The 55,477-nt window shown below is 71.6% G+C and carries 54 protein-coding genes, 1 tRNA gene and 1 pseudogene (1 of these 56 only partly in view); 34 read left to right on the top strand and 22 right to left on the bottom strand.

The features are described from left to right. Window positions 1-99: 99 nt before the first annotated feature. From WFK95_RS02015 to WFK95_RS02005, 3 genes are read right to left on the bottom strand one after another with little or no spacing between them, the layout of a single operon-like run. Complete coding sequence (locus WFK95_RS02015) at window positions 100-375, bottom strand: hypothetical protein (protein WP_336669727.1); 276 nt, start codon at window positions 373-375, stop codon at window positions 100-102. Beyond that, window positions 372-746 carry a hypothetical protein gene (locus WFK95_RS02010; RefSeq protein ID WP_224649820.1) on the bottom strand — a complete coding sequence of 125 codons (375 nt, stop codon included), beginning with the start codon at window positions 744-746 and terminating at the stop codon, window positions 372-374. Before WFK95_RS02010 ends, WFK95_RS02015 begins: the two co-directional genes overlap by 4 nt. A 38-nt stretch (window positions 747-784) precedes the next feature. Next, window positions 785-1,360: a SanA/YdcF family protein gene (locus tag WFK95_RS02005; RefSeq protein WP_336669726.1), complete on the bottom strand. Its 576-nt coding sequence runs from the start codon at window positions 1,358-1,360 to the stop codon at window positions 785-787. A 192-nt stretch (window positions 1,361-1,552) separates the two neighbouring features. Here WFK95_RS02005 and WFK95_RS02000 point away from each other — a divergent pair, with 192 nt between their 5' ends. Both WFK95_RS02000 and WFK95_RS01995 read left to right on the top strand, forming a co-directional pair. Beyond that, on the top strand, window positions 1,553-4,957 hold the full coding sequence (locus WFK95_RS02000; protein ID WP_443081520.1) for a (Fe-S)-binding protein: 3,405 nt from the start codon (window positions 1,553-1,555) through the stop codon (window positions 4,955-4,957). A gap of 45 nt (window positions 4,958-5,002) precedes the next feature. Then, window positions 5,003-5,557: pseudogene (locus WFK95_RS01995) on the top strand (hypothetical protein); the annotation flags it as partial. A 204-nt stretch (window positions 5,558-5,761) separates the two neighbouring features. Here the strand turns inward: WFK95_RS01995 and WFK95_RS01990 are convergent. Beyond that, the gene (locus tag WFK95_RS01990; protein WP_336669723.1) at window positions 5,762-6,343 is read right to left on the bottom strand and encodes a TetR/AcrR family transcriptional regulator; all 582 of its coding nucleotides are present in this window, start codon (window positions 6,341-6,343) and stop codon (window positions 5,762-5,764) included. Window positions 6,344-6,443: 100 nt separating this feature from the next. Between WFK95_RS01990 and WFK95_RS01985 the strand changes: the two genes are divergently transcribed. From WFK95_RS01985 to WFK95_RS01975, 3 genes are read left to right on the top strand one after another with little or no spacing between them, the layout of a single operon-like run. Next, window positions 6,444-7,475: an ABC transporter permease gene (locus WFK95_RS01985; RefSeq protein ID WP_336669722.1), complete on the top strand. Its 1,032-nt coding sequence runs from the start codon at window positions 6,444-6,446 to the stop codon at window positions 7,473-7,475. 3 nt (window positions 7,476-7,478) lie between these two features. Then, on the top strand, window positions 7,479-8,735 hold the full coding sequence (locus tag WFK95_RS01980) for a pyridoxal phosphate-dependent aminotransferase (protein ID WP_224649806.1): 1,257 nt from the start codon (window positions 7,479-7,481) through the stop codon (window positions 8,733-8,735). A 9-nt stretch (window positions 8,736-8,744) separates the two neighbouring features. After that, on the top strand, window positions 8,745-10,625 hold the full coding sequence (locus tag WFK95_RS01975; RefSeq protein WP_336669721.1) for a YibE/F family protein: 1,881 nt from the start codon (window positions 8,745-8,747) through the stop codon (window positions 10,623-10,625). Window positions 10,626-10,703: 78 nt separating this feature from the next. On the opposite strand, the gene dcd is transcribed toward WFK95_RS01975, so the two are convergent. Beyond that, window positions 10,704-11,270, bottom strand: a complete 567-nt coding sequence (gene dcd, locus WFK95_RS01970) for a dCTP deaminase (RefSeq protein ID WP_224647672.1) — start codon at window positions 11,268-11,270, stop codon at window positions 10,704-10,706. An 80-nt stretch (window positions 11,271-11,350) separates the two neighbouring features. On the opposite strand from dcd, the gene WFK95_RS01965 reads away from it, so the two are divergent. From WFK95_RS01965 to WFK95_RS01955, 3 genes are all read left to right on the top strand, one after another. After that, window positions 11,351-11,935 (top strand): hypothetical protein, encoded by a 585-nt coding sequence (locus WFK95_RS01965; protein ID WP_336669720.1) that lies wholly within the window; start codon window positions 11,351-11,353, stop codon window positions 11,933-11,935. 75 nt (window positions 11,936-12,010) lie between these two features. Next, window positions 12,011-12,084: transfer RNA gene (locus WFK95_RS01960), tRNA-Gly, on the top strand. 29 nt (window positions 12,085-12,113) lie between these two features. Continuing rightward, window positions 12,114-12,296, top strand: coding sequence for a hypothetical protein (locus tag WFK95_RS01955; RefSeq protein ID WP_224647674.1), 183 nt, complete (start codon window positions 12,114-12,116; stop codon window positions 12,294-12,296). 387 nt (window positions 12,297-12,683) lie between these two features. Here WFK95_RS01955 and WFK95_RS01950 read toward each other — a convergent pair whose 3' ends face one another. Both WFK95_RS01950 and WFK95_RS01945 read right to left on the bottom strand, forming a co-directional pair. After that, window positions 12,684-13,544: a hypothetical protein gene (locus tag WFK95_RS01950; protein WP_336669719.1), complete on the bottom strand. Its 861-nt coding sequence runs from the start codon at window positions 13,542-13,544 to the stop codon at window positions 12,684-12,686. Window positions 13,545-13,564: 20 nt separating this feature from the next. Further along, entirely contained in the window at window positions 13,565-13,936 is a 372-nt protein-coding gene (locus WFK95_RS01945) for a PLD nuclease N-terminal domain-containing protein (protein ID WP_224647676.1), read from the bottom strand. A gap of 78 nt (window positions 13,937-14,014) precedes the next feature. On the opposite strand from WFK95_RS01945, the gene WFK95_RS01940 reads away from it, so the two are divergent. Then, complete coding sequence (locus WFK95_RS01940; RefSeq protein WP_336669718.1) at window positions 14,015-14,338, top strand: hypothetical protein; 324 nt, start codon at window positions 14,015-14,017, stop codon at window positions 14,336-14,338. Beyond that, window positions 14,335-15,114: an S-methyl-5'-thioadenosine phosphorylase gene (locus WFK95_RS01935; protein ID WP_374201318.1), complete on the top strand. Its 780-nt coding sequence runs from the start codon at window positions 14,335-14,337 to the stop codon at window positions 15,112-15,114. The genes WFK95_RS01940 and WFK95_RS01935 overlap by 4 nt, the downstream gene beginning before the upstream one ends. A 3-nt stretch (window positions 15,115-15,117) precedes the next feature. Here WFK95_RS01935 and WFK95_RS01930 read toward each other — a convergent pair whose 3' ends face one another. The 4 genes from WFK95_RS01930 to WFK95_RS01915 all read right to left on the bottom strand — a co-directional run bounded on the left by WFK95_RS01930 (window position 15,118) and on the right by WFK95_RS01915 (window position 18,315). Then, window positions 15,118-15,456 carry a hypothetical protein gene (locus tag WFK95_RS01930; protein WP_224647678.1) on the bottom strand — a complete coding sequence of 113 codons (339 nt, stop codon included), beginning with the start codon at window positions 15,454-15,456 and terminating at the stop codon, window positions 15,118-15,120. A gap of 72 nt (window positions 15,457-15,528) precedes the next feature. Further along, window positions 15,529-16,020: an SRPBCC family protein gene (locus WFK95_RS01925; protein WP_224647679.1), complete on the bottom strand. Its 492-nt coding sequence runs from the start codon at window positions 16,018-16,020 to the stop codon at window positions 15,529-15,531. Window positions 16,021-16,045: 25 nt separating this feature from the next. Next, window positions 16,046-17,431 (bottom strand): aspartate aminotransferase family protein, encoded by a 1,386-nt coding sequence (locus WFK95_RS01920; RefSeq protein ID WP_224647680.1) that lies wholly within the window; start codon window positions 17,429-17,431, stop codon window positions 16,046-16,048. Window positions 17,432-17,580: 149 nt separating this feature from the next. After that, a complete protein-coding gene (locus tag WFK95_RS01915; protein WP_224647681.1) occupies window positions 17,581-18,315 on the bottom strand; it encodes an IclR family transcriptional regulator in 735 nt (244 codons plus the stop codon). Window positions 18,316-18,487: 172 nt separating this feature from the next. On the opposite strand from WFK95_RS01915, the gene WFK95_RS01910 reads away from it, so the two are divergent. Genes WFK95_RS01910 through WFK95_RS01865 form a run of 10 tightly spaced genes read left to right on the top strand, consistent with a single transcriptional unit; the run spans window position 18,488 to window position 27,690 of the window. After that, window positions 18,488-19,522 (top strand): NrtA/SsuA/CpmA family ABC transporter substrate-binding protein, encoded by a 1,035-nt coding sequence (locus tag WFK95_RS01910; RefSeq protein ID WP_224647682.1) that lies wholly within the window; start codon window positions 18,488-18,490, stop codon window positions 19,520-19,522. A gap of 1 nt (window position 19,523) precedes the next feature. Beyond that, window positions 19,524-20,372, top strand: a complete 849-nt coding sequence (locus tag WFK95_RS01905; RefSeq protein WP_224647683.1) for an ABC transporter permease — start codon at window positions 19,524-19,526, stop codon at window positions 20,370-20,372. Next, complete coding sequence (locus WFK95_RS01900) at window positions 20,369-21,190, top strand: ABC transporter ATP-binding protein (RefSeq protein ID WP_224647684.1); 822 nt, start codon at window positions 20,369-20,371, stop codon at window positions 21,188-21,190. Before WFK95_RS01905 ends, WFK95_RS01900 begins: the two co-directional genes overlap by 4 nt. Beyond that, entirely contained in the window at window positions 21,187-22,215 is a 1,029-nt protein-coding gene (locus tag WFK95_RS01895) for an ABC transporter substrate-binding protein (RefSeq protein ID WP_224647685.1), read from the top strand. Before WFK95_RS01900 ends, WFK95_RS01895 begins: the two co-directional genes overlap by 4 nt. Then, entirely contained in the window at window positions 22,212-23,255 is a 1,044-nt protein-coding gene (locus WFK95_RS01890; protein WP_336669717.1) for an LLM class flavin-dependent oxidoreductase, read from the top strand. The genes WFK95_RS01895 and WFK95_RS01890 overlap by 4 nt, the downstream gene beginning before the upstream one ends. Further along, window positions 23,252-24,415, top strand: coding sequence for an LLM class flavin-dependent oxidoreductase (locus WFK95_RS01885; RefSeq protein ID WP_224647687.1), 1,164 nt, complete (start codon window positions 23,252-23,254; stop codon window positions 24,413-24,415). The genes WFK95_RS01890 and WFK95_RS01885 overlap by 4 nt, the downstream gene beginning before the upstream one ends. A 20-nt stretch (window positions 24,416-24,435) precedes the next feature. Continuing rightward, window positions 24,436-25,140 carry a class II aldolase/adducin family protein gene (locus tag WFK95_RS01880; protein ID WP_443081513.1) on the top strand — a complete coding sequence of 235 codons (705 nt, stop codon included), beginning with the start codon at window positions 24,436-24,438 and terminating at the stop codon, window positions 25,138-25,140. A 25-nt stretch (window positions 25,141-25,165) separates the two neighbouring features. After that, window positions 25,166-26,104 carry an ABC transporter substrate-binding protein gene (locus WFK95_RS01875; protein WP_224647689.1) on the top strand — a complete coding sequence of 313 codons (939 nt, stop codon included), beginning with the start codon at window positions 25,166-25,168 and terminating at the stop codon, window positions 26,102-26,104. A 9-nt stretch (window positions 26,105-26,113) separates the two neighbouring features. After that, window positions 26,114-27,373 carry a glutaminase A gene (gene glsA / locus WFK95_RS01870; RefSeq protein WP_336669715.1) on the top strand — a complete coding sequence of 420 codons (1,260 nt, stop codon included), beginning with the start codon at window positions 26,114-26,116 and terminating at the stop codon, window positions 27,371-27,373. Window positions 27,374-27,375: 2 nt separating this feature from the next. Then, complete coding sequence (locus WFK95_RS01865; RefSeq protein WP_224647691.1) at window positions 27,376-27,690, top strand: cupin; 315 nt, start codon at window positions 27,376-27,378, stop codon at window positions 27,688-27,690. A 19-nt stretch (window positions 27,691-27,709) separates the two neighbouring features. Here WFK95_RS01865 and WFK95_RS01860 read toward each other — a convergent pair whose 3' ends face one another. The 3 genes from WFK95_RS01860 to WFK95_RS01850 form a co-directional block, all read right to left on the bottom strand. Then, entirely contained in the window at window positions 27,710-29,251 is a 1,542-nt protein-coding gene (locus tag WFK95_RS01860; RefSeq protein ID WP_336669714.1) for a molybdopterin-dependent oxidoreductase, read from the bottom strand. Between the two features lie 132 nt (window positions 29,252-29,383). Then, on the bottom strand, window positions 29,384-31,027 hold the full coding sequence (locus tag WFK95_RS01855) for a long-chain fatty acid--CoA ligase (RefSeq protein WP_336669713.1): 1,644 nt from the start codon (window positions 31,025-31,027) through the stop codon (window positions 29,384-29,386). 45 nt (window positions 31,028-31,072) lie between these two features. Further along, window positions 31,073-31,843, bottom strand: a complete 771-nt coding sequence (locus tag WFK95_RS01850) for an SDR family oxidoreductase (protein WP_224647694.1) — start codon at window positions 31,841-31,843, stop codon at window positions 31,073-31,075. A gap of 162 nt (window positions 31,844-32,005) precedes the next feature. On the opposite strand from WFK95_RS01850, the gene WFK95_RS01845 reads away from it, so the two are divergent. Continuing rightward, window positions 32,006-33,463, top strand: a complete 1,458-nt coding sequence (locus WFK95_RS01845; protein ID WP_224647695.1) for an alanine/glycine:cation symporter family protein — start codon at window positions 32,006-32,008, stop codon at window positions 33,461-33,463. Between the two features lie 25 nt (window positions 33,464-33,488). On the opposite strand, the gene WFK95_RS01840 is transcribed toward WFK95_RS01845, so the two are convergent. After that, window positions 33,489-34,040 (bottom strand): TetR/AcrR family transcriptional regulator, encoded by a 552-nt coding sequence (locus WFK95_RS01840; protein ID WP_374201320.1) that lies wholly within the window; start codon window positions 34,038-34,040, stop codon window positions 33,489-33,491. 93 nt (window positions 34,041-34,133) lie between these two features. On the opposite strand from WFK95_RS01840, the gene WFK95_RS01835 reads away from it, so the two are divergent. Further along, complete coding sequence (locus WFK95_RS01835; protein ID WP_224647697.1) at window positions 34,134-35,681, top strand: MFS transporter; 1,548 nt, start codon at window positions 34,134-34,136, stop codon at window positions 35,679-35,681. A 192-nt stretch (window positions 35,682-35,873) separates the two neighbouring features. Here WFK95_RS01835 and WFK95_RS01830 read toward each other — a convergent pair whose 3' ends face one another. Next, window positions 35,874-37,013: an alpha/beta hydrolase gene (locus WFK95_RS01830; protein ID WP_336669712.1), complete on the bottom strand. Its 1,140-nt coding sequence runs from the start codon at window positions 37,011-37,013 to the stop codon at window positions 35,874-35,876. 451 nt (window positions 37,014-37,464) lie between these two features. Between WFK95_RS01830 and WFK95_RS01825 the strand changes: the two genes are divergently transcribed. The 6 genes from WFK95_RS01825 (at window position 37,465) to WFK95_RS01800 (ending at window position 44,884) form a co-directional block, all read left to right on the top strand. Continuing rightward, window positions 37,465-38,235 carry a deoxyribonuclease IV gene (locus tag WFK95_RS01825; protein ID WP_224647699.1) on the top strand — a complete coding sequence of 257 codons (771 nt, stop codon included), beginning with the start codon at window positions 37,465-37,467 and terminating at the stop codon, window positions 38,233-38,235. Beyond that, the gene (locus WFK95_RS01820; protein WP_224647700.1) at window positions 38,232-38,945 is read left to right on the top strand and encodes a class I SAM-dependent methyltransferase; all 714 of its coding nucleotides are present in this window, start codon (window positions 38,232-38,234) and stop codon (window positions 38,943-38,945) included. The genes WFK95_RS01825 and WFK95_RS01820 overlap by 4 nt, the downstream gene beginning before the upstream one ends. A gap of 115 nt (window positions 38,946-39,060) precedes the next feature. Next, window positions 39,061-40,893 (top strand): acyl-CoA dehydrogenase, encoded by a 1,833-nt coding sequence (locus WFK95_RS01815; protein ID WP_336669711.1) that lies wholly within the window; start codon window positions 39,061-39,063, stop codon window positions 40,891-40,893. A 188-nt stretch (window positions 40,894-41,081) separates the two neighbouring features. Next, on the top strand, window positions 41,082-41,750 hold the full coding sequence (locus WFK95_RS01810; RefSeq protein WP_336669710.1) for a hypothetical protein: 669 nt from the start codon (window positions 41,082-41,084) through the stop codon (window positions 41,748-41,750). Between the two features lie 71 nt (window positions 41,751-41,821). Then, complete coding sequence (locus WFK95_RS01805) at window positions 41,822-43,780, top strand: YhgE/Pip domain-containing protein (protein ID WP_336670131.1); 1,959 nt, start codon at window positions 41,822-41,824, stop codon at window positions 43,778-43,780. Window positions 43,781-43,786: 6 nt separating this feature from the next. Further along, entirely contained in the window at window positions 43,787-44,884 is a 1,098-nt protein-coding gene (locus WFK95_RS01800; RefSeq protein WP_336670130.1) for an acyltransferase family protein, read from the top strand. Window positions 44,885-45,214: 330 nt separating this feature from the next. Here the strand turns inward: WFK95_RS01800 and WFK95_RS01795 are convergent, their stop codons facing one another. From WFK95_RS01795 to WFK95_RS01785, 3 genes are all read right to left on the bottom strand, one after another. Beyond that, on the bottom strand, window positions 45,215-45,715 hold the full coding sequence (locus tag WFK95_RS01795; RefSeq protein WP_336669709.1) for a hypothetical protein: 501 nt from the start codon (window positions 45,713-45,715) through the stop codon (window positions 45,215-45,217). Continuing rightward, entirely contained in the window at window positions 45,712-46,134 is a 423-nt protein-coding gene (locus tag WFK95_RS01790) for a CoA-binding protein (protein WP_336669708.1), read from the bottom strand. Before WFK95_RS01790 ends, WFK95_RS01795 begins: the two co-directional genes overlap by 4 nt. Window positions 46,135-46,210: 76 nt before the next feature. Further along, complete coding sequence (locus WFK95_RS01785) at window positions 46,211-47,494, bottom strand: acetyl-CoA C-acetyltransferase (protein WP_224647706.1); 1,284 nt, start codon at window positions 47,492-47,494, stop codon at window positions 46,211-46,213. A gap of 105 nt (window positions 47,495-47,599) precedes the next feature. On the opposite strand from WFK95_RS01785, the gene WFK95_RS01780 reads away from it, so the two are divergent. The 3 genes from WFK95_RS01780 (at window position 47,600) to WFK95_RS01770 (ending at window position 50,647) form a co-directional block, all read left to right on the top strand. Continuing rightward, window positions 47,600-48,958, top strand: coding sequence for a 3-oxoacyl-ACP reductase (locus tag WFK95_RS01780; protein WP_224647707.1), 1,359 nt, complete (start codon window positions 47,600-47,602; stop codon window positions 48,956-48,958). Window positions 48,959-48,960: 2 nt separating this feature from the next. Beyond that, entirely contained in the window at window positions 48,961-49,851 is an 891-nt protein-coding gene (locus WFK95_RS01775) for a MaoC/PaaZ C-terminal domain-containing protein (protein WP_224647708.1), read from the top strand. 229 nt (window positions 49,852-50,080) lie between these two features. Next, window positions 50,081-50,647 (top strand): hypothetical protein, encoded by a 567-nt coding sequence (locus tag WFK95_RS01770; protein ID WP_224647709.1) that lies wholly within the window; start codon window positions 50,081-50,083, stop codon window positions 50,645-50,647. Window positions 50,648-50,799: 152 nt separating this feature from the next. Here WFK95_RS01770 and WFK95_RS01765 read toward each other — a convergent pair whose 3' ends face one another. The 3 genes from WFK95_RS01765 to WFK95_RS01755 all read right to left on the bottom strand — a co-directional run bounded on the left by WFK95_RS01765 (window position 50,800) and on the right by WFK95_RS01755 (window position 53,590). Then, on the bottom strand, window positions 50,800-51,396 hold the full coding sequence (locus tag WFK95_RS01765) for a TetR/AcrR family transcriptional regulator (RefSeq protein ID WP_224647710.1): 597 nt from the start codon (window positions 51,394-51,396) through the stop codon (window positions 50,800-50,802). A 79-nt stretch (window positions 51,397-51,475) separates the two neighbouring features. Next, window positions 51,476-52,639 carry a glycoside hydrolase family 3 N-terminal domain-containing protein gene (locus WFK95_RS01760; RefSeq protein WP_224647711.1) on the bottom strand — a complete coding sequence of 388 codons (1,164 nt, stop codon included), beginning with the start codon at window positions 52,637-52,639 and terminating at the stop codon, window positions 51,476-51,478. 27 nt (window positions 52,640-52,666) lie between these two features. Further along, window positions 52,667-53,590 (bottom strand): SMP-30/gluconolactonase/LRE family protein, encoded by a 924-nt coding sequence (locus WFK95_RS01755; RefSeq protein WP_224647712.1) that lies wholly within the window; start codon window positions 53,588-53,590, stop codon window positions 52,667-52,669. A 143-nt stretch (window positions 53,591-53,733) separates the two neighbouring features. Between WFK95_RS01755 and WFK95_RS01750 the strand changes: the two genes are divergently transcribed. The 3 genes in view from WFK95_RS01750 to WFK95_RS01740 are tightly spaced (at most 10 nt apart) and all read left to right on the top strand, a layout consistent with a single transcriptional unit that may run on beyond the window. Next, the gene (locus WFK95_RS01750; protein ID WP_068524678.1) at window positions 53,734-54,234 is read left to right on the top strand and encodes a universal stress protein; all 501 of its coding nucleotides are present in this window, start codon (window positions 53,734-53,736) and stop codon (window positions 54,232-54,234) included. A 10-nt stretch (window positions 54,235-54,244) separates the two neighbouring features. Continuing rightward, window positions 54,245-54,445, top strand: coding sequence for a DUF2613 family protein (locus WFK95_RS01745; RefSeq protein ID WP_068740648.1), 201 nt, complete (start codon window positions 54,245-54,247; stop codon window positions 54,443-54,445). Next, window positions 54,432-55,477, top strand: partial view of an alpha-(1->3)-arabinofuranosyltransferase gene (locus tag WFK95_RS01740; protein WP_336669707.1) — the beginning only. Its footprint extends 3,235 nt past the window's final position; 1,046 of the gene's 4,281 nt are visible here — the first part of the coding sequence; it begins with the start codon at window positions 54,432-54,434; its stop codon lies beyond the right edge, outside the window. The genes WFK95_RS01745 and WFK95_RS01740 overlap by 14 nt, the downstream gene beginning before the upstream one ends.

Below are 55,477 nucleotides of genomic sequence, written 5' to 3'. Positions count from 1 at the left end.
CCTCTTCCCCGGAGGGCATGCGTGACACGCATCGCCTCGGCGTTCGTCGAGCGGCCTGGGAGCGACCCGCGGGCGGAATCGACCGCGCGCCACTTCCGCTCACACCGCGAGACTACGACTGCGAGCGTGGCCCTCACCGCCGCAGGAGGCGTCGAACGAGGACGCGCTCCACCACTGCATCAACCCGAGGATCACGAGGAGAAGGACGATCAGGGCGAGTCCGAGCAGGCGTGCGCGACGGGACTCCCCGTAGACGAGGGCGCCGCCCGCTGCCCCACCGAGGACCACCGCTACGCCCATGCCGATCTGTACGGCGTTCCGCAGGATCGTGCGACCGCTCGTGTAGCCGTCGCCGCCGCTATCCGGCGCGGTCACGCCGGACACCAGCCGAGGAAGGCGTCCCGATACGTGGAGACGAAGAATTCGGAGCCGACGAAGATCGCGACGACGAGACCTACGGCAGCACCGCACGCCAGGAACGCGAGACGGTACCTGCGAGCGCGCCGCGCGAAGTCCGCCCAGAACAGCGCGGCCCACGCCCCGAGCGCAAGGAGGACGCACCCCATCAACCAGGCCACGTCGGTCACGAAGATCGAGAAGTAGTTGCCTCCGTCGAGGTACGTGCCGCAGATCTCGGTCGACAGGCGCCCCACCTCGACCCGGTCGTCGTTGGCGATGAGGACCGCGATGACGAGGAGCAGGACCAGCGCGCCTCCCAGCGCTACCCGCTGCAGGACTCGATACACGCCCTTGAATGTACCCAAACAAACTTAATGTTCAGTAATCAGCGCCCGCGGGCGATGTCCAACGCCGCCTTGGGGCGCGACAGGACGTACTCGCGGGCGAGGTTGCGGACCCACGCGCGACGCGTGCACCCGCAGGAAGCGCGGACGGCGTCGGCGTCGAGGCCGAGATGGCGGGCGAGGGCGGCGGCCCGTCGGGCATGGAAGAACTGGGAGACGAGCAGGACCCGTTCGACCCCGAACTCGTCGCGCGCGCGACGGCACGCGAGATAGGTATCGAGCCCGGCACCGTCGGTGAGCAGGGCCGACTCCGGCACGCCCCGGTCGCGGAGCCACCCCGTCATGACGGCGATCTCGTCGCCGGAGGTGCCGCCGGCGTTGCCCGAGACCAGGATCTTCTCGACCTTCCCCAGCCGCAGGAGCTGCAGTGACGCCTCCAACCGGCCCTCGACGAAGGAGCCCGGACGGCCGCCCCGCACCGACGCCCCGAAGGCGATCGCGACGGGCGCGGGCGGCGCCGATTCCGGCGCGTACAACGGCCCCGTACCTGTGAGGCCGGTCACCACCGAACGTGCACGTGCGACGGGATTTCGGCGCACGCGGACGGCTGAACTCATGAGCACACCTTACCGAGCAGCGAGTTAGGTGAACCTTCGCGCAGGACCACATATATCCGCGTTCTACCGTTAAGCCAGACGCAGTGGTTTCACACCTATGTTACTGACGAGTAATATCGGTGGTTACCCAGCCCGCGAGGCAGAAAGGTGCACGACGTGGACCAGACATATGTGGCCGCCGCCGAGTCCGACATCACCCCGCTGAACATCACCCTCGGCACGATCGGCGCAGTCGCGTTCGTCGTCGCCTGGGCGATCTTCTTCCGCGGCGCGTTCCGCATGGTGCGGATCATCGCCCAGGGACAGTCCGCCAAGGACCGCTGGCTCCCCTTCATCCCTCGCGCCGCCGAGGTCGTGGTCGAGTTCCTCGCCCACACCAAGATGATCAAGAACCGCACGGTGGGCATCGCCCACTGGTTCGTCATGGTCGGCTTCCTCGCCGGCATGGTGTTCTGGTTCGAGGCCCTGCCGCAGACCTTCGACCCGGCCTTCCACTGGCCCGTCGTCGGCTCGTGGCCGGTTTACCACCTCCTCGACGAGGTACTGGGTATCGCGACGTTCCTCGGCATCCTCGTGCTCATCGTGGTGCGCCAGGTCAAGCACCCGCGCAACCCCGCGCTGTTCTCGCGCTTCTCCGGCAGCAAGTTCCTGCCCGCGTACACGATCGAGGCCATCGTCCTGTCCGAGGGCGTCGGAATGATCCTGGTGAAGGCGAGCAAGATCGCCACGTACGGCGAGTCGGATCCCGTGACCGACTTCTTCACCCGCCACGTCGCCGAGTTGCTCCCCGCGAGCCCGACGCTGATCACCGTCTTCGCCTTCGTCAAGCTGATGTCGGGCGTCATGTTCCTCGTCCTGGTGGGCAGCAACCTCACCTGGGGCGTCGCGTGGCACCGCTTCTCGGCCTTCTTCAACATCTACTTCAAGCGCGAGCTGGGAAGCCGCCGCGCGCTGGGCGCCGCCAAGCCGATGGTCTCCAACGGCAAGGTCCTGACCATGGAGAACACCGACCCCGACGTCGACAACCTGGGCGCCGGCAAGATCGAGGACTTCTCCTGGAAGGGCTGGCTGGACTTCACGACCTGCACCGAGTGCGGTCGCTGCCAGAGCCAGTGCCCCGCCTGGAACACCGGTAAGCCGCTGAGCCCGAAGCTGCTGATCATGGGCCTGCGCGACCACGGCTACGCCAAGGCGCCGTACCTGCTGGCCGGCGGCCGCACGGACCCGTCGGGCGAGCAGACCGGCCTGGTCGACGCCGAGGGCAACCCGGACGAGGCCAAGCTGGAGAAGATCCCCGCCGACGCCCGCGCCGAGGCCGAGCGCGCCCTGGTCGGGCCCGCGGGCGAAGACGGCGCCCTGGGCGGCGTCATCGACCCCGAGGTCCTCTGGTCCTGCACCACCTGTGGTGCGTGCGTCGAGCAGTGCCCCGTCGACATCGAGCACGTCGACCACATCGTCGACATGCGCCGCTACCAGGTGCTCATCGAGTCCGAGTTCCCGCACGAGCTGGCCGGCCTGTTCAAGAACCTCGAGAACAAGGGCAACCCCTGGGGCCAGAACGTCAGCCAGCGCACCGCCTGGATCGACGAAATGGACATCGACATCCCGGTCTACGGCCAGGACGTCGAGTCCTTCGACGGCTTCGAGTACCTCTTCTGGGTCGGCTGCGCCGGCGCCTTCGAGGATCGCGCCAAGAAGACCACCAAGGCCGTCGCCGAGCTCCTCGACGTGGCCGCCGTGAACTTCCTGGTCCTGGGCCAGGGCGAGACCTGTACCGGCGACTCCGCCCGCCGCGCGGGCAACGAGTTCCTGTTCCAGATGCTCGCCCAGCAGAACATCGAGCAGCTCGACGAGGTCTTCGACGGCCTGCCCGCCAAGCAGCGCAAGATCGTCGTGACCTGCGCCCACTGCTTCAACGCGCTCGGCAACGAGTACCCGCAGGTCGGCGGCGACTACGAGGTCGTCCACCACACGCAGCTGCTCAACAAGCTGGTCCGCGAGAAGCGGCTCGTGCCCGTCGCGCCCCCGTCGGAGGACGTGACCTACCACGACCCCTGCTACCTCGGCCGCCACAACCAGGTCTACGAGGCCCCCCGCGAGCTGATCGGCGCATCGGGCGCCACGCTCAAGGAGATGCCGCGGCACCTCGAGCGGTCCATGTGCTGCGGCGCCGGCGGCGCGCGCATGTGGATGGAGGAGCAGCTCGGCAAGCGCATCAACATCGACCGCGTCGACGAGGCCCTGAACACCCTGTCGTCGTCGCCCGAGGCCACCCCGAAGAAGATCGCCACCGGCTGCCCGTTCTGCCGCGTGATGCTCTCCGACGGCGTGACCGCGCAGACCGCCGACAACGAGGCCGCCGCGCCCGAGGTCGTCGACGTCGCGCAGATGCTCCTCGAGTCCGTCCGACGGGGCCTGCCCGAGGGCATCGTCGTCGGCAACCCGAACCGCAAGGTGTCCGACGGTGCCACCGCCCTCGCCGAGGCGCCTGCCGCGGCACCGGCCGCAGCTCCGGCGGCTGCCGCGACCGCAGCCGCTCCGGCCGCGCCCACGGAGAAGAAGGACGCGAAGCCGACGGTGGGCCTCGGCCTCGCCGGCGGCGGCAAGCGCCCCGGTGGACCGAAGAAGCCGGGCGCTCCGAAGCCCGCAGCGGCTCCCGCCGCCGACGCCGCTCCCGCGGCCGAGGCTCCGGCGGCACCCGCCGCACCGGCGAAGCCCGCGGTGGGTCTGGGCCTGGCCGGTGGCGCCAAGCGCCCGGGCGCCAAGAAGCCCGGCGGCGCGGCTCCGGCCGCTCCCGCAGCGCCCGCCGCTGAGGCCGCTCCGGCGGCCGAGGCTCCGGCGGCCCCCTCGGCGCCCGCTAAGCCCGCGGTCGGCCTGGGTATCGCCGGCGGCGCCAAGCGTCCGGGTGCGAAGAAGCCCGGTGCGCCCAAGCCCGCGGCCACCGCACCGACGGCTCCTGCAGCCGAGGCGCCCGCCGCACCGGCCGAGGCTCCGGCCGCCGACACCGCTCCCGCCGAGGACCGCACGCTGACCGCAGCGGGCGAGTCCAAGTCGGCCGGCTTCGGCATCGCCGCGGGCGCCCGCCGCCCCGGCGCCAAGAAGCCCGGTGCGCCCAAGCCCGCAGCGACCGCCGCTCCTGCTGCCGAGGCCCCTGCCGCCCCCGCGGCCGAGGCACCCGCGACCGAGGCTGCCGCGGCTCCGGCCGCACCGGCTGCCGCGGCTCCGGCTGCACCGTCGGCCCCGGCCGAGGACCGCACGCTGACCACGGCGGGCGAGTCCAAGTCGGCCGGCTTCGGCATCGCGGCGGGCGCCAAGCGCCCCGGCGCGAAGAAGCCGGGCGCGCCGAAACCAGCGCCTGTGACGGATTCGGCACCGGCGGCCGCTGAGACGCCGGTCACACCCGCACCCGCGGCCGACGCCCCGGCAGAGGCCCCCGCGGCCGCTCCGGAGGCGGCACCGTCGGCCCCGGAAACCGACGCTGACCAGCCGAAGGCACCGTCGGGCGCGAGCGACCGCACGGTGACCACGGAGGGTGAGTCGAAGGCCAAGGGCTTCGGGATCGCGGCGGGCGCGAAGCGCCCCGGTGGACGGAAGTGATCGAAGCTCCCCGACTGGCTATCGCTTCTGCGGCAGGATGTACGCGTGCCTGAGTACGTGACTTACGAGGAGTTCGGGCGGCGGTTCTTCGAGATCGCCGTGAACGAGGAGCGCGTGGGCTCCGCGTTCGCCGACATCGCCGGCGGCGATTTCACCGTGGGCCCGATCCCGTCGGGCCCCGGTGGGATGGCCAAGGTGTGGGCGCAGGTGGAGATCGACGAGCCGCAGCTCACGCGCCAGGTGGGCGAGCTCATCACCTTCACGGTGAAGATCCCGCTGCGCATCGGCCTGCTGATCGACCTCAAGGTCGACCGGATCCGCTACGACGTGGCCGGCCTCATCACGCTCCCGCTCACGGTGCGCGCCGCGGCGCCGCTGGAGCTGCGCATCGAGGTCGACCCGCCGAAGCCCAAGGACGTGTGGGTCGACGTCGAGTCGCGCACCATCCGCGGTTCCATCGTGCGCGTCGTCGCCAGCGTCGACTCGGAGATCCGGCGGTTCATCGCGCAGTACGTCGCCGAGGAGATCGACAAGCCGGAGATCAAGAAGGCGCGGATCATCAACGTCTCCGAGGAGCTGGGCCGCGCCTTCCACAACCTCGGCGACGACGAGGACCCGCAGACTCCGCCCGCAGCTCCCGCCCCGGCATCCGCTGCCCCGGGACCGACAGCGGCGGCACCCGAGGTCATCGAGCCGACCGAGATCCTGCCCGCGCCGGGCGACCGGCTCTAGGAACCGGCCGATTCCCGGCTCGGGGCGACGTATTTCGATCGTCGGCCCGAATTCTGCGGGTTTCGGGACGCGTCAGCCCGCGTCTCCGTCGACGATGCGCTGGATCGCGGCGCCGTAGGTCGCCACCAGTTCATCGGCCGAGGGCTCGACGAACAGCGGCGCGGCGATCAGGTACCGCATGAAGGCCAGCCCGAACATCGTGCTGGCAACCACGCGCGCCGTCTCGATCGAGATCCCCGAGTGCCTGGTCAGCGTCGGGATCATCACCGACGACAGGAACTCGCCGAAGGTGTTGGACGCGCCCTCGTCGGCGTTCACCGCGGCGCGCAGCAGCGCCCGGAAGGCGTCGGAGGTCTCCTGCCCCTCCCAGACCGTGAGCGCGGCCCGCACGAGCCGCTCCCCCACGCCCTCGCGCGGGCCGTCGAGCGCGGCGGTGAAGATCTCCTCCGGGTCGACGGGCATGCTCATCACGCCCCGGAACAGGCCCTTCTTGTTGCCGTAGTAGTACGAGACCAGCGCCACGTCGACGCCCGCGCGCGCGGCGATGGCGCGGATCGTGGCGCGGTCGTAGCCCACCTCGGCGAAGAGCTCACGCGCCGCCTCGAGGATGTCCGCCTTCGCGGTGCTGACGCCCGCCCGTCTCCCTGTGGCCATGCGCCGATCCTAGCAGGATTTCAACGCCTGTTGACTTCCGTGTCGCCGCAGTCGTACTCTCGGATTCATCACACGTTGAATTACTTGGAGGTGCTCCACCATGAGCAAGTCCCACGCTCAGCTCGCGGCGGTCTTCGCCGGGCTGGCGATCGCCATCCCGCTGATCGTCCTGCTCTTCACCGGCCCCGCCTCGCACGGCAAGCCGCACGACCTGCCGATCGGCGTCGTCGGCCCGGCGAGCGCGGCGCAGCAGGTCGAGCAGCGGCTCGACGCGCAGCAGCCCGGCGGTTTCGCCGTCCACGCCTACGAATCCGAGGCCGCGCTGATGCAGGCCGCGAAGGACCGCGAGGTCTACGGCGGCATCGTGCCCGCGAGCCCTGCCGCCCCGGGGTCGCAGACCAAGGCCGTCGTCGCGAGCGGCGCCTCGCCCGCCGTCGCGCCGATGATCACCCAGATGGCCACGGCCCTGGCCCAGGGCCAGAAGGTGCAGACCGTCGAGGTGGCTCCGCTCTCCGCCGACGATCCGCGCGGCGCCGGCTTCGGTTCGATCGTGATGCCGGTCTTCCTCTCGGGGATGGTGCTGGCGCTGGCCACGGTGATGATCGGCGGCCATCCGAAGATCGTCGCCGCGGCCCTGCCCGTGGGCGCGGCGGTCATCGGCGCCGCCGCCGTGGGCGCGGCCATGTGGATCGGCGTGCTGCCCGGCGGCTTCTGGGGCCAGTGGCTCGCGATGAGCGCGGGCATGCTCGCCATCGGCGCGACGGTGGCAGGGCTGGTCTCCCTGCTCGGCACGAAGGGCATCGGCCCCGCCGCACTGCTGTTCATGCTGGTCGGGATGCCGCTGGCCGGCATCGCCATGCCGCCGGAGTTCCTGCCGCACGTCTGGGCGGTCCTCGGCCAGAGCCTGCCGATCGGCGCGACGGGCACCGCGCTGCGCAGCGCGGCCTTCTTCGCCGACGGTTCCCTCGTCGGCGCCGGGGCCGGCGCGGCCTTCGCGGTGCTGGGCGCCTGGATCGTCGTGGGCTACGCCCTGCTCGTGATCGGCGCCGCGAAGCACCGGGCGCAAGGCGGCGCACCGTCGGACAAGGGCGAGGTGAGCGAAAAGGATTTGCTGCAGCCTGCGACGATATAGCCCATGAGCCGACCGCATGTGCCCCACATCCGCACCGAACTCAAGCCGCTCGAGCAGTCCGCCAAGCTGCAGAACGTGCTGTACGAGATCCGTGGACCCGTGGTGGCACAGGCGGCTCGGCTCGAGGCGCAGGGGCACCGCATCCTCAAGCTGAACATCGGCAACCCGGCGACGTTCGGCTTCGAGGCGCCGGACTCCATCGTCCGCGACATGATCCACGCGCTGCCCACCTCGCAGGGCTACAGCGAGTCCCAGGGCATCGCCTCCGCGCGACGGGCCGTGGTGACCCGCTACGAGGAGGTCCAGGACTTCCCGTACTTCGACATCGGCGACGTCTACCTCGGCAACGGGGTCTCCGAGCTGATCACGATGACGCTGCAGGCGCTGCTGAACAACGGCGACGAGGTGCTCATCCCCGCGCCCGACTACCCCCTGTGGACCGCCATGACGTCGCTCTCCGGCGGAACCCCGGTGCACTACCTGTGCGACGAGGACAACGGCTGGAACCCGTCCGTCGAGGACATCGAGGCGAAGATCACACCGCGCACCAAGGCGATCGTCGTGATCAACCCGAACAACCCGACGGGCGCCGTCTACTCGCGCGAGACGCTGCAGCAGATCGTCGAGGTGGCGCGCAAGCACTCGCTCCTCGTGCTGGCCGACGAGATCTACGACCGCATCCTCTACGACGACGCGAAGCACATCTCCATCGCCGAGCTCGCGCCGGATCTGCTCGTCTGCACGTTCAACGGCCTGTCCAAGGCGTACCGCGTGTGCGGCTACCGCGCGGGCTGGATGGTGCTCACCGGGCCGAAGGACCACGCCTCCGGCTTCATCGAGGGCCTGACGCTGCTGGCGTCGACGCGCCTGTGCCCCAACGTCCCCGCGCAGCACGCGATCCAGGTGGCGCTCGGCGGCTACCAGTCGATCAACGACCTGATCCTGCCCGGCGGGCGGCTGCTGGAGCAGCGCGACGTGGCCTACGAGAAGCTCAACGCCATCGACGGGGTGAGCTGCGTCAAGCCCCAGGGCGCGCTGTACGCCTTCCCCAAGCTGGACCCGAACGTGCACGAGATCCGCGACGACGAGCAGATGGTGCTCGACCTGCTCAACCAGGAGAAGATCCTCCTGGTGCAGGGCACCGGCTTCAACTGGGCCACGCCCGACCACCTCCGCGTCGTCACCCTGCCCTGGGCGCGCGACCTCGCCGAGGCCCTCGATCGTTTCGGCAACTTCCTGAGTTCCTACAAGCAGAAGTAGGGTGTCGGCGTGACAGCCGACCACGACCACGACCTGCACGACGACCCCGCAGCGCACGTGCACAGCCACTCGCTGACCAACATCTCCCTCGGGAGATGGGCGTCCCGGGTCGTGGTCGGCCTCCTCGCCGTGATCGGCGTCCTCGTCGTGGCCGGCGTGATCCTGCTCTGGCCGTCCCAGATCCGCGTCAGCGTGCCCTCGGGCCCGCAGTCGCCGACGCTGGCCAAGGGCGAGGTCTCCGAGCAGCTCGTCGGCGACTGCGACTTCTCCCCGTCGGGGAACGGGCAGCTCAGCGACGCGGAGCGCCATCCGGTCCTCAACCCCGACGGTGGCTGCCTCAACAGCTCCGTCAAGATCACCAGCGGCCCCGACGCCGGCAAGTGGACGATGTTCTCCATCGGCACGCAGCGGATGAACGTCTCCGCGGTGCCCGGGAAGGCCTCGCCGGACGCGGCACCGTCGGGCATCGACCTGTCTCGTCCGGCGACGCCCGGCACCGGCCAGCCCGACCTCGCGCCCGGCACCAAGATCATGATGAGCTGGAACGGCGGCGGCGTGGCCGGCTCGCCGTCGAATTACGCCTTCTACGACTACGCGCGCGGCGTCTCGCTGTGGGTGTGGGGCCTGGTCTTCGCGGCCGTGGTGATCGCGGTGGCCCAGTGGCGCGGCCTGCGGGCGCTGCTGGGGCTGGCGCTCTCGGGCGTGGTGATCGTCTTCTTCGCGCTGCCGTCGATCCTCGACGGGCACTCGGCCGTCTGGGTGGCGCTGGTCGCGTCGGCGGTGATCCTCTACCTGGTGCTGTACCTGGCGCACGGCGTCTCGCTACGGACGTCGGCGGCGTTGTTGGGCACGCTCTGTTCGCTCGCGGTGTGCGGCGTGCTGGCCTGGCTCGCGACGGCCACCACCCAGGTCACAGGATTGAGCAGCGAGGACACCACGAACCTGCAGGCCTACGCCTCGACCGTCTCGACGTCCGGCGTGCTGCTCGCGGGCTTCGTCATCGGCGCGCTGGGCGTGCTCAACGACGTGACGATCACGCAGTCGTCGGCGACCTTCGAGCTGGCGAAGCTCTCGCCGAAGTCGTCGCGGCGCCGCACCTTCCTCTCCGCGATGCGCGTGGGCCGCGACCACATCGCGTCGACGGTCTACACGCTCGTCTTCGCGTACGTCGGCACGGCGCTGCCGCTGCTGCTGCTGTTCTCCATCGCGGGCCGGCCGCTGGGCCAGGTGCTCACGTCGGATTCCGTGGCGATCGAGCTGGTCCGCGCCTTCGTCGGCGGCATCGGCCTGGCCCTGTCCGTGCCGCTGACCACCGCCATCGCGACGCTGCTCGCGAAGCCGAAGCGGGTCGCCGTGAGCGCCGAGGCCGCGAAGCGCTACACGCAGAGCCATCCCGACGCCGACCCGTCGGAGATCCGGGTCCGCGAGCGCCGCGCCGCGGCCGCGAGAGCGGCGAGCGCGGCGGCAGCCACGACCACCGCGGCGGCCGCCTCGACGCCGGCCGAGGAGCGGGTCGAGCAGGAGACGCCGGCGCCCGCCGCGCCGCCGACGGGGCAGCTGCCGGTGGCGCCGCCGACCGGACAGTTCCCCGTCGCGCCCCGCCCCGCGACCCAGCGCTCCGAGGGCCACACCGGCCCCCGCGCCGCGGCCCCGCGCCCCGAGCGTCCGACGGCGGCACCGCGTCCCGAGGCTCCGCGTCCCGAAACACCGCGCCCTGCACCGTCGCAGCAGGTCACGCCCCCGTCGCCGCCGGAGCCGCGGCCGGGTCGGCGGCGCCTGCCGGACGAGCCGATCCCCGCGCCCCCGCGTCCGCAGCCGCGCCCGCCGGTGCTGCCGGATCCGCCCGCGCAGGACCCCCCGTCGCGCCGGGGCCGGCACTCCGCCGACTGAGACGAGCAAGTCCGGTCATTCGTCCTCACGATCGTGAGAACGGATGACCGGACATTCGGCGGCGAGCCCGCCGGGCGATCAGCTTTGGAAGTTGAGGTACGCCTTCGAGGGCGTCGGGCCGCGCTGGCCCTGGTACTTCGAGCCCACGGCGGAGCTGCCGTAGGGGTTCTCGGCCGGGCTGGTGAGCCGGAACAGGCACAGCTGGCCGATCTTCATGCCCGGCCACAGCGTGATCGGCAGGTTCGCGACGTTCGACAGCTCCAGCGTGATGTGGCCGGAGAAGCCGGGGTCGATGAAGCCCGCGGTCGAGTGCGTGAGCAGGCCGAGGCGGCCCAGCGAGGACTTGCCCTCGAGGCGTCCGGCCAGGTCGTCGGGGAGGCTGCAGACCTCCAGCGTGGAGCCGAGGACGAACTCGCCGGGGTGCAGCACGAAGGGCTCGTCCGGGTCCGGTTCGACCAGGGTGGTCAGCTCGTCCTGCCGCTGCTTGGGGTCGATGTGGGTGTAGCGGGTGTTGTTGAACACCCGGAACAGGCCGTCGAGCCGCACGTCCACGCTGGACGGCTGCACCATCTGCGGGTCGAAGGGATCGATCCCCAGGCGGCCGGATTCCACATGGGCGCGGATGTCGCGATCGGAGAGCAGCACGGGTTCAGCGTAGGGCAGGCCGCGCGGGCCGCGAGCGTTGCCACGGGTAACGATCCCCGGTCGCGGACCGACCACAGAGCATGAAGCCCGCACGGATCGTGCTCCCCGCCCTCCTGGCCGTCGTCCTGACCGCGTGCGGATCCGGGTCCGACGGTCCGCCGACAGGCACCGTTCCGCCGCCGGTCACGGCGCCCGAGACCGGCGTATCCGTGCCGGTCACGGCCTCGGACACCGTCTCTCCCACGGCCACGGCCCCGCCGGCGGGGATCGTCGCCGATGCGCCCGAGCTCTACCGGCCCGCCAACGGCCAGGGCGTGTACTTCTTCACCCCGAGCCGCAACATCGCCTGCGGCCTCGACGCCTCGACGGTGGGCTGCCAGGTCTTCAAAACCAGCGTCATCCCGCCCGGCGCCGACTGCGACCACGGCACGATGCCCCGCGACCAACTGTCGAAGGGCTACGTGTCGGACAAGGGCGGCGCGTTCACCCCGTCGTGCTTCAACCAGGGCCTGTTCTTCATGGTCGTTCCCGAGCAGAAGACCCTGCAGTACGGGCACAGCGTCACCGCAGGCGGCATGACCTGCGTGTCCGAGGCCCGGGGCGTGACCTGCCGGCGGGGCGAGCGCGGATTCTTCGTCTCGGCGCAGAGTTTCGACCGGTGGTGACGGCCCGTCGCGGCCGACGGTGCCCGTGCTAATGTTGCCGGTACGCGCGACCCGTTCTTCGACGGTGCCGCGTCTGCCGATGTAGTTCAATGGTAGAACTCCTGCTTCCCAAGCAGGTAGCGCGGGTTCGATTCCCGTCATCGGCTCCACGAACCCGCGGTATGTATGATCGCGAATCATGGATAACGCGATGCTGCGACTCAATGCTGCGGTACTGGTGGGGATGGTCGTACTAGGCCTCGGCGTCGCAGCCTGGAACACCGCACACGAGCTGACGTTCGTCTTCCTCGTTCTCGCCGGCTCTGTACTGCTCGGCTGCGAGCGCATCGCCGTCGCGATCAGGGCGCGCGACCGTGACTGAGTCCGCGGAGAAGCCCGCGTTCCGTGACTTATTGAGGGCGTTCCTTCGGCGTCCTGGCGTTCTACCGGCATTGATCGTGCTCGTGGGTCTGCTGATGCACGGCCTCATGGTCTGGCAGCCGTGGGCATCGCCTCAGGGCGACAAGGTCGTCACTTGGAAAGATCCGTACGGGAAGAACGACGACACGGTGACGTGTGTTTCGTACAAGGGCGCGGTCACCTGCAATTGGCGGTGACCCGGCGTGGCCGCGCGTCACGCACGTCGAGCGCGACCTCCGACGATGCACATCGACGGCGGCTCCGATGACGGCGCGGATTTGAACCCCGGATCGTCAGTCCTCGTACGGATTCCACTGTGCGCCAGTGCCACCGGTTCGCACGTGATCTCCTACGCCGTCACGCCGGTCTCACACCGCGCCACCTGATCGGCGTAGAGCTGCGCATTGGTGACGATGAGGAAGGGCAGGACGACGATCTGCCCGACCACCCACCCGACGGTCGCGAACAGCAGGCTGGCGAGACTCTGGGAGGCGAGGTCGTCCCCCGGGCCCTGGACCCCGGAGGCGAGCGAGAACGGCAGGCTCACGACGGTCGAGACCACACCCAGCAGCAGGTAGGTGCACAGCACCCGGCCGAGCAGCCGCCAGTACCCGCGACGCTGGAGGGCGAAGGCGCCCCACAGCGCGTCGACGGGCCGCAGCTTCTCGATCACCAGCATCGGACCCGCGATCACCAGCGTCGGCAGGACGGCGAGCACGGCGACTGCGGCGAGCGCGAACAGCACCATCGTGGTCAGGTGCGCGGATTCCGGACCGGCCCGGACGGCGAGCGCGATCGCGGCCGCAGCAGCGACGACGATCGGCACAAGGACCACCACCACATCGAGGACACCCAGCCCCACGGCGGCCATGAGGCGCGGCCGGGCCTGCCGCCAAGCGAGGCGGAGCGGGGTCCGCTCGCCCGCGAGGTGCCGGACCGCAACGATGGAGCTGATCGCCGTCACGGCGACGCTGACCACCATCCACACGATCATCACGAGGAACGTGCCCGCAGGGTAGAGGCCGAGCGCCACCGCCACCTGGAGGCTGTCGCGGTCGGCCGTGGGCATCCAGCGCGGGTCCCCGATGAGCGGCAGGCGGGCGAGTACGCCGAGCGCCGCGATCGTGCTGATGAGCACGACCGAGAGCCCCAGCGTCGCGCCGGGGTTCGCGCGGAGCACCGCGAGGGAGGAGCGGTAGATGCTGCCCAAGCCGCGCGGCTGGGCGGCGTTCAGTCCTTGTCCTCGGGTGATTCCGAGTGGTTGCGGGCGTCCATCTCCTTGGCCCGGCGCCGCTGCTGCTCGGCGCGCTCGCGGCACTGCCGCAGGAACTCGTCGTCGTCGTCCGCGTACTGCGCGATGTGCCGGCCCGGACGCTCGTACTCCGGGAAACCCGTGGCGCGCGACGGTGCGCCCCCACCCGCGGGGGCGCCGACCGGCCGGCCCAGCAGGAACCAGATGAGCGAGCCGGCGAGCGGGATCAGGATGACGACGATCAGCCAGCCGCCCTTGGGCAGATGACGCACGCGGTACTCGTCCGAGACGATCACGTCGATGAGCGCGGCGACCCACATCAGCATCACGATCGCACCGAAGTACGGCATCTTGAACCCCCACCCTTAGGAAAACGGATAGCCGATGCTACCGCGAACCCCACAGCCGAATCGACCTATTGTGGCAGCGTGAGTGATCTCAGCTGGCAGGCGACCCGCGTCCTCCGAATCGGCAAGCGTTCCGGCGCCGTTCGGGGGCATCTCGAACTGACCGATACACACCTGAGGTTCCGCCCCGCGGGGGTGGCGTCGAAGCTGCAGGGCACGCCCTTCTCCGTCCAGCTCAAGCACGTCGCGGCGGTCGGCATCGTCGAGGAGACGGTCGGCCTGCTCAAGCGCACCCGGCAGCGGCTGTGCGTGACGCTCGGCGACGGCTCCGAGCAGTTCTTCGAGGTCGGGCGACCCGACGAGGTCGCCGAGGCCATCCGCGTCCGGCTCGGAGGCCGCGCGTGATCGGCGTGATCGGCGGCACGGGCCTGTACCGCTTCCTGCCCGCCGGGAGCGAACAGCGCACCGTCGACACCCCGTACGGGCGGCCGAGCGCGCCGATCACCGTCGGCGAGGTCGCCGGTCGCCAGGTGGCCTTCCTGCCCCGGCACGGCCGGGGCCACGAGTTCTCGCCGCACACCGTGCCCTACCGGGCGAACCTGTGGGCGCTGCGCAGCCTCGGGGTGCGCAAGGTGCTCGCGCCGTGCGCAGTCGGGAGCCTCGACGGTGCCGCCGGCCCCGGCACCATCGCGATCCCCGAGCAGCTCGTGGACCGGACGTTCTCCCGCCCGTCCACGTACTTCGACGGTGGCGGGGTGCACGTGAGCTTCGCCGATCCGTACTGCCCCGTGCTGCGCGCCGCGGCCGCGGCGCACGCGGACCGCGCCGATTCGACGATGGTCGTCATCGAGGGCCCGCGGTTCTCCACCCGCGCCGAGAGCCGCTGGTACGCGGCGCAGGGCTGGGACCTGGTGAACATGACGGGCCTTCCCGAGGCGGCGTTGGCCCGCGAGCTGAAGCTCTGTTATGCCTCGATCGCGCTGGTCACCGACCTGGATGCCGGCATCGAGGCCGGCGAGGGTGTGCGCACCGAGGACGTGCTCGCGCAGTTCCGCGCGAATCTGCCGCGGCTGACCGACGTGCTGACGAAGACGATCGCCGCGACCGATCCCGCCGCACCCTGCGACTGCGCCGCGGGCGATCACGACCTGCCGCCCGGCCTGGACCCGATCCGGGTCTGAGGCTCAGCCGTCCGCAAGGATCTTCGCGCGGGCGGCGGCGCGTTCGTCGGCGTCGATGACGCCGCGTTCCGCGAGGTCGTCGATCTCCGCGAGCCGCTCCTCGATCGATCGCTCACCGCCCAGCGCGCGGCTCTGCAGCGCCTGCACCTGCAGGTCGGTCTCCAGCGTGAAGTAGTCCTCGCCCCGGCTGGCCGCGGCGTTGTAGTTGCTCAGCCAGATGACCCCACGCACGACGAGGCTGATCACGGCGATGATCGCGATCGCCCCGAAGAAATAGGGGAACGCCGCGTCGAGGAAGGCGAAGAATCCGTCCTGCTGCGATTGCTGACCACCCGGGTTCATACGCCGACAGTAGCGGAAAATGCAGAATCCGCACGACCCGATTCGGCTGTGCGGATTCTGCAGTGCTGGTGGCTACGCCGAGCCGAGGTACCGCTCGGTGTCGCGCTGCAGCCACTTCACGACGAGCCCCACCGGGAGCCCGCTGAGGCCGATCACGCGGTCGCCGCCGACCGGCTCGATGAGCAGCGTCCAGGTGAACGTCGAGCCGCCGTCGGGGTGCGCCTCCACGCGGTACTTCTCCGCGAGCCGCGCCAGGCCGGGGGCGGTGGCGGACTGCACGTAGAAGGCCTTCTCGCACAGCGTCTCCGACTCCTCCCAGGAGTAGAAGAGCTCGTCGGCGCTGATGCCCGGGCCGAGGTGCACGCGGCGGGTGGAGCCGGCGGCGAAGGGCCGCGGGCTGGTCCACTCGATCTTGCGGATCCCCTTGCACCAGTGCAGGGGACGGTCCGAGGTCAGTTCACCCCACACCCACGAGACGGGGCGCGCGGAGCGCACCGAGAACTCGTACACGCCGGGACGCCCGGCCTGCAGTTCGGCGGGGAGGACGGGCTTGAGAGCGGGCATGTCGGGCTCCTGGCTTCTTCGGGGGTCAGACGGTGTGCGCGTCCGCGACGTTCAGCGCCTCGTCGATGATGGCGAGGCCCTCGCGGGCCTCCTCGGCGGAGACGTTGCACGGCGGCACGACGTGGATGCGGTTGTAGTTGGCGAAGGGCAGCATGCCGCCCTTCTTCAGCGCGGCGACGGTCTCGTTCATCGCGGGGCTGCTGCCGCCGTAGGGCGCCAGCGGCTCGCGGGTCTCCTTGTCGCGGACCAGCTCGATCGCGAAGAAGACGCCCTCGCCGCGGACGTCGCCGACCGACGGGTGCTTCGCCTTGAAGCCCTCGAGGGTGGGCCGGATGATCTCGTCGCCGATCGTCGCGGCGTTCTCGACCATGCCCTCCTCGGCCATGGCGTTGATCGTCGCGACCGCGGAGGCGGTGGCCAGCGGGTGGCCCGAGTAGGTGAGGCCGCCGGGGTAGGGCTTGTCGGCGAAGGTCGCGGCGATCTCGGCGCCGATGGCGACGCCGCCGAGCGGCACGTAGCCGCTGTTCACACCCTTGGCGAAGGTCAGCAGGTCGGGGACGACGGGGCCGGCGGCGGTGGCGGCGTGCTCGATGGCGAACCACTTGCCGGTGCGGCCGAAGCCGGCCATGACCTCGTCGGCGATCATGACGATCCCGTACTTGGTGCACAGCTCGCGGACGCCGGCGAGGTAGCCGGGCGGCGGCACCATGATGCCGGGGGTGCCGGGGATGGACTCGAGGATGATCGCGGCGATGGTGTTCGGGCCCTCGAGCACGATGGTGCGCTCCAGGTGCTCGAGCGCGCGCTGCGACTCCTGCTCCTCGGTCTCCGCGTAGAAGGATGACCGGTAGAGGAAGGGGCCGTCGAAGTGGGCGACGGACTCGCCGCCGAAGTCGCTGGCGAACCGGCGGGTGTCGCCGGTGACGTTGATCGCGAGCTCGGTGCCGCCGTGGTAGCTGCGGTAGCGGCTGAGCACCTTGCGGCGGCCGGTGTGCACGCGGGCCATGCGAATGGCGTGCTCCACGGCGTCGGCGCCGCCGTTGGTGAAGAAGACCTTGTCCAGGTCGCCCGGGGTGCGCTCGGCGATGAGCCGCGCGGCCTCGCTGCGGGATTCGTTGACGTGCTGGGGCGCGATGGTGCAGATCTTCGCGGCCTGCTCCGCGATGGCCGCGACGACCTTCGGGTGCTGGTGGCCGATGTTGGTGTTGACCATCTGCGAGCTGAAGTCGAGGAGCTTGCGCCCCTCGCCGTCCCAGACGTAGGAGCCCTCGGAGGCGAGGATCGTCATGGGGGTGATCTGCGCCTGCGCCGACCACGAGTGGAAGACATGGGCGCGGTCGAGCTCGTAGGCGCGGGCTCCTGCGGCGACGGCGTCGTCGAGGGTCCGGCCGTCGGGCAGCGTGTTCGTCATAGCTGTTCTCCAAGAAATGTCTGCGGCAATGCCGGCTGGCGATATCCGCGGGTATGCGCTGCTCACCTGGTCACGTCACGGTGACTGCAACGATACTCGCCGGATCCGCGGCTCTCTCGGGCCGGTGATCGGCCCCGGCGACGCCGGGGTCAGGCGAGCGCGTCGGCGATGTCGCGGGCCGTGGACCTGGCGAGTTCCACGTACATCGGCACGCGCTCGGGGGTCATCAGCTCCACCGGGCCGCGCAGGCCGAGGGCGAACCGGCAGGTGCCGTCCGCGCGCAGGACGGGGAGGCCGATGGTGCGGAATCCCGCGTCCAGCTCCTCGTCGTTGAAGGCGTAGCCGCGGTCCCGGGTCCGCTCCAATTCGGCGGCCAGCTCGTCCGGCCCGGTCACGGAACGGTCGGTGCCGCCCTCGTAGGGCAGGAGCTCCAAGAGGTCGTCGGCGGCGTCGCCCCAGACGAGCAGCGCCTTGCCCAGCGCGCTCGCGTGCACGGGGAGCCGGATCCCTTGCAGCCGATCGCCGTCCGCCTCGCGCCAGCGGCTCGTCGCCACCAGCACCGCGTCCCCGGCCTGCCGGATCGCGATGGACGCGTTCGCGCCCACCGTAGTGGCGAGCAGTTCGAGGTGCGGCTCCGCGCGGTAGGCCCCGTACTGCCGGTGCGCGAGCTGGCCGAACTCGGTGAGCGCGCCACCCACGCGGTACCGGTTGCCGTCCTTGTCGAGGAAGCCGGCGGCGACGAGGCTCCCCATCAGGCGGTGCGTGGTGCTCACGGCGAGACCGCACCGTCGCGCGACCTCCGAGACGCCCAGCGCGTCGCCGTCGCGGAAGCAGGCGAGGATCTCGAACGCCCGCGCGACGGTTTGCACCCCTGAATTCTCCACGCCGCCACCCTAGCGACGACCCGCTGAATTTTCCATAGAGCGGGAAACTTCTTGCTCGTCCGCCGGAAATCGGTGTCAAACATTCCGATCACCGGAAGGCAATGTCTACGCCTGCCGCCTCGCGCCGCCTAGATTCACCAGTCATCCGTTCCCCTTCGTGAGGAGTTCGACCATGACCGCCAACCGGTTCCGCGCCGGCGCCATCGCCCTCGGCATCACCGCCCTCGTGGCCGTCGGAACGACCGCGTGCGGCGGCTCGTCCCAGGAGCCCGCCGCCGGCGACTTCGTGCTCAAGGTGACCGCGCCGCAGAACGCCGGTGCGCTCGCCGTCGGCAAGCGCGACCACGTCTTCGACGACGCCCTCAAGCCGCTCGGCGCCCGCATCGAGTGGGTGGAGGCCCCGCCCGCGTTCAGCGCGAACCTCAAGCTGTTCAACGCCGGCCAGCTCGACGTCTCGGAGGGCGCGTACAGCCCCGTCGTCGGGGCGCTGTCGAAGAACGTGCCGGTCCGGATCGTCGCCGTGGCGCACAACGAGGACCGCAGCCGCAGCGGCATCATCGTCCGGCCCGACTCCGGCATCCGCTCCGTCGCCGATCTCCCCGGCAAGCGCGTCGCCGTCAACGCCGCCGCCAAGGGCGACTACATCACGCTGAAGGCGCTGCAGCAGGCCAAGATCCCCGTCGACCGCGTCGAGCGGGTCGCCCTGCAGCCCTCCGACGCGACGGCCGCCTTCTCGACCGGCAGGGTCGACGCGTGGGCGTCGTTCAACGACCCGTACGAGGAGGCCCGGGCCCGCGGCGGCGTCGAGATCGCCACCGAGGAGTCCATCGACTCGCGCGACCACACGATCCTCGCCTTCCGCACCGCGGTGCTGGACGCCCGGCCCGACGTGGCCGCCGCCTTCCTCACCGCGCTCCAGGGCCTCAAGGAGCGGCAGCGCACGGATCCGGCCGCCTTCCAGAACGTCTTCGACCAGGCCGGGCCCCGCGCCGTGACCGGCGACCGGCTCGCCCGCGCCATCGCCTCCGACAGGGTCGTCGGCGTGCCGCGCTACCCGACGGCCGAGGACGAGGCCGACCTGCAGTCGGTGATCGACCTGTTCGCCGACAACGCCGTCATCAGCCGCCGCGTCCCCGCCTCCGAGGTGCTGTACCCGCTGCGGAGCAAGGCGGCCGAATACAGCGCGGCCGCCGGCAAGGGGCGCTGACATGGCGGTCCTCGACCTCCGACGCCAGGCGTCGACGGTGCCCGACGCCCTGATCGTGCCCGACGTCCGCAGCAGCCGGCCGCGCTCGCGTGCGCAGTCGATCGCGCTGCGCCTGCTCGTCCCGGCGCTGCTCGTGCTCGCCTGGTGGGCCGGCTCCGCTTCGGGGCTGCTCCGGCCCGAGATCCTCGCCTCCCCCGGTCAGGTCGGCTCCGCGTTCCTCGAGCTGGCGCGGACCGGGCAGCTGCTGGACTTCAGCATCGCCTCCTTCCGGCGTGCCGGGGCGGGCGTCCTGCTCGGCGTCGGCGTGGGCCTGACGCTGGGCGTGATCTCCGGGCTGTCGGCCCTCGGCGAGGAGCTCGTGGATTCGACGATGCAGATCGTGCGCGCGGTGCCCTTCCTCGCCCTGGTGCCACTGTTCATCGCCTGGTTCGGCATCGACGACGTCTTCAAGGTCCTGCTCATCGCGGTCGCCACCGTCGCGCCGATGTACGCCTACACCTACCTCGGCGTCCGCAACATCGACCGCAAGACCGTCGAGGCGGCCCGCGAGTTCGGGCTCACCGGGCCGCGATTGGTGGCCGAGGTGGTGCTGCCCGCGGCGCTGCCCGCGATCCTCATGGCCCTGCGGATCTGCCTCGCGATCAGCATCACCGGCCTCATCGCGGCCGAGCAGGTGGGCACCAAGGAGGGCATCGGCTACCTGGTGACGCTGGCGCAGGAGTACAACCGCACCGACTACATGGTGCTGTGCGTCGTGCTCTACGGCGCCCTCGGCCTGATCTTCGACGCGATCGTCCGCGTCGCGGAGCGGTACGGGATGCCGTGGCGGCGACAGGTGGCGTTCCGATGAGCGCGCCTGCCTCCGAATCCGCGCTGCCCCCGCTCGCCGAGCGCGGCCCGTCGCCCGCCACCGCCGCCGATCGCCGCGCCGGCGAGCCCGTGGCCGTCCGGCTGACCGGGGTGCGGAAGAGCTTCGACGACAAGACCGTCCTCGACGACATCGACCTCACCGTGCACCGCGGCGAGTTCGTGGTGCTGCTCGGCCCCAGCGGCACCGGCAAGACCACGCTGCTGCGCCTGTTGAGCGGGCAGCTGGCGCCGGACGAGGGCACCGTCGAGGTCCCTCCCGCCCGCACGTCCGTCTACCAGGAGCCGCGGCTCATCCCGAACAAGCGGGTGCTGCGCAACGTCACCGTCGGCCAGCCCCGCGGCCGCGACACCGACGAGCGTGCGCTCGCCGCGCTCCGCGAGGTCAACCTCGGCGAGGAGGCCCGGCAGTGGCCCGCCACCCTGTCCGGCGGCGAGGCCCAGCGGGTCGCGCTGGCCCGGGCCCTGGTGCGCGAGCCCCGGCTGCTGCTTCTCGACGAGCCCTTCGCCGCACTGGACGCACTCACCCGGCTCCAGATGCAGGACCTGGTGGGCGATCTCGTCGCGCGGCACCGTCCCGCGGTCCTCATGGTCACCCACGACGTCGACGAGGCCGTCCGCCTCGCCGACCGGGTGATCGTGCTCCACGGCGGCGCCTTCGTGCTGGACGAGGACATCGACCTCGTCCGTCCCCGCGACCGCGCCGACCCCGCGGCGCTCGACTACCGAACCCGCCTGCTCTCCCACCTCGGGGTGGGGCGCGGGCACACACCGTCCCCTCGAGGAGAGGCCAGGCCATGACCAGCACGCTCACCGACACCCTCTGGTACACCCGCTGCCCCGTGCCCACCGCGAGCGGCGTCGCGCACGCCCGCGGCTGGCTCGCGGACGCCGCCGTCGACGCCGGGCTCACGCTGAGGGTGCTGCAGGACAGTGCCCCCGACGTCGCGGCGCGGCACTTCGACCACGACCTCCCCGGCCTGATCCGCGAGGGTGGCAACGTCCCCGCGCTCGCGGCCCGGGCGGAGGGCTCGCCGACCCGCCTCCTCGGACTCACCTGGATCGACGAGGCGCAGGCGATCGTCGTCCGGCCGGACTCCCCCATCGCCGACGCGGCGGACCTGCGGGGCGCCCGGCTCGCGCTGCCGACCTGGGCGGCGGACCGCGCCCGCAGCTTCCCGCGCGCGATGGCCCTGCACGGCTTCCGGAACGCACTCCGGCTCGCCGGCCTCGACGTCGCCGACGCCCGCCTCGTCGAGGTCCCCGCGGAGGGCGACCCGCAGGTCGTCGGCGCGGCCCGCTCCACCACGTGGGGCGTCGACCGGCTGATCGCCGGCGACGTGGACGCGGTGTACGTCAAGGGCGCCCGCGCCCGCGACGTGGTGCGCGAGCACGGGCTGCGCACCGTCGTCGACCTGGACGCGACCGCCGACCGCGCGGCGCGGGTGAACAACGGCACGCCCCGCCCGATCACCGTGCACCAGGCGCTGCTCGATGAGCGGCCCGACCTGGTCACGGACTTCCTCGTGCGCAGCCTCCGCGCCGCGGACTGGGCTGCGGAGCACCCCGGTGAGGCCCGCGCGGTGCTGCAGCGCGAGACCGGCTCCGCGTCCGAGGGCGCCGCCGCCGCGTACCCCGACCACGTGATCGCCGGCCTGCACCCCTCGCTCGACGAGGACCGGCTCGAGCTGCTCGGCCGCCAGCAGCAGTTCCTGCTGGCGCACGGTTTCCTCGCGGCCGACTTCGACCTGGAGTCCTGGGTCGCGCCGGAGCCACTGCTGCGCGCCCGGGCGATCATCGCGGAGCGCGCCGGGGTCACCCGATGACGGGCGTGGACTGGCGGCTCTCCGTCCGCGGCGACGCCCGCCGCGCGGGAACGCCGCCCACCCGCACCGCCTTCCGCGACCTGCTCGACGCCGTCGACGCCGCCGAGCTGGCGGGGGTCGACGGGGTCCTGGTGCCCCGCGACCCCGCCGGGGACGAGTCCTGGGTGGTCGCCGGCGCCGCCCTGCGCGCGACCCGGCACCTGCGGGTGACGGCGGAGTTCGACCCCACCTTCGGCAGCCCGGTGTACGCCGCCAAGGTCTCCGCGACCCTGCAGCGGCTCTCCCGCGGCCGGTTCGGCTGGCGGCTGCAGGCCGAGCCCGACGCGGACGAGGCTCGCACCCGCGGCGACGTGCTCGCGAGCGCGGAGCGGTACCGCCGCGCCGCCGAGTTCCTCGAGGTCGCACGCGGCGTGTGGAACAGCGACCCGGTGGGCGGGAACGGCTTCGAGGGCACGGGATTCGAGTACGACGGCGACCACTTCCACGTGGCGGGCGGCGGCTTCCGCGGCATCCTTTCGGGGTTGCCCTTCCCCCGCGTGGAGATCGCCGGGGACGACGGTGCCGCCCTCGCCCTGTCCGCCCGCCTCGGTGACGTGCACGTCTTCACCGAGCGACGGGACGCGCCGCTCGAGGACCGGCTCATCGCCCTGCGCTCCGCCGCCGCGGCGACGGGACGCACGGTGGGCGTCGCGCTGGAGGTGCCCGTCATCGCCCGCGAGACCGACGACGAGGCCTGGCACCGCGCCGACCGGCTGACCCGCCAGGCCGGCGCGGAGCCCGACGCGGCGGACCGCCTCGACGCCGTGCGCTGGGCGGGCTTCCGGGCCGCCGGTTTCGGCGACGAGATCGGTCTTGTCGGCTCGTATTCGACGGTGGCGCACCGCCTGCGGGAGTACGCCGAGGCGGGCGTCGACACGGTGATCCTCACCGGCCGCCCGCACATCGAGGAGATCCACCGCGTCGGCGAGCACCTGCTGCACCTGACCGACCCGTCGGCGCGCCTGCTCCGCGCGCCCCGTCCCGAGGAGGCGAACGCGTGACCGTCGACTTCTACTGGCGCATCGGCATGGAGGGCGACCACGCCTCCCTGCGCGAGCCGCGCCGCTACAACCGGGGCGAGGCGCAGGGCATCGGCCCCGGCAACATCGCCCCGGCGATCCGCGGCGGCGAGCCCGACGGCTACGCCTACATCGACCACGCCGCGGCGGTGGTGCGCGCCTCCGAGCGGGCGGGCTTCGTCGGCGGCCTGCTGCCGAGCTTCCCCGTCACCGAGGATCCGTGGGCCTTCGCGTCGGCCCTGGCCGCCGAATCGGAGACCTACCGCTTCATGGTCGCCTTCCAGCCGGGCTTCCTGCATCCCGTGCAGGCGGCGCGGATGTCGGCGACCCTGCAGCGCGCCACCGGCGGCCGGCTCGTCTACAACATCATCAGCGGGGGCGGCGGCCGCCCGCAGCTGTGGTGGGGCGACAAGGTGGACCACGACGACCGGTACGCCCGCACCAGCGAGTTCCTCGACGTGCTGCGCGGAGTCTGGCGGGGCGAGCCCCTCCACCACGACGGCCGGTTCTACCGCACCGACGGTGCCGCGCTGCCGCCGCTGCTCGCGGAGCAGTCCTTCCCCGAGGTGTACTTCTCCGGCTCCTCCGGCGCGGCCGTCGAGGCCGCGGGGCGGCACGCCGACTACTACCTCTCCTGGCTGGAGCCCTACGCCGACCTCCGCGCCAAGTTCGACGGGGTGCGCGCGCACTCGGAGAAGCTCGGCCGCACACCGAAGTTCGCGGTCCGGATCGATGTCGTCGCCCGGCACACGGAGGAGGCCGCCTGGGCCGAGATCGAGAAGGGCTGGGCGTTCGTCGACCGCGGCGCCGCCGAACGCGCCGCGCAGGGCGACTCCGTGGGCGCCGCCCGGATCGCCGGCTGGGTGCCCACCACCATCACCGGCTACCGCGACCTCGAGGTGCAGCCCAACGTGTGGTGCGGCTTCAGCCTGATCCGCGGCGGCCCGGCCTTCGGCCTCGTCGGCAGCTACGAGCAGGTCGCCGAGCGGCTCGACGAGCTCCGCGAGCTCGGCGTCGACGCCTTCATCCTGGCCGGCAATCCGCACCTCGAGGAGGCCTACCGGGTCGGCGAAGAGGTCCTCCCCCTGCTCCGGAGCAGCATTCCCACCGATCTGCGCGCGCCCGCCCTGCGCGCCGGATGACCACCACCGAAAGGACCGTCATGACCACCGTGCTCCCCCTCGACGACACGGCGCTCGCCTTCGTCGACGCCACCGCCCGCGACGCGCAGAAGGCCTTCCGCGTCTTCCGCGAGACCGGCACCGTCTCCGCCAACGGCACCGTCAACTTCGTCGAGCGCATCCCCGGCACCGAGGCCGCGGTCGCTCTCAACGAGCCCGGCCCGTGGGCCGACGCCCCGATCGCCCGCCCCGTCGTCGCCACGTTCGACGGCGAGGTCCTGCAGGGCGAGGGCGGCGCGGGCTTCGTCACCGCCTACGCGGACCTGTTCCGCGCGCACCCCGAGATCACCTCGGTCGTGCACGTGCACACCCCGTGGCTCGGCGGGTTCGCGCAGACGCACCGTCCGCTCCCGATCCGCTACGCCGCGTCCCAGCGGCTCACCCTCTCGCGCTCGATCCCGCCGCACATCGACCGCACGATCGGCGCCGGCGAGTTCATCCTCGGCGAGCTGGAGCGGGCCCCCCACCTGGCGGCGATCTTCGAGGCCAACGGCGGCGTCAACGTGATCGGCCGCGATGGCCTCCTGGCGCTCGCGAAGTTCGTGGTGCTGCTGGAGGAGGGCGCCCAGTACCAGGCCATCGGCGAGGCGGTCGGCGGTACGCAGGAGTTCGATCCCAGCAACCTCGTCGCGCAGTGGGGCCGCAGCGGCCTCCTCGACCGCGCCCGCGCGCACGGCCTCGTCTGACCCGGAAATCCAAGGAGCACACACCATGACGCTGCGCGTCGGATACTTCCCGCACAACAACTCCCTGTTCGTCCTGCGCCACCGCGGCATCCTCGAACGGTCGATCCCCGACGTCGAGTGGGTCGACCTGCGCGACCTCCCCGAGCCGCCGGCCGTCGACCCGCGGTCGGGCCTGCCGACGCTGCACTCGGACTGGCTCTTCGCCGACGGCGGCTACGACGTGATCGGCACCGGCTTCACGCCGCCGATCACGGCGCTCGGCGCCGGGCACGACGTGGTCTACCTGGGCATCTCGGGGCCGCGCGTCGAGAACGGGCGGATCGTCGCGCTGGCCGGCAGCGGGATCACCTCCCCCGCTGACCTGCGCGGCAAGCGCGTGGGCGTGGCGCACGGGTCGTGGCAGACCACCCTCGTGCTGTTCGCGCTCGACGACGCCGGGCTCACCTGGGCCGACATCGAGCCCGTCGACGTCGACGTGCACGCGGGCGGCGAGGCGCTACTGGCGGGCGACATCGACGCCTGGGTCGGAGCCTACCCCGGCCTCGCCGCCGTGGAGTCGCGGGCGGAGCTGGTGACGCTCGTGGACACCGCGTCGGTGTTCAGCCACCCGTCGCTGTGGTTCACCTCCCGCCGGCTCGCCGAGGAGAACCCGGAGGCTGTGCGCGCCGTCCTGGCCGCGCTCGCCGAGTCCGACGCCTGGGTCACCGCGAACCCGCGAGAGGCGGCCGCGTACTTCGCCGACGACGCCGCGGCGCGCGGATTGCCCGCGGATCTCGACGCCTGGGAGGCCGCGGTGCGCGGGCGCCCCTTCGGCGTCGGCCCCGTGACCGAGGACTTCCTCGACGAACAGCAGCGCGCCGCCGACCTGTTCGTCGCCGGTGGCCTGCTGCCCCGGCGGGTCGACGTGCGCGCCGCGGTGCTGCCCTGGATCGGCGAGGCGGCGGGGGCGGTCACCGTCGGATAGCTTGGCGGTATGAGCGAGACGAGCACGGACCAGCGCCCCGGCGGCCTCACCGGGTTCACCGACAACCCCGTCAACGCGGCGATGGCCCGCGTGCTCGACGACGTGCGCCGCGAGGAGCACCCGGGCGCCGTCGCCGACTACATCCCCCAGTTGGCGACGGCGGACCCGGAGGCCTTCGGCGTGGCGTCGGTGTCCGTCCACGGGCACAGCTACGGCGCCGGCGACTACCGCGTTCCCTTCACCATCCAGTCGATGAGCAAGCCCTTCGTGTACGCGCGGGCCCTCGAGGCGCTGGGGACCGAGGCGGTGCTGGAGCGGATCGGCGTCGAGCCCAGCGGCGAGGCCTTCAACGGCATCAGCTTCGACCCGTCGGGCCGGCCGGAGAACCCCCTCATCAACGCGGGCGCGATCGTCTCGACGTCGCTGATCCCGGGGGCCGACGGTGCCGAACGGTTCGCCGCGATCCGGGAGGGACTGTCGCGCTTCGCCGGCCGCGACCTGGAGCTGGACGAGGCGGTCTACCGGTCGGAGTCGGAGACGGGCTTCCGCAACCTCGCCCTGGCCGCGCTCGCCCGGTCGACGGACGCGCTGCGCGTCCCCATCGAGGACGCGCTCGACCCGTACTTCCGGCAGTGCTCTCTCCTGGTGGACGCGCACGACGTCGCGGTGATGGGCGGCACCCTCGCCAACGGCGGCGTCAACCCCGTCACCGGCGAGCGGGTGGTGAGTGCGGCGGTCGCGCAGCACACGCTCTCGGTGATGACGGGCTGCGGCATGTACGACCGCTCGGGCGCCTGGATGGTGTCCGTGGGCATCCCCGCCAAGTCCGGCGTGGGTGGCGGCATCGTCGCCGCGACGCCGGGCGAGTACGGCATCTGCGTGTTCAGCCCGCCGCTCGACGAGGCCGGCAACTCCAGCCGCGGCGTCGCGGTACTGCAGCGGATGAGCAGCGAGTTCGGGCTGCACCTGCTGAACCGGTCGATCACCCCGGTGAGCGCCGTCGCGTCCGTCACCACCGACCCGTCGACCGGCCGGACGGTGCTGCGCCTGCGCGGCGAGGTGGACTTCGTCGCCGTGGAGGAGGTCGTGCACGAGGCCCTGAGCCTGGGCCGCGCGCAGAGCGGCAGCACCATCGTCCTCGACCTCACGGACGTCACCCGGATCTCGACGGTGGCCGCCTACCTGCTGACCCAGCTCTCCTCCGACGTGGGCTACGGCGTGCGCGTGGTGATGGAGGACCCGTCCAGCCTGTGCGTCGCTGGACGCTGACCATGCGATTCATCGCGAGTGACGAATTCACCCCCGATCGGCCGTGGGATGCGCTGCCCCTCGCCACGATCTCCCCCGCGACCGTGCGCCTGCACTGGACCGACTCGGAGTACGTGTGGCACCGGAACGACGGAACGGAGGTGTTCATCGTCGTCGCCGGCGAGGTCGACATGCACTACCGCGACGACTGCGGCGACGAGCACGTGCGGCGGCTCGCCCCCGGGCTCGTCTGCGTGGCGGAGATCGGCGACGAGCACAAGGCTGTGCCCGTCAGCGCCGCCAGCATCGTCGTCGTCGAGCAGGAAGGCTCCATCTAGATAGACGGCGCCGAGCGCCTCAGCGGGCGACGACGCTGACGCGGTGCCATCCGGTGGCACCGTCGGGGGCGGGCGGCGCCTTCGCGTCGGTCTGGACCCTGCCCTCGGCGTCGGTGGCGCGCACCTCGAGGGTGTGCTCGCCGCGGTCGAGCGGGAGGGAGACGCTCCACTGCCGCCAGGTGTCCGGGCCGACGGTGTCGGCGAGGCGGGTGGGCACCCACGCGCCGGAGTCGGCGCGGACCTCGACGCCGCCGATGCCGGTGTGCTGCGCCCAGGCGACCCCCGCCACCGTCACCGCGCCGGCGGAGACGGGGCCGCGCGGCACGTCGATCCTCGACTGCACCTTGATCGGGCCGAGCGCCGACCAGCCCCGCGGAGTCCAGTAACCCTGATCCTCCGCGAAGGTCGTGACCTTGAGCGAGGTCACCCACTTGGTCGCCGACACATAGCCGTACAGGCCGGGGACCACGAGCCGGGCGGGGAAGCCGTGGATCACGGGCAGCGGCGCCCCGTTCATGCCGATCGCCAGCAGGGAGGCGCGGGCGGGGTCGCGCAGCACCTCCAAAGGGGTGCCCGCGGTGAAGCCGTCGCTGCTGCGCGAGAGCACCATGTCGGCGCCGGCTCGGGGCCGCGCCCGCTCCAGCAGGTTCCGGATCGGGTGGCCGAGCCAGAGCGCGTTGCCGATGAGGTCGCCGCCCACCTCGTTGCTGACGCACGCGAGCGTGGCGTGGTGCTCCTCCAGCGGCAGCGCGAGCAGCTCGTCCCAGGTGAGGGTGAAGGGAGCGTCGACCATGCCGTGGACGCGGAGCGACCAGTCCGCGGGGTCGAGTTGCGGGATGCGCAGGGCGGTGTCGATGCGGTAGAAGTCCGCCGTGGGCGTGACGTAGGGAGTGAGCCCGGCGATCGGCGGGTCGGCCGGGGCCGGTGGTGCGAGGGTCCGCGGCGCGGGCAGGCGGAGCGTCTCGCGCGCCGCCTTCACCGCCGTCGCGCCCGCCGAGAGCAGGCGGGCCCCGGCGAGGGCCAGCACCGTCGTCCCCGCGGCTGCGCCGGCGACGAGGAGGAAGCCGCGCCGGTCCATCCCGGCGGCGTCCTCCGGGGCGTCGGGCGCGGGGCGGAGGCGGAGGCGGCGGATCGCCAGGCGCAGGACGAGGATCGACGTCGCGACGCCCACGAGGCTCGGGACCGCCCAGGTCGCCGTGGCGTCCGGGCGCAGGATCGCGATCAGCGCGCCGACGATCCCGACGAGGCCGAACAGCCCTGCGCCCCAGGGCGGGCGGCGCAGTTCGAGCAGGCCCGCGGCCGCGGCCCCCAGAGCGAGCACCACGCCCATCGAGCCGAGCAGGACCGCCTTGTCGGCGGTACCGAAGGACTCGACGGCGAAGTCCTTGAGCCACGGCGGCGCGGCGTCGATGACCGCGGCCCCGCCCGCGAACAGCGTGCTGGCGCCGGGCGCGACGACGGCGGCGACGAGTTCCGCCACCGCCAGCCCGGCCGTCCCGGCCAGGACGCCCGCCAGCGCGGCGGCCCAGGCGGTCGTGCGGCTCGCGGTCTCCTCGGTCATGGATCCAGCGTGGCACGCGGACAGCCCGCGGGCGAGGGGCGTCTGCATACCTCACGGAATCGTAAGAATCGCCGGAAAGAACAAGGGCCGCCGCCGCCTTCCGGCTGCGGCGGCCCCGTCGTCAGTGCTGCGTCAGCCGCGCGACTCCACGACGGTGTAGGTCCCGTCGGCGTACTCGGCGCGGATGAGCTTCTTGTCGAACTTGCCGACAGAGGTCTTGGGCACCTCGGTGACGAAGGCCCAGCGCTCGGGGACCTGCCACTTCGGCAGCAGATCGGTGAGGAAAGCGCGCTGCGCCTCGGCGTCCGCGTCGGCGGCGTCCTTGACCACGGCCAGCACGAAGGGACGCTCGTCCCACTTCTCGTCGGGCACGCCGACGACGGCGGCCTCGGCGATGGTGGGGTTGCTCATGACCGTGTTCTCGAGCTCGACGGAGCTGATCCACTCGCCGCCGGTCTTGATCATGTCCTTGGTGCGGTCGCGGATGGTCATGAAGCCGTCCGGGCTGATCGACGCGACGTCGCCGGTGCGGAGCCAGCCGTCGTGGAACTTCGACTCGTCCACGACGTTGCCCTCGGGCGAGTAGTAGGCACCCGTGATCCAGGGGCCGCGCACCTCGAGCTCGCCGGCCGCCTCGCCGTCCCAGGGCTGCTCGTTGCCCTCGTCGTCGATGAGGCGGGCCTGCACCGACGCGGGGAAGCGGCCCTGCGTGACGCGGTAGGCGAACTCCTCGGTCTCGTCCTCGATACCGAAGGGCGGGCGCGAGACCGAGCCGAGCGGCGAGGTCTCCGTCATGCCCCAGGCGTGCACGATGCGGGTGCCGAGCTTGTCGAAGGCGCGGATCATCGACGGGGGCACGGCCGCGCCGCCGACGACGACCTCGCGCAGGTGCGAGATGTCCTGCGGCTTCACGGCGAGCTGCGCGGCGACGCCGGCCCAGATGGTGGGCACGGCCGCGGCGAAGGTGGCCTTCGTGGCGTCGAGGATCTGCAGCAGCGGCTCGGGCTGCAGGAAGCGGTCGGGCATGATCAGCGTGATGCCGCCCATCATCGCCGCGAAGGGCAGGCCCCACGACATGACGTGGAACATCGGCACGATCGCGAGCACGGAGTCGGCATTGCCGAGCGCCATGCCCGACGACGAGTTCACCTGCATCGAGTGCAACCAGATGCTGCGGTGGCTGTAGACGACGCCCTTGGGGTCGCCCGTGGTTCCGGAGGTGTAACACATGACGGCCGCGTCGCGCTCCGAGATCTCCGGCCACGCGAACGTGGTCGGCTCGCCCGCGATGAGCTCGTCGAAGGAGTGCACCGTGATGCCCTCGGGCGCCTCGAGCGCCTCCTTCGGGCCGTTCGCGACGATGACGTGCTGCACGTTCGGGGTCGCGGCTAGGTACTTGCCGAGCAGAGGCGCGACGGAGGCGTCGACGAGGATCACCTTGTCGTCGGCCTGGTTGATGATGAACACGGCCTGCTCGGGCGAGAGGCGCAGGTTCAGAGTGTGGAGCACGGCGCCCATCGCGGGCACGCCGGCGTAGGCCACCTGGTGCTCGTTGTTGTTCCACATGAACGTCGCCACACGGTCGCCCCGCTGCACGCCCAGCTTGGTCAGGGCGTGGGCCAGCTGCGCGGCCTTGTCGCCGACCTCGGCGAAGGACAGATCGCGCAGGCCCTCACCGGTCCACGTGGTGATCTTGGCCTCGGGGAAGACGCGGCGGCTGTACTCGACGAGACGGGCGATAGTCAGCTCGCCGTCCTGCATCGTGGTCTGAATCACGGTGGTGGAGACTCCTTCTCGGATGGGAAATGCAGCCGGCGGGTACTACTGGCTGGTGATCTGGTTGATCAGCCGCACGACCGACCTCGGGGCGAATTTACTCGAATTGGACAGCAGCGTGGTCAGGGTTCCGACGGAATAGTGGACCCGGGGCAGGAAGGGCACCCGGATTCCGGGGTGCACGGAGTTCCACACCTGCTCTGCGACCTCTTCGGGCGTGATGTTCACGCCGAGGGTGCGCGTGCTCTTGGCGTCGGTCTCGGCGAGCGCCGTCTTCGCCCACAGCGGCCAGATCGCGACGACGCGGATGCCGTGCTTCTCCCACTCCAGCTCCAGCGCCTCGGTGAAGCCGGAGACGTAGAACTTCGCGGCGCTGTAGGTCGCGATGCCGGGCTGGCCGTAGATCGCCGACGCCGAGCTGATGTTCACCAGGTGCGCGCCCGGCTGCCCCCTGAGGTAGGGCAGCGCCGCCTTCGCGCCGTAGGTGACGCCGAGCGCGTCGATGTCGATCTGCAGCTTGATCTGCTGCGGCGTGATCTCGTCGAGGTCGCCGCCGAAGAGCACGCCCGCGTTGTTGTCGAGCACCGTCAGGCCGCCGCCGGTGTGCTGCGTGAAATCGGCGAGCGCGGCCTCCCACTGGTCGTAGTCGGTCACGTCGAGCGTGCCGGTCACGATCGCGGGGTGCTCGGCCTTCAACTCCTCCAGCGCGGCGGCGTTGACGTCGTAGACGCCCACCGTCCACCCCTCGGACAGGAAGCGCAGGGCAGTGGCCCGGCCGATGCCCGAGGCACCGCCGGAGATGAAGATCGATGGCATGGCGTCCAACCTACCCGCTGGTCAGGCCGGGGTAAAGACCCTACTGAGGGTCACTCAATTAGCAGTGCGTACCGGCGCCCGGCCCGCGCACGGGAGGCCCGACGGGGCCTTCAACGCGCGCGTGAAACCATCGTTTCACCGCACGCTTCACGAGAGGAACGGATGACCTCGCTCTTCGACCACGTCAACACCGGCATCGGTTGGCTCAGCACGAACCTGTACAACTACGTGCTGATCTACCTGCTGCTGGGCGTCGGCGCCTACATGACGATCCGCACCCGGTTCGTCCAGGTCCGCCTGCTGCCCAAGATGATCCGCGCGATCGGCTCGTCCCGCTCGGACGCCGAGGGCGGCATCTCGTCGTTCCAGGCGTTCTGCGTGGGCCTCGCCTCGCGCGTGGGCACTGGCAACATCGCGGGCGTGAGCGTTGCGCTCGTCCTCGGCGGGCCCGGCGCGGTCTTCTGGATGTGGGTCGTGGCGCTCGTCGGCATGGCGACGGCGTTCGTCGAGGCGACGCTCGCGCAGATGTTCAAGGTGCGCAACGCGGACGGCAGCTTCCGGGGCGGGCCGGCGTACTACATCCAGCGCGGACTCGGCTCGCGACGCTGGGGCATGGTCTTCGCCGTGCTGCTGATCTTCGCCTTCGGCTTCGCCTTCAACATGGTGCAGGCCAACACGATCGGCGGCTCCCTCGCCGCCACGTTCCACGTCGACACCGCGTGGATCGCCGTCGGCCTCATGGTGATCACGGCGCCGATCCTCTACGGCGGGGTGCGACGCATCGCGAGGGTCGCCGAGGTGATCCTGCCCGTCATGGCGCTGATCTACGTCGCCATCGCGCTGGTGATCGTGGCCCTCAACATCACGGCCTTCCCCGAGGTGATCCGGCAGATCGTGGCCGGGGCGTTCGGGCTCGACGAGGCCCTCGCCGGCACCGCCGGCGGCATCCTGGCCGCCCTGCTCAACGGCGTGAAGCGCGGCCTGTTCTCCAACGAGGCGGGCATGGGCAGCGCACCCAACACCGCAGCCACCGCCACCGTCTCGCACCCGGTGAAGCAGGGACTCATCCAGTCCTTCGGCGTCTTCGTCGACACCATCGTCGTGTGCACCGCGACCGCGTTCATCGTGCTGGTCTCCGGCGTCTACACGCCGGGCAGCGAGCCCGAGTCCGGCGGCGCCGTGCTCACGCAGGACTCGATCTCGGCCGTCCTCGGAACCTGGACGACGGTGCCGATGGCCCTGCTGGTCTTCGTCTTCGCGTTCTCGTCGATCATCGGCAACTACTCCTACGCCGAGATCAACCTCAACTTCCTCGGCCTCGAGGGGCAGCGACTGCGCGTCCTGCAGACCCTCGTCCTCGCCGCCGTCGGCGTCGGCACCCTCGCCGAGCTCGACACCGTCTGGATGCTCGCCGACGTCGCGATGGCGCTCATGGCGACGGTGAACCTGATCGCGATCGCCCTGCTCGGCAAGTGGGCCTTCGGTGCGCTCCGCGACTACGACGCGATGACCAAGCGCGGCGTCGATGACCGGTTCGTCGGGCGCGGCAACCCGAACCTCCCCGGCGACCTGCCGGGTGATGTGTGGGACCCCGTCGACGAGACGGCGTCCACCCGCTGACCTACTCCCGACGGCCGGTCCGCCGTCAGGGCGCCCCGTCGACCATGCGGGCGACGACGGCCAGCAGTCCGGCCATCTGCTCATCGGTGGCGCGGCGGCGGCCGCCGCTGAGGGCGGCGTCGTAGTAGAGGCCGTCGCCGAGGAGCAGGACCGCGCGGGCGGTGGCCTCGTCGGGCACCTGGTCCTGCACCGTCGCGAGGAAGCGGTCCTGCATCGAGCGGATCGCGCGCTCGGCGCGATCGTTCGCCGCCTGGCTCAGCCGCAGCACCGCGACGATCGCGCGGTCGAGCTGCGAGTCGTCGTAGTTCGACGTGCGCACGTAGTACTCCACCGCTCCCTCGGGCGCGGCGGCCATCAGCTCGACGTCGGCGGCGACGAGCTCGTCGAGCCAGTCGCACAGCCCGTCGACCAGGGCCTTCTTCGACCCGAAGTGGTAGAGCAGCCCGCCCTTACTGACGCCGGCCTCCGCGGCGACGGCCTCGAGCGTCGCGGCGCGTTCGCCGTGCTCGATGAGGATCTTCACGAAGGCGTCGAGCAGTTTGGCGCGGGCGGCGGGAGGGGGTGGCACACCTCGCATCGTAGGGGTGATCGCGGTCTCTCGTTTCTGTACCGTCCAGCTGGTACAGTAACGACGAACTCGAAAAGCCACGACACCTCAGGAAGTGCCGCCATGACCACCACGCTCCCCACCACGACCGCGTCCCCGCGCGCCACGGTGCGCGACTGGGGTGCGCTCGCGGTCCTGATGCTCCCCGTCCTCCTGGTCTCGATCGACGGGACCGTGCTCGGCTTCGCGCTGCCCTCGATCGCCGCCACGCTCGGCCCGACGGCGGCGCAGCAGCTGTGGATCATCGACGTCTACCCGCTGGTGCTGGCCGGCCTGCTCGTCTCCATGGGCAGCCTGGGCGACAGGCTGGGCCGGCGCCGCCTCCTCCTGCTGGGCGCGACGGGTTTCGCCGCGATGTCGGTCGTGGCCGCGTACGCCCCCACCGCGGGCGCGCTCATCGCCGCCCGCGCGGGCCTCGGCTTCTTCGGCGCGATGCTGATGCCGTCCACGCTCTCGTTGCTGCGCAACATCTTCACCGATCCGCAGCAGCGTCGGCTCGCGATCGCCGTGTGGGCGTCGTGCTTCGCCGGCGGCGCCGCGCTCGGCCCCATCGTGGGCGGCTTCCTGCTGGAGCACTACTGGTGGGGCTCGGTCTTCCTCATGGCCGTGCCCGTGCTGATCCCGCTCCTGGTGCTGGCGCCCATCTTCGTCCCCGAGTCGCGCGACCCCAATCCGGGCCGCATCGACCCGGTGTCGATCGTGCTCTCGCTGCTCGCGCTGACCCCGATCGTCTACGCGGTGAAGACCCTCGCCAAGGGCGGCGACCTCGCGATCGTCGCGGTGGCGCTGGTCGTCGGCGTGGTGTCCACCGGACTGTTCCTGCGCCGGCAGCTGCGCCGCCCGGACCCGATGCTGGACGTGCGGCTGTTCGCGGACCGTCGCTTCTCGGGCGCCGTCGCGGTGAACCTGCTCAGCGTCTTCTCGCTGGTCGGCTTCATGTTCTTCGTCTCGCAGCACCTCCAGCTGGTGGTGGGGATGAGCCCGATGGACGCCGGCTGGGCGCTGGTCCCGGGTCTGATCACGATGATGGTCGCGGGCCTGTACGTGGTGCGGGTCGTGCGGTGGATCGCCCCGTCGACCGTGGTGGTGGGCGGCATGCTCGTCTCCGCCGCCGCGTACGCCGTGGTGATGGCCTTCGCCTCGCCGGAGTCCACGCTCGCCGTGCTCATCGCCTTCGCGATGCTCGGCGTGGGCATCGGCGCCGCCGAGACGCTGTCGAACGACCTCATCGTCTCGTCGGTGCCCGCCGAGAAGGCGGGCGCGGCCTCGGCCGTCTCGGAGACCGCGTACGAGCTCGGCTCCGTGCTCGGCACCGCCGTCCTCGGCTCGATCCTCGCCGGGGCCTACGCCGCGAAGCTCGCGCTGCCCGCCGGCCTCACCGCCGAGCAGGCGGCCGACGCCGGCGAGACCCTCGCCGGGGCGCACCACGTCGCCACGCAGCTGCCGGCCGAGGCTGCCGACGGCCTGGTCCGGGCCGCCGGTCAGGCCTTCGACGCGGGCGTCTCGGTGACCTCCGCGATCGGCGTGGTGCTCATGCTGGCCGCGGCCTGGATCGCGCACCGCACGCTGCGGGCGCCGTCCTCGTCCGCCGCCACGACCGTCGCGCAGTAGTCCCGCAGCCGCCGCGCCGCGGCGCTCGCCGCCTCCCCATGGGCGGTGAGCGTCGCGGCCGCGCGGGCCGCGAAGGCCAGCACCTCCGGCGGCCCCGTCGCCGCCCGCCACCGCGCGGCCTGCTCGGCGAACCCCTCGGCCGCGTCCTCCCACCCCGCGGCGACGCGTTCCAGCTCCCCGATGTCCACCTCGTCACCGGACATCCGCTCCCCCTCCCGTCAGGATCGTCGCGAACGCGTCCAGCGCCCGCGAGCCCTCATCGAAGTACCCCGAGTGCGCCCCCATGCCGAATCCGGTGGGCCCCTCGGCGTCCACCGCCGTCGCCCCGAACGACGGTGCCGCCGGGTCCATCCCGAGCCCCAGCTCCACGCCGAACCACCGGCGAAGCCCCTGCGCGGCGCCGTCCGTCGCGCCGACCCGAGGGATCGGATCGTCGGAATCGCGGGCCACGAAGACCGGCATCCCCAGCTCCGACGCGGACCGCACCGGGCCGGCACCCGGGGAGCCGAGCAGCACCATCGCGTCGACGGTGCCCGCCAGCGCCCCGCCCGCGCCCGCCGTGGTCGCCGTGGTCGCGCCGTAGCTGTGGCCGAACACCACGACCCGCGGATCGTCGGGCCGCATCCGCGCGAGGTCGTCGAGGTCTGCCCGCAGCTCGGCGGCGCCCCGTCGGGCGTGGGCACCGGTGAGGACCTGCGCGACGGCCGCCCGGCCCGACGGGGCGTCGTACCCGATCCACGCCAGGGTCGCGGTCGACGTCGCCGGGTCCGCGCGCCGGGCGGCGACCTGCAGGTTCGCGGCGTTGCGGGTGACCGCCCCGATCGACACCGCCGTGGTGCCCATGCCCGGGACCACGACGCCGATGGTGCGGGCGGTGTCGAGATCGCCGATCGCGACCGCCACCGCGCCGTCGCCGCCGAAGGCGTCCGGGTCGTACTCGAACAGCTGCACCGTCTCGCCGCCGCGGCCCAGCTCGCGCAGCCGCGCGTCGATCGTCTCGAGCAACCGCCGCCGCGGACCGGGCGGTGCGGCTGCCAGATCCGCGGCGAGGCGGGCGCGGTTCTCCCGGTCCCGCTGCGCGGCGGACGCCGGCCGGCCCGGCCCCCGCACCGGGGTCGACGGTGCCGGCACCCCGCCGCCAGGCGGCACGGCGGCGGGGAGCTCGATCGTGGCGAGACGGGCCGCGAGTTCGCCACCTCCACTGCGGATTTCCGCCGCCGCGCGGTCGAGCGCCGCGTCGAGCTCCTCCGCGGCGCGTGCCTCGAGTCCCGCCCAGCGCTCGTACGCGTCCGCGGGTTCGCCCCTCCACGCCGTCGTCCGCACGACCATCATGGCGTCACGCTAAGCCGCCGCCCTCCCGCGCTCGGACCGCGAACCGGGTGCGCGGGCACCGTCATCCACAGGACCGCGGTCCTCCACAGGCACGCCGAGACAGCGCGGCCACAGCGATCATCCCCCGCGCCGCGTCGACGGGGCGTGCGGGACGGTTCCTCCCCCACCGAACGCCGCTCCTCCCGTGGGGGAGCGGTTGTCCCCCACGCGGCGTCGACGTCCCCCGCGCGGCGCTCGTGGTCGCTCCACGGAGGCGATCTCCGTCGCCGGGTCGCCGCACGACCGGGCACGACGGCGGACCACCGAGACCGGGACATGCGTCCGACGCATGGCATTCCTCACGGATTCGCCTTCTACCTGCGAAGACCGGGCCATGCGTCGCACGCATGGCTCCCGCAGGAGAGACACCGACCCGCCGACCCGCGGGCGGGCGAGCCACTACGCTGGACGCATGCGCATCGGAGCCCATGTCCGCAGTGACACCCACCCCGTCGAGACGGCCGAACAGCTGGGGGTGGACGTGATCCAGATGTTCGTCTCCGACCCTCAGAGCTGGAAGAAGCCGGAGCCGCACCCGCAGACACAGGCGCTCAAGGATTCGCCGCTGGAGATCGTGGTGCACTCGGCCTACGTCATCAACGTCGCGAGCCTGAACAACCGGCTCCGGATGCCGAGCCGCAAGGCCGTCGAGCAGCAGGCCGCGGCGGCCGCCGACCTCGGCGCCTTCGGGCTCGTCGTGCACGGCGGACACTTGCGCGACGGCGAGGACCTGCTGGCCGGAATCGACAACTGGCGCAAGCTCTTCACCCGCCAGGAGGAGAAGGGCGGCTTCGGCGTGCCGATCCTCATCGAGAACACCGCGGGCGGCGACGGGGCGATCGCGCGCCAGCTCGAGACCATCGACCGGCTGTGGGACGCGGTCGGCGACCAGGGCGCAGGCTTCTGCCTCGACACCTGCCACGCCTGGGCGGGCGGCGAGGAGCTGATGGGCATCGTCGAGCGGGTCAAAGCGATCACCGGCCGCATCGACCTCGTGCACCTGAACAACTCGCGCGACGAGTTCGACTCCGCCCGCGACCGGCACGCCAACCTGCAGGACGGCACCATCGACCCCGATCTGCTGGCCGACGTCGCCCGCGCCGCCGGCGCCCCGATCATCCTCGAGACCCCGTCCGAGGGCCTCGCCGACGACGTGGCCTACCTCAAGGAGGCCCTGCTGTGAGCACCCCCGACACCACCCCGGACGGCATCGACCGCACCGATCAGGAGCGGGAGGAGGGCGGCATCGGGCCGCTCTCCCCCGCCGCGCTGGCACGCGAGGAGAAGCAGGTCCGCGGCGCGCAGGAGTGGGACGACCGGTACCGCGCCACCGAGCTGGTGTGGGGAACGCCACCCGACCCGTGGATCGTCGAGCAGGTGACCGTGCTGCCGCCCGGCCGGGCCCTCGACGTGGGCGCCGGCGAGGGGCGGCACGCGCTGTGGCTCGCGACCCGCGCGTGGGACGTGACCGCGGTCGACTTCTCGCGCGTCGGGCTCGACAAGGCGGCGACGGTGGCCGCCCGCTCGCCGCGCACCGTCCGCGCCCGGCTGCACTGGACCCCGCTCGACATCACCACCGACGACATCCCCGATCAGCCCTACGACCTGGCCGTCTGGGCGTACCTGCACCCCGATCCGGAGGACCGGGCGGCGGCGATCGCGAAGGTCGCGCAGTCACTGGCACCGGGCGGGCTGCTGCTTCTGTTGGCCCACGAGAAGGCGGACTCGCACCCCGGCCTGCCGACCTTCGGCGCCGCCGAGCTGTCGGAGGCGCTCCCCGAGGACATGGTGGTGGAGCACGTGGAATGGCGCGAGAGTGATCCGTACCACGGCACAGGTACTGACCTGGCCGTTCGCGCACGTCGTCGGCGCGGGGAGGCGATCGCACCCTAGGGGTGCTTGCACTTGTTCGCACGCGGCGAGCGCGTTATCCTATGGATATTACCGAGCGGTAACTTACCGAGAGGTAACAGTCCGACAGCCTGATCTGAGAAGGTGGAACAGCCCCATGGGCCATTACAAGAGCAACGTCCGCGACATCGAGTTCAACCTCTTCGAGGATCTCGGCGTCGGCGAGGTGCTGGCTTCCGGTGCGTACGGCGACCTCGACGAGGACACCGCCAAGGAGATGCTGCGCGAGGCGGCCCGTCAGGCCGAGGGCCCCATCGCGGAGTCCTTCGCCGAGGCCGACCGCAACCCGCCGGTCTTCAACCCGGAGACCCACGAGGTCAAGATCAACGAGGCCTTCAAGAAGTCGCAGGCGATCTTCGCCGACGGCGGCTGGGCCTACCTGGGCCTGAACGACGAGCTGGGCGGCACCGACGTCCCCCGCAACCTGTACTGGGGCATCGGCGAGCTCTTCCTCGGCGCCAACCCGCCCGTCTTCATGTTCGCCGCGGGCCCCGGCTTCGCGCAGATCCTCTTCGACGAGGGCACCGACGAGCAAAAGAAGTGGGCGAAGATCGCCGCCGAGCGCAACTGGAACGCCACCATGGTGCTCACCGAGCCGGACGCCGGCTCGGACGTGGGCGCCGGCCGCACCAAGGCCATCAAGCAGGAGGACGGCTCCTGGCACATCGAGGGCGTGAAGCGCTTCATCACGTCCGCGGTGATGGACGGCATGTTCGAGTCGACCTTCCACCTCGTGCTCGCCCGCCCCGAGGGCGGCGCGCCCGGCACCAAGGGCCTGGGCCTGTACTTCGTGCCGAAGCACCACTTCGACGAGCAGGGCAACCTCGGCGAGGAGAACGGCGTCTACGTCACCGGCGTCGAGCACAAGATGGGCATCAAGACCTCCACCACCTGTGAGGTCACCTTCGGCGGCCACGGCAAGCCCGCCAAGGGCTGGCTCGTGGGCGAGGAGATCAAGGGCATCGCGCAGATGTTCAAGGTCATCGAGCACGCCCGCATGATGGTCGGCACCAAGGCCATCGGCACCCTCTCGACCGGCTACCTCAACGCGCTCGACTACGCCAAGCAGCGCGTCCAGGGCGCCGACCTGACCCAGATGGCCGACAAGACCGCGCCGCGCGTGACCATCACGCACCACCCGGACGTGCGCCGCTCGCTGCTCACACAGAAGGCGTACGCCGAGGGCCTGCGCGCCGTGTACCTGTACACCGCCGCGCACCAGGACGTCCGCACCGCGACCCCCGTCTCGGGTGCCGACGAGGAGATGGCGTTCAAGGTCAACGACCTGCTGCTCCCGATCGTCAAGGGCGTCGGCTCCGAGCGCGCGTTCACGCTGCTCGGCACCGAGTCGCTCCAGACCTTCGGCGGCTCCGGCTTCCTGCAGGACTACCCGATCGAGCAGTACGTCCGCGACTCGAAGATCGACTCGCTGTACGAGGGCACCACCGCCATCCAGGCGCAGGACTTCTTCTTCCGCAAGATCCTCCGCGACCGCGGCGCCGCGCTCGGCCACATCGCCGGCCAGATCACCGCGTTCATCGAGGCCAACGCCGGTGGCGCCTTCGCCGCCGACGTCGCGCTGCTGAAGACCGCCGCCGAGGACGTGCAGGCCATGGCCGCCACGCTCACCGGTTTCGCGCTCGCCTCGCAGCAGGAGCCCAAGGAGCTGTACAAGGTGGGCCTCGGCTCGGTGCGCTTCCTCATGGCCTTCGGCGACCTCATGATCGGCTGGCGCCTGCTGCACCAGGCCGTCATCGCGCAGGCCGCGATCGACGGCGGCGCCGCCGGTGCCGACAAGTCCTTCTACGAGGGCAAGGTCGGCGTCGCGAAGTTCTTCGCCGCCAACATGCTGCCGCTGCTGACCTCCGTCAAGGACGTCGTCGCGGCCGTCGACAACCAGGCGATGGACCTCGACGAGGCCGCGTTCTGATCGTCGCTCCGTAGCAACGAGCACCCGAGGGCGCTCCGACCACCGGTCGGGGCGCCCTCGCCCGTTCCCGGGGTCGACGGTGCGCCCGACCGTGCGGCCACCGCGCGCCCGACGGTGGGCGCGGCACCGTCGGGCAGCCACCGTAGGATTGCTACCGACCTGCGCCGACGACCTCCGGAGAGCCCCGCATGGATGACGACCAGCCGAACGACGTACAGCTCACGGCGGTGAACATCGGCGTCGACGGGGAGCACGGTCCCCTGTTCCAGGGCATCGACCTGCAGTTCGGTCCCGGCCTGCACGCCGTGCAGATGCCCGCGGGCCGCGACCAGGACGCGCTGCTCCTCACCCTGGCCGGCCGGCTCAAGCCGAACCACGGCACCGTCAACGCGCTCGGGGCGACCACCCCGGGCGCGATCCGGAAGAAGTGCGCCATCGCCGCCTTCGAGGACATCGACGACCTGGACGAGTCGGTCACCGTCGAGACCGTGCTCGCCGAGCAGCGGCGCTGGCTGGCGCCCTGGTACTCGATGGTGCCGCTCAGCGCGGGCAGCCTCGAGATGGATCAGGTCTTCGGCGATCTGGACCGACCCGGGGCGAAGACCCGCATCGTCGAGCTGAGCGATCTGCAGCTGTTCCTGCTGCGGATCACCCTGGCCCTGCTGGGGAACCGGCCGATCCTCATCGTCGGCGACCTGGAGCAGGTCCGCGACAACCCGGGACGCGCCGAGGCCGTACAGCGGCTCGGCGCGATCTCCACCCGCTACACCGTGATCGTCGGGGTCACCAACCCCCTCGGCGGCACCGCCCCGGAGCACACCCTGCACGACCGCCGCGCCCTGACCCGGAAGGACTGATCCCCATGTCCGAGAAGAACTCCGACGACACGTCCGCGAAGAAGGGCTCCTCGAAGGGCAGCCTGGTCCCCATCGCCGCCGGCCTCGCCTTCGGCTCCGAGATCAAGCGCTTCGGCCGCAGCCGGCTCACGCGCGCCGCGATCGTCGTGATGATGCTGCTTCCGCTGGTCTACGGCGCTCTCTACCTGTGGGCCTTCTGGGATCCGTTCGGCCACGTCAACAAGATGCCGGTCGCGCTGGTCAACGCGGACAAGGGGACCGAGGTCAAGGGCCAGAAGATCAACGCCGGCGCCGAGGTGGAGAAGTCCCTTGCTGACGACAAGAGTCTCGACTGGAACATCGTCTCCCCCGCCGAGGCGCAGCAGGGCGTCAAGGACGGCACCTACTACTTCATGCTGGAGCTGCCGGAGAACTTCTCCTCCGCCATCGCCTCCCCCATGACCGGCAAGCCCGAGAAGGCGCAGCTGCGCGCCGTCTACAACGACGCCAACAACTACATCAGCTCCACCATCGGCCAGACCGCGATGTCGCAGGTGCTCAACGCCGTCTCCACCCGCATCTCGGGGCAGGCCGTGAACCAGGTGCTGTCGATGATGATCACCGCCGGGTCCGGGATCGAACAGGCCGCCGACGGGGCCGGGAAGCTCCACGACGGCCTGGTCACCGCGAACGACGGTGCCGCCCAGCTCGCCACCGGCCTCGGGACCGCGAAGACCGGCTCGGCGCAGCTGCGCGCCGGCTCGCAGCAGCTCTCCGACGGCATCACCCAGGCCACCGATCCCCTTCTCGCCGTGACGAAGGCGCTGTCCGGGCTGGGCGGGAACACCGCGCAGCTGCAGCAGAGCGCGGCCGCGCTGGTCGAGGCCGCCGACAAGGCCGGCGTCTTCGTCAAGACGCAGGACACCGCGCTGGCCGGGATCGACGCCGCGATCAGGCAGCTCGCCGTCAGCCCCGATCCCGCAGCGCGACAGTCCGCCGAGGGCCTGCGCGCCGTGCGGGCACAGCTCGCCCAGGCGTCCGTGACGCCCGCCGCGAAGCAGCAGATCATCGCCGCGACCGACGCCGCGGCCACCCTGACCGAGCAGCTCCGCACGCCCGGCAGCCCGCTGCAGACCGTCCTCGCCCAGGTCGGCGCCACCGGCGGCGATCTCACCGCCAAGCTCACCGAACTTCGCTCGGGCGCGCAGCAACTCGCCGCGGGCAACGCCACGCTCGATGACGGCATCACCCAGCTGTCCGACGGTGCCACCCGGCTCTCCGCCGGCACCGTGCAGCTGCGCGACGGCAGCCAGGAGCTGTCCACCAAGCTGCGCGAGGGCGCGGGCGCCGTGCCCAAATGGTCGCAGGAGCAGACCTCGCAGGTCGCGCAGACCATCGGCGGCCCCGTCCAACTGGACGCGCAACACGAGAACCGCGCCCCGAACTTCGGCACCGGCATGGCGCCGTTCTTCCTCACGCTGGCGCTGTTCTTCGGCGCACTGGTGCTGTGGATGGTGTTCCGGCCGTTGCAGAACCGCGCCATCGCCGCCGAGGTGCTGGCGATCCGCGTGGTGATGGCGAGCTACCTGCCCGCGGCCGCGATCGGCCTGTTCCAGGCCGCGATCCTGTACTGCGTGGTGCGCTTCGGATTGGGCCTCGAGGTGGCCCATCCCATCGCGATGGTCTTCTTCATGATGGGGGTGTCGCTGTCCTTCATCGCGTTCACCCAGGCGGTGAACGCCTTCGTCGGGCCCGCCGTCGGCCGCGTGCTCATCATGGCGCTGCTGATGCTGCAGCTGGTGAGCTCCGGCGGCATGTACCCCGTCGAAACCACCGCCAGACCCTTCCAGATCCTGCACAAGTACGACCCGATGACCTACGGCGTCAACGGATTGCGGCAGCTGATCCTGGGCGGCATCGATAACCGCCTGTGGCAGGCGATCGCGGTGCTGGTGTTCCTGTGGGTCGCGTCGGTCACGGTGTCGTGCCTGTCCGCCCGGCGGAACCGGCTCTGGAACCTCGACCGGCTCATCCCCGCGATCAAGATCTGAGCCGCCATCGACACCGCCCCGCGCTCCGGCCACGTCCCCGCCCTCACCGGGCTGCGGGCGCTGGCGGCGTTCGGGGTGTGCGTCACGCACGCCGCGTTCTGGGGCGGCGACTTCACCCCGGACGCGCTCGGCGCCGCCTACGCGCGGCTCGAGACCGCGGTGCCCGTGTTCTTCGCACTGTCGGGATTCCTGCTGGTGCGGCCGTGGCTTCGCGCGCGGGCCGGAGGCGCGTCGCCGGACGTGCGGCGGTACCTCGTCGCGCGGGCCTGGCGGATCCTGCCGGCGTACTGGGTGGTGGTCACCGTCGTCTACGCGATCTACCTGTGGCGGCCCGACGGTTCGCCGCACGGGCACGGGTGGTTCGGATACCTGCGGCACCTGACCTTCACGCAGATCTACAGCGTGGGGTACGTGCACACGGGGCTGACGCAGATGTGGTCGATGTGCGTGGAAGTCGTCTTCTACCTGGCGCTTCCACTGCTCGGGCTGTGGCTGGTGCGCGCCCGTCGGGCGTGGGCGGTGCCGGCGGCGATGGTCGCGCTCTCGGTCGGTTGGCTGGTGGTGGCCACGGCGACGGAGGTCTTCGGGAAGACGGCACGCTCGTGGCCGCCGGCGTTCGCCGCCGCCTTCGCCGTGGGGATCGTGGTGGCGCTGCTCGTGGACCGGGTGCGGCTCCCGCGGCTGCCGCTGCTGCTGGCGGCCGCGGCGGCCTACGCGGTGCTGCTGACGCCGCTCGCCGGGCCGATCGACCTGCGGCTGCCCACGCCGGCGCAGGGGGTCACGAAGTTCCTGCTCGAGGCACTGATCGGCGGGCTTCTGGTGGCGGCGTTCGCGACCGGGCCGTCGCGCGTGCTGGGTTCGCGGCCGATGGTGTGGCTCGGCTCCATCAGCTACGAGTTCTTCCTCATCCACGTGATCGTCATGGAGTTCGTGGTGCTCGACCTCTTCGGCTGGTCGCTGTTCACCGGCTTCACGTGGCCGATCGTCGCCGTGACCACCGCGATCACCATCGTGCTGTCGTGGGGGCTGCGCGCCGGTGTGGAGCGGTTCCGCGCGGCGGTGAGGCGGCAGCGGGCGGCGGTGGCCGCGGCGCGCGGACGCTGAGGCGGACTCTCGTCGCGTCAGCCCGCAGCGCGGTGCGTCGCCGTTGCTGAACGCGGCGCGGGGGACGTCGACGCCGCGTGGGGGACGCTCGCTCCCCCACCACACGCCGCTCTCCTCATGGGGGAGGCGACGCCCCCTGGGGGACAACCACCCCGCGCGGGGGACGACGATACCGCTGGACGGGCGGCGGACCGTCGGGCTGGAGGACGGGGGTATGCGTCAGGCGCATGGCCCGGCCCGAAGAATACGGCGTCTACCTGCGGGTTTCGGGGGTATGCGTGGGACGCATGCCTGCTCCGAACAACACACCGCCCCGCGCGGGCGACGAGCTCAGCGGAGGAGCGTGGCGGTGGCGGCGTCGAGGATCGGGCGGCGCTGGGCGGACGGGGCGTCCCAGAGCTTGCCGGTCAGGCCCTCCAGGGCCACGACCTTGGGCTCGAGCTCGCCGAGGGCCTTCGTGCGCTCCTCGCCCGACAGCTGGGCGGCGGCGATGATGCGGTCGTCGAGGGCGAAGACGGCGTCGTCGAGGGCGGCGAGATCGGACTCGGGGCCGTCGATCGCGGAATCGGCGGGCGGCGGGACGGCGGGCGCGAAGGCGCCGCGGTGCACGTCGGCGATGGCGTAGCGGGTGCGCTGATGCAGCAGCGCCTCGGTGGAGGTGGCGTTCGCCCACTCGGCGGGCGCGCGGCCGGGCCGCCCGGGGATGAGGTCGCCGGAGTTGGCGAAGTCCTGGATCCGTTTGTTGGAGTCGCGGAGGAACCAGATCACGCCGACCAGCAGGAGAACCGCCACCACCGCGATCCCGATGACGATCACGATGCCGAAACTCATGCGGTCCTCCTCGAGATGCGGGTGCGACGCTGTTCGATGATGAGGCAGCGGTCCTCGACGTAGAGCAGCCCCGCGGCCTCGGCGATCTCGCGCGCCTCCGCGGAGCGGATCCCCAGCTGCAACCCGAGCGCCGTCGCCCCGGCGGCGACGGCCTGCCGGGCGATGTCGGGCGTGAACTCCGAGGGCCGGAAGACGTCGACCAGACCGACCTGTTCGGGCACGTCGGCCAGTGTGCGGTACACCGGCTCGCCGAGGATCTCGTCGGCGTGCGGGTTCACCGGGATGATGCGCCAGCCCCGGTGCTGCATGTAGGCGGGCACGTCGTGCGCCGCCTTCGCCGGATCGACGCTGGCCCCGACCACCGTGATGGTGTCGTAGTCGCGCAGGATCCTGTCGATCAGATCGTCCGTCGCGCTCATGACACCAGCTTAGGCGGCCGGGGCCGGCTGCATCAGTCCTCGGGGGCGTCAGCCCTGAGACATCACGCCTGGGGCATCAGCCCTCGATGATGGCGGTGATGCCCTGGCCGCCGGCGGCGCAGATCGAGATCAGCGCGCGACCGCCGCCGTTCTCCTTGATCTGCTTCGCGGCCGAGGCCACGATCCGGCCGCCGGTCGCGGCGAACGGGTGGCCGGCCGCGAGCGACGAGCCGTTGACGTTGAGCTTGCTGCGGTCGATGGAGCCGAGCGGCTTGTCGAGGCCGAGGCGGTCCTTGCAGTACTCGGGCGACTCCCAGGCCTGCAGCGTCGCCAGCACCACGGAGGCGAAGGCCTCGTGGATCTCGTAGAAGTCGAAGTCCTGCAGCGTGAGGCCGTTGCGGGCCAGCAGCTTCGGCACCGCGTAGGTCGGCGCCATGAGCAGGCCGTCCTTGCCGCCGACGTAATCCACGGCCGAGTACTCGACGTCCTTGAGGTACGCGAGCACGGGCAGGCCGCGCTCGGCCGCCCACTCGTCGGAGGACAGCAGCACCGTCGACGCGCCGTCGGTGAGCGGCGTGGAGTTGCCGGCCGTCATGGTCGCGTCGCCCAGCGAGACGCCGAAGACGGGCTTGAGGGTCGAGAGCTTCTCGACGGTGCTGCCCGGGCGCAGGTTGTCGTCGCGAGTGAGGCCGAGGTACGGGGTGACCAGGTCCTCGAAGAAGCCGCGGTCGTAGGCGGCGGCCATGTTGGTGTGGCTGAGGTAGGCCAGCTCGTCCTGCTCGGCGCGGGAGACGCCCATCTCCTTGGCGGTGATGGCGGCGTGCTCGCCCATCGACATGCCGGTGCGGGGCTCGCCGTTGCGCGGGATGTCGATGCCGAGGTTCGCGGGGAGCTTCCCGAGCAGCTTGAGGCGGTCGACGGTGCTGCCCGTGCGGTTGAGCTCGAGCATCACCTTGCGCATGCCCTCGGAGACGCCGATCGGGGCGTCGGAGGTGGTGTCGACGCCGCCGCCGACGGCCGCCTCGTAGCGGCCGAGCTGGATGCCCTGGGCCGCGGCGTTGATCGCCTGCAGACCGGTGGCGCAGGCCTGCTGCACGTCGAAGGCGGGGGTGTACGGGCTCAGGGGGCTGCCGAGCACCGACTCGCGGATCAGGTTGAAGTCACGGCTGTGCTTGAGCACGGCGCCGCCGACCACGGCGCCCAGCTGCTCGCCCTGCAGGTTGAAGCGGCTCACGAGACCATTGAGGGCAGCGGTGAACATGTCCTGGTTGCTGGCCTTCGCGTACGCACGGTCCGAACGCGCGAAGGGGATCCGGTTTCCACCGAGGATGGCGACCGGACGGGTTTCGATGTTTGCCACGGGTTTCTCCCAGTGATCGAGGGTTGCTACTACCGAGTATTCTTACTCTGGAGTAAGTTGCTTGTCGATAGCCTATCGGAACCCCACACGGATGAGGTACCTCACATGCCTGATGCACCCAGCACGGACTTCTACGCGGCCTTCGTGAAGTCGGGCCCCGGCTCCTTCCTGGCCAGCCGCCTCGGCCTGCCGCAGCCGCCCGTCCTGCGCCGCTACCAGGCCGGCAAGCCCGCGCTCGCCGGCCCCGTCCTCCTCGGCGGCAAGGGCCGCCTCGTCGAGCCCGTCCGCGAGCTGCTCGCCGACTACGACCTCGTGGTCAACAACGGCGGCGCCCGCGGCGCCGAGAAGCTCGGCGGCGCGGTCTTCGACGCCACCGGCATCACCAACATCGACGACCTCAAGGGCCTGTACGAGTTCTTCGGCCCGCAGATCCGCTCCCTGGGCAACAGCGCCCGCCTCGTGGTGCTCGGCACCACCCCGGAGCTGATCGAGGACCTCGACGAGCACATCGTCCAGCGCTCCCTCGAGGGCTTCACCCGCTCCGTCGCCAAGGAGCTGCGCGACGGCGCCACCGCCCAGCTCGTCTACGTGCACCCGGACGCCGCGACCGGCGCCTCGGGCCTCGCGTCGACGCTGCGCTTCCTCCTGTCGGGCAAGTCGGCGTACGTCGACGCGCAGGTCATCCGCATCACCGACAAGGACGCCGCCGCCCCGGCCGACTGGGACAAGCCGCTCGCCGGCAAGGTCGCGCTCGTGACCGGCGCCGCGCGCGGCATCGGCGCCACCATCGCCGAGGTCCTCGCGCGCGACGGTGCCCACGTCATCGCCGCCGACATCCCCGCCGCCGGCGAGGCCCTGTCCGAGGTCGCGAACAAGGTCGGCGGCACCGCGCTGCCGCTGGACGTGACCGCGGCGGACGCCGGCGCGAAGATCGCCGAGCTGGTGAAGTCGCGCCACAGCGGCCTCGACATCGTCGTCAACAACGCCGGCATCACCCGCGACAAGCTGCTCGCCAACATGGACGAGGGCAAGTGGAACTCGGTCATGGCCGTCAACCTCAAGGCCCCGAAGCAGCTGGTCGACGACCTGCTCGCCGCCGGCGCGCTGAACGAGGGCGGCTCCGTCGTCGACGTCTCGTCGATCGCCGGCATCGCGGGCAACCGCGGCCAGACCAACTACGGCGCGACCAAGGCCGGCGTCATCGGCATCGTCGACGCCTACACCCCGGTCCTGGCGAAGAAGAACATCACCATCAACGCGGTGGCGCCCGGTTTCATCGAGACCGCCATGACCGCCGCGATCCCGCTGGCCACGCGCCAGGCCGGCCGCCTCATGAACTCGCTGCAGCAGGGCGGCCAGACCGTCGACGTCGCGGAGACCATCGCCTACTTCGCCGCGCCCGCCTCGGCCGCCGTGACCGGCAACGTCGTGCGCGTCTGCGGTCAGAGCCTGCTGGGGGCCTGATCATGGCGAAGAACGTGACCGTGCTGCAGGCGCCGCCGTCGAGCCTGTCCGTGCTCACGCGCGGGCTGCGCGGCGTCCTGCCGGTGGTCGGTAAGCAGGGGAAACTCACCCCGGAGACCGCGCTGCCGGACCGGACCGTCGAGCTCACCGTCGACGTGGATCCCGCGCGAGTCGGCGAGTACTGCGAGGCCGTCGGGCTGAAGAACACCGGCGAGGTGCCCGTGATGTACCTCTACGTGCTCTCCTTCCCGCTGATCATGGACCTGTTCCTCTCGGACGACTTCCCCGCCGCGGCGGTGGGGTCGGTGCACGTGGAGAACACGATCACGCGCCGCCGCCGGGTGGAGCCGGGCGAGAAGCTGACGCTGCGCACGTCCGTCGGCAACCTGCGCGAGCACCGCAAGGGCATGCTCATCGACTTCACGACGGAGTTCACGGACGCGTCCGGCGCGTCGGTGGCGTCCGAGGTGTCGACGATGCTGATCCAGCAGCGGACCTCGCTCTCCGGTGAGCCGTCCGGTCCCGCGCCGAAGGAGGGCCGCCCCGGCGCTCCCGACGCGCTGCTCTCGGCCGACGGCGGACTGATCCGCCGCTACGCCGGCGTGAGCGGCGACCGGAACCCGATTCACATGTCGCCCATCGGCGGCAAGGCGTTCGGTTTCCCGTCGTCGATCGCGCACGGCGCGTGGACGGCGGCGGCGATGCTGCGCGTCGTCGAGGGCCACATCCCCGACGCGGTCGTGCACCACGTGCGCTTCGGCAAGCCGGTCATCCTGCCCGCGAAGATCGGGCTGTACGTCTCGCGCGACGAGGCGACCGGCGGCACCGAGATCGTCGCGAAGGACCTGAAGAAGGGCTTCCCGCACGTGACGGCCACCGTCACCCCGCTGTAAGTCCAGTTCTCCGACGGTGCCCGCCCGGCTTCGGCCGCGGCGGGCATCGTCGTCTCCGGGCTCGGGCGGTGGCTCTGGCTGCGGCTCGCGCACGCGACGGCAGAAGGGCGGTGTAGTCGTTCGGAGAAGCTATGCGCACCACGCATACCCCCTGTATGTGCAGGTCAGGCACATATTCGATCGCTCGAGCGATGCGCCACGCGCATTGCGCTTGCCGTACTCTCGATTCATGTCGACAGATCGCGCAGTCGAGCGGCGCAATTGGACCCACTTCGGGTACGGACTGGCGCTGTTCGTACTGCTCGACGTCACGGCATTACTCTGGGCCGGAACCTTCCCCGGTGACCCCGGCCTGGGACTGCTGTCGTTCCTCGGCGGTGCGTTTCTCGTCGTGGCTTGGCTGGTGTATCTGGCGGCGTGGGCGCGGACGATCCGCCGCTTCGTGTGGCAGTTGCTGATCATTCCGCTCATCGGGGCGACCGCCATCGCACTGTTGTGGACGAACGCCGTACCCGACACCCGGTGGAACTACGACGAACCCCGGCTGCGAGCCGCCGCCGAAAGAATGCTCGCCGACCCGCGGGCGGACGTCGACGACTACGCAGCACGGTCGATCGGCACGCAGGACGTGTATTCGGCGTCCAAGAGGGAAGGTGTCGTGCGATTCCACATCGCAGGTCCGTCGATCAGCACCACCTCCCTGGCATACCACCCCGACGGCGCGATTCCGACCGATGCGACTCGAACCAGGGTCACGCACCTCTCCGGCCGGTGGTGGCTGGAACTGTCGGACTAGCGCATAGGCGATGCGCAGCACGCATCGCCCCTATCCGAAGATCGGCTTCTGACCTGGCACTACCGGGGTATGCGTCGGACGCATCGCTTCGCGGAGCGACTACACCCGCCGTGCCCGGGCACCCGCCCACCGGGCCGGGCACCGTCGGACGATTACTCCGGGCGCTCGCCGCGGATGCCGCCCCAGAGGAACGAGGTCATGATCTCGACGGCGCGGTCGAGTTCGACCTTGCCGGTGGCCAGACGGTCCGCGATCGCCTCACCGGAGCCGACGAGGGCGACGGCGTAGAGCTCGAAGTCGGTGTCCTCCGGCGCGTACTTGGCGGCCTCGCGGAGCAGCACCGCGGTCATCTCGACCACCCGCTCGCGGTTCACCTCGGTGAGCGCGGCGAACGCCGCCTGGCCGGTCGCCTCGCGGTAGATCACGCGCCAGGCGTCGCGGTTCTCGTCGACGTACTTCAGGAAGCCGGCGATCACCGAACGCAGGCGCTGCAGGGGCGGCAGCGTGGGGCTGGCGTCGAACTCGATGCTGCGCATGAACCGGCCGGCCTCGCGGGTGACGCACGCGGCGAAGAGCTCGTCCTTCGACCCGTAGTACAGGTACAGCATCGGCTTGCTGATCTGCGCCTCGCGGGCCACCGCGTCCATCGACGTCTCGTAGAAGCCGTTGCGCGAGAACACCTTGATGGCGGCGTCCAGCATCTGCTGCTCGCGCACCGCGCGCGGCAAACGCTTCGTCCCACCGGCCATCGGCGTCCTCCTTACTCTCGAGTCAGATCCTAGCCCACGAGGTTACTCGCAAGTAAGTTCCGGTGAAATCCGTTCGGAATCAGCAGCGTACGGCGTGCTTCGCGCGCGCCACTCGCAGCACCGAATCGTCGAGCTGCTTCGCCGTGATCCGCTTCGCCTTCACCGACGCCTCCACCGCATCGATCGCCGCGCTCAGCTGATCGGTCGAGATCCACAGCGCCACGTCGGCGCCGGCCTCGAGCGACTTCGCGACGGCCTGCGGCACGCTGAACCGGTCGGTGATCGCCTTCATGCCCGACAGGTCGTCCGTGAAGATCGGGCCGTCGAAGCGCTTCGCCCCGTACCCGACACCGTCGCGCAGGAGCCGCATCGTCGCGGGACTGAGGCTGGTCGGCAGGCCCGGCTCGGTGAGCCCCGGCACCGTCAGGTGGCCGACCATGACGCCCGCATCCCCGGTGTTCACCGCGGCGCGGAACGGGATGAGGTCCTTCTGCTTGAGCTGATTCAGCGGCGGCACGCTCACGCCGCCCTGATGCGAGTCGCCCGACGAGCTGCCGTGCCCCGGGAAGTGCTTGAACACCGGGTACACGCCGCCGTCGCGCAGGCCCGCGGCGAAGGCCTGCGAGTACTGCACCACCACAGTGGGATCCGCGGAGTAGGAGCGGTCGCCGATCACGGAGTCGTCGGGTTGGGCGGAGACGTCGGCGTCGGGCGCGAAGTCCACGGTGATCCCCTTGGACTTGAGCAGCTTCCCGATCCGTGCGCCCTCGGCGCGCGCCTGCGGCACCGTCATCGTCTTCGCCAACTCGCGCGCCGAGACGAGGTCGGCGCCGGGCACGCGCGAGACGCGGCCGCCCTCCTCGTCGACGGAGACCATGGCCGGCACCTTCCCCGCCTTCGCGACCGCCTGCAGGGTCCCGCCCGAGAACACCGCGCGATCGGTCCAGCTGCCGATGAACACGCCGCCCACGCCCTGCTGCACGGCACGCCGGGCGTCGGCGGCGTCGCGCACGCCGACCATGAGCAGCTGCCCGACCTTCTCGCGCACCGAGAGCTTCGCGAGGAAGTCCGTACCGCACGTCGCAGGGCGTCCCGCACCCGACGACGGTGCCGTCGACATGGTCGCCGACGGGGCCTGCACCGCGGTCGTCGTGGACGGCGGGGCGTCGGGAGTGGACGGGCCGCACGCCGCGACGCCGGCCGCGGCGATCACCAGGATCGTGAGGTTCCGAAACTTCTGCATCGGGGCCAGTCTGTCAGATCGGGTCGGCTATCGGGACAGTCGAAGCAGCTTGCCGGTGAGGGTCGTCGCGTACAGCGCGGCGCCGTCCCATCCCGGGCCGCGGCCGAACCGCACCGACGTCACGCCGCGGTGGCCGGTCGCGATCGTGCACTGCGCGCCGGTCGCCGGATCGAGCCGCACGACGGTCCCGGGCAGGTCGAGCGCGACGTAGACGGCACCGTCGGGCCCCACGGTGAGGTCGTCGGCGAAGTGCCCCGGCCCGAACCCGGGCACCTCGTAGCGGCGCGGCCGGTCGGGCCGCGCGGGATCGATGGCGTAGAGCCGCGTGGTCGCGGTGGTGGCCGTCGAGGCCCACAGGCGGCCGGAGGCACCGTCGAACCAGAGGCCGTTGACGGGCTCGCCGCGCAGCGCGAAGGGCACGGCCGCGCCGCCGGGCGCGGTGGCGACGATCCCCTGCCGCGGGCCGAGGACGGTGCTGGTCACGGCGCGGCCGTCGGGCAGGAGCGCGAGGCCGTTGGGCATGGTCAGCCCGGACGCGACGACGCGAGCCGCGCCGGTGGCCGGGTCCACGACAGTCACCGTGCCGTCCGTCCTCCCCAGCAGCCCCGACGGTGCGCTGTTCGCCGTCGCGACGTGCACCGCGCCGTCGCGCACCACGATCCCGCCGGGGTTCGGCAGGTCGACGACGGTGCGCAGCGCGCCGGGCGCGGCGCCCGCGAGCAGGCTCCCCTTCCCTGTCACCACGTTCTGCCGGGCCAGGTAGACGGTGCCGGCACCGTCGAAGGCGAGGTTCTCGAGCGTGCCCATCCCGGACCGCAGGACCGTCGTGCGCCAGCCTCCGCAAGCCTGGTTCGACGGTGCCGCTCCCGCCGTCGCGGGAGTCACCGCGAGCGCGGCGATCGCGGCGGAGGCGAGGGCGGCGGCGCGGAGCGGAGTGCGGCTTCTTCGCATGCGCGCAGTCTGGCAGGCGGGGGAAAACCAGCCCGGGGGCGCGTCCGCGACGCGCCGGACTCGCCCGGACTTGCATCTTGCAACCGAGGCGTTTCGGCGTAGCCTGGAGGCATCAGGTAACCGTGAAGATCGAGGTGATCCGCATGAGTGTCCCCGTCAAGGTTCTGATCGCGTACGACGGCTCCGAGTCCTCCCAGCGCGCCGTCAAGTACGCCAGCAAGGTGCTCGCGCAGGGCCGCGACGCCGAGGCGATCGTCGTCACCGCGTGGGAGTCCACCATCCACCAGGCCGCCCGGCTGTCCGCCATGTCGGGCGTCGCGGGGGCCGGAGCCGCCGAGACCGCGCTCACCCGCGAGAGCGACGTGGTGCACGCCGAGGCGAAGAAGACGAACCAGCAGGGCGTCGACCTGGCGGCCGCGGCCGGCTTCACGGCGCACGGCGAGCTCATCGAGGTCTCCACCACCGTGTGGACCGCGCTCATCGCCGCGTCGGACACCTTCGACGTCGACGTCATCGTCTCCGGCAGTCGCGGCGTCTCGGGCATCCGGTCGCTGTGGCATTCGTCCGTTTCCGAGCACGTGCTGCGCGGATGCAAGCGGCCGGTCATGATCGTGCCGTCGGGCTGCGCGGAGCTGGACCTGTAGACTTTCCCGCATGGACCGCACCTCGATCATCGCCAGCGCCACCGCAGCGCTCGCCGGCATCGTCGTCGCCGTGGCCCTCGCACTGGTGAGCGGCGCGGCCGTCGCGCAGACGTCGCCGACCACGGATGTCAACACCGTGTCGAAGGACAAGGGCTTCCTGCAGGGCTCGTCGAACTACGGCGAGCGCGACGACTCGGGTGCCAACAAGTAGCCCCCACTTCTCCGACGAACCCCTGACCCGCCGCGCAGGCGCGTGGGCGTTCGTCGCCCTGCTCGCGCTGAGCTTCCTCAGCGCGCCCGGGAAGGTCGTCGCCGACACCAAGCTCGACCTCACGGCCAACCCCATCGGCTTCCTCGCCCGCGCGGCCAACGTCTGGTCCAGCCAGTCCCCGCTCGGCCAGGTGCAGAACCAGGCCTACGGCTACTTCTTCCCGCACGGCGCGTTCTTCGCGCTGGGCCAGTTCCTGCACGTCCCGCCGTGGATCACGCAGCGCCTGTGGTGGGCTCTGCTGCTGTTCGCGGGCTTCTGGGGCATCGTCCGGCTCGCCGAGGCGCTGGGCACCGGCTCGCGCGGCAGCCGCGTCGTGGCCGCGGCCGCGTTCGTGCTGGCCCCGCAGGTGCTCACGACGCTGGGCGCGATCAGCTCCGAAACCGCGCCGGTGATGCTCGCGCCGTGGGTGCTGCTCGCCCTGGTCCTGCTGTTGCAGGGCGCGGACGTGCCGCTGCGGAACCTGGCCGCCCGCTCGGCGGTTGCGGTCGCGCTGATGGGCGCGGTGAACGCCGTGGCCACGGGCTTCGCGTGCGCGGTGGCCGCGCTGTGGTGGCTGCTGCACGTGCGCTTCGGCGCCGGGACCGGCCGGTTCTGGCGGTTCAGCGCCTGGTGGGCGGTGTGCGTGGCGCTGGCGACCACCTGGTGGATCGTGCCGCTGCTCATCATGGGCCGCGTCAGCCCGCCGTTCCTCGAGTTCATCGAGTCCTCCCGCGCGACCACGCAATGGGCGTCGGTGCCGGAGGTGCTGCGCGGCACCACGTCGTGGAGCCCGTTCATCTCCGACGAGCGCGGCGCCGGCGCCATGCTCACCACCTCCCCCGCCGCGGTCGTCGTCACCGGCCTGGTCGCGTGCGCCGGCATCGCCGGGCTCACCATGCGGCGCATGCCCAAGCGCGGGGTCTGGGCGACGGTGCTGCTCGTGGGGCTGGCGGGGATCGGCGCGGGCTACGCCAGCGGCCTGGGTTCCCCGGT

Source organism: Tsukamurella sp. USMM236 (assembly GCF_037148755.1).
In the GTDB taxonomy this organism is placed as follows: Bacteria; Actinomycetota; Actinomycetes; order Mycobacteriales; family Mycobacteriaceae; genus Tsukamurella.
The sequence above is the reverse complement of the archived record's forward strand: the minus strand, read 5'-3'. Positions and strand labels throughout refer to the sequence as shown.

Bases quoted from the DNA above. Each gene is read 5' to 3' on its own strand.
- WFK95_RS02005 (WP_336669726.1), bottom strand. From the start codon at position 1,360: ATGAGTTCAGCCGTCCGCGTGCGCCGAAATCCCGTCGCACGTGCACGT.
- WFK95_RS01990 (WP_336669723.1), bottom strand. From the start codon at position 6,343: ATGGCCACAGGGAGACGGGCGGGCGTCAGCACCGCGAAGGCGGACATC.
- WFK95_RS01985 (WP_336669722.1), top strand. From the start codon at position 6,444: ATGAGCAAGTCCCACGCTCAGCTCGCGGCGGTCTTCGCCGGGCTGGCG.
- WFK95_RS01980 (WP_224649806.1), top strand. From the start codon at position 7,479: ATGAGCCGACCGCATGTGCCCCACATCCGCACCGAACTCAAGCCGCTC.
- WFK95_RS01965 (WP_336669720.1), top strand. From the start codon at position 11,351: ATGAAGCCCGCACGGATCGTGCTCCCCGCCCTCCTGGCCGTCGTCCTG.
- WFK95_RS01955 (WP_224647674.1), top strand. From the start codon at position 12,114: ATGGATAACGCGATGCTGCGACTCAATGCTGCGGTACTGGTGGGGATG.
- WFK95_RS01945 (WP_224647676.1), bottom strand. From the start codon at position 13,936: ATGCCGTACTTCGGTGCGATCGTGATGCTGATGTGGGTCGCCGCGCTC.
- WFK95_RS01930 (WP_224647678.1), bottom strand. From the start codon at position 15,456: ATGAACCCGGGTGGTCAGCAATCGCAGCAGGACGGATTCTTCGCCTTC.
- WFK95_RS01925 (WP_224647679.1), bottom strand. From the start codon at position 16,020: ATGCCCGCTCTCAAGCCCGTCCTCCCCGCCGAACTGCAGGCCGGGCGT.
- WFK95_RS01920 (WP_224647680.1), bottom strand. From the start codon at position 17,431: ATGACGAACACGCTGCCCGACGGCCGGACCCTCGACGACGCCGTCGCC.
- WFK95_RS01910 (WP_224647682.1), top strand. From the start codon at position 18,488: ATGACCGCCAACCGGTTCCGCGCCGGCGCCATCGCCCTCGGCATCACC.
- WFK95_RS01905 (WP_224647683.1), top strand. From the start codon at position 19,524: ATGGCGGTCCTCGACCTCCGACGCCAGGCGTCGACGGTGCCCGACGCC.
- WFK95_RS01900 (WP_224647684.1), top strand. From the start codon at position 20,369: ATGAGCGCGCCTGCCTCCGAATCCGCGCTGCCCCCGCTCGCCGAGCGC.
- WFK95_RS01895 (WP_224647685.1), top strand. From the start codon at position 21,187: ATGACCAGCACGCTCACCGACACCCTCTGGTACACCCGCTGCCCCGTG.
- WFK95_RS01890 (WP_336669717.1), top strand. From the start codon at position 22,212: ATGACGGGCGTGGACTGGCGGCTCTCCGTCCGCGGCGACGCCCGCCGC.
- WFK95_RS01880 (WP_443081513.1), top strand. From the start codon at position 24,436: ATGACCACCGTGCTCCCCCTCGACGACACGGCGCTCGCCTTCGTCGAC.
- WFK95_RS01875 (WP_224647689.1), top strand. From the start codon at position 25,166: ATGACGCTGCGCGTCGGATACTTCCCGCACAACAACTCCCTGTTCGTC.
- glsA (WP_336669715.1), top strand. From the start codon at position 26,114: ATGAGCGAGACGAGCACGGACCAGCGCCCCGGCGGCCTCACCGGGTTC.
- WFK95_RS01865 (WP_224647691.1), top strand. From the start codon at position 27,376: ATGCGATTCATCGCGAGTGACGAATTCACCCCCGATCGGCCGTGGGAT.
- WFK95_RS01860 (WP_336669714.1), bottom strand. From the start codon at position 29,251: ATGACCGAGGAGACCGCGAGCCGCACGACCGCCTGGGCCGCCGCGCTG.
- WFK95_RS01850 (WP_224647694.1), bottom strand. From the start codon at position 31,843: ATGCCATCGATCTTCATCTCCGGCGGTGCCTCGGGCATCGGCCGGGCC.
- WFK95_RS01845 (WP_224647695.1), top strand. From the start codon at position 32,006: ATGACCTCGCTCTTCGACCACGTCAACACCGGCATCGGTTGGCTCAGC.
- WFK95_RS01840 (WP_374201320.1), bottom strand. From the start codon at position 34,040: ATGCGAGGTGTGCCACCCCCTCCCGCCGCCCGCGCCAAACTGCTCGAC.
- WFK95_RS01835 (WP_224647697.1), top strand. From the start codon at position 34,134: ATGACCACCACGCTCCCCACCACGACCGCGTCCCCGCGCGCCACGGTG.
- WFK95_RS01830 (WP_336669712.1), bottom strand. From the start codon at position 37,013: ATGATGGTCGTGCGGACGACGGCGTGGAGGGGCGAACCCGCGGACGCG.
- WFK95_RS01825 (WP_224647699.1), top strand. From the start codon at position 37,465: ATGCGCATCGGAGCCCATGTCCGCAGTGACACCCACCCCGTCGAGACG.
- WFK95_RS01815 (WP_336669711.1), top strand. From the start codon at position 39,061: ATGGGCCATTACAAGAGCAACGTCCGCGACATCGAGTTCAACCTCTTC.
- WFK95_RS01810 (WP_336669710.1), top strand. From the start codon at position 41,082: ATGGATGACGACCAGCCGAACGACGTACAGCTCACGGCGGTGAACATC.
- WFK95_RS01795 (WP_336669709.1), bottom strand. From the start codon at position 45,715: ATGAGTTTCGGCATCGTGATCGTCATCGGGATCGCGGTGGTGGCGGTT.
- WFK95_RS01790 (WP_336669708.1), bottom strand. From the start codon at position 46,134: ATGAGCGCGACGGACGATCTGATCGACAGGATCCTGCGCGACTACGAC.
- WFK95_RS01780 (WP_224647707.1), top strand. From the start codon at position 47,600: ATGCCTGATGCACCCAGCACGGACTTCTACGCGGCCTTCGTGAAGTCG.
- WFK95_RS01775 (WP_224647708.1), top strand. From the start codon at position 48,961: ATGGCGAAGAACGTGACCGTGCTGCAGGCGCCGCCGTCGAGCCTGTCC.
- WFK95_RS01770 (WP_224647709.1), top strand. From the start codon at position 50,081: ATGTCGACAGATCGCGCAGTCGAGCGGCGCAATTGGACCCACTTCGGG.
- WFK95_RS01765 (WP_224647710.1), bottom strand. From the start codon at position 51,396: ATGGCCGGTGGGACGAAGCGTTTGCCGCGCGCGGTGCGCGAGCAGCAG.
- WFK95_RS01760 (WP_224647711.1), bottom strand. From the start codon at position 52,639: ATGCAGAAGTTTCGGAACCTCACGATCCTGGTGATCGCCGCGGCCGGC.
- WFK95_RS01755 (WP_224647712.1), bottom strand. From the start codon at position 53,590: ATGCGAAGAAGCCGCACTCCGCTCCGCGCCGCCGCCCTCGCCTCCGCC.
- WFK95_RS01750 (WP_068524678.1), top strand. From the start codon at position 53,734: ATGAGTGTCCCCGTCAAGGTTCTGATCGCGTACGACGGCTCCGAGTCC.
- WFK95_RS01745 (WP_068740648.1), top strand. From the start codon at position 54,245: ATGGACCGCACCTCGATCATCGCCAGCGCCACCGCAGCGCTCGCCGGC.